Below are 57,671 nucleotides of genomic sequence, written 5' to 3' on the forward strand. Positions count from 1 at the left end.
ACCAAGTCCGACAGGTCATCCTGGAACTTTGCCAAATCAGACTTATTGGAGGGGCTTTGGATACCTGTGTCCTGGAAGAATTTTTTTGCTGTCAGATTGAGGGCAACCACATCACCCACGCGGTCGAAAATGATGATCCCGTCGGAGATATTCTCAAAAATTGTCTTGAACGCGATAGGATTAGTTCTGAACAGACGATACTTGTAAAGTGCCCAAAACAATACAATTGCGCTAACTGCCAAAAAGAAAGGAACTGGATCGAGCCCAAAGGGATAATTTCCAAATACTACGAGAATATAGGCCAGCCAAGGAATCAAAGTGCCAAAAAGCATGATCAATACCTGACCTTTGTAAAGGTCGGGGACCGAAAAAAGCATCCTGACCAACAGGATATTGGCAGCTATGATGAGGAGTGAGTTGTATGAGGCATAGAGCCAGTGGAATATTCCTTTCTCCAACTCCACGGCCAAAAAGTAGCCGTTGTTCTGAGCCGAGACACTCCCATAAAACAGTCCATGCGATTCGTTTGTCAATACCATTGCCAAGAAAAAGGCAGAACAAGCAAAAAGAAGCCGCTCGAGAAATTTGTTGATGAGTTGCGTTTGGTCAGAGTACCTAAGTACAAATAGGAATAGAAATGGTGCGACAAATACCCCACCGATGAATTCCAAGTAATAGAATAGCCTAATAGTTTCCGCATTGACACCCAGGAGCTCAACGGCATAAAAAAACGAATAAAGGAAACAGCTGAGCATCAGCAGCGTAAAATACCGATCGTCTAACTTGAAGTCCTTCGAAAACGAAATTCTCAAAAGAAACAGAAAAACGAGCGCAGTGAAAAATATCGGTATTGCAAAAGGATTAAAGTAAAACTGAAGGTTCATAGAAGGCGGTTCCTAGGGATTCAATGCTAGTTTCTGGGTAAGTTCGATTAAGCAAAGTAAAAATAAAATATTTATGTACGGAATAAAAAATTTTATTGGGGTAAATTATTAAAAATCAAAATACTATCTCCGTCTTAGGCTGTTTTGGAAGACTGACAAACGCATATTGTTTCGTTTATTTGCTTAGATCGCTAGGTGAAAATCCTACAACCGCGTCAATCGATTCACATCTATTTTTCTCATAGTAGTGAGTGTACGATTCCCATACAAATTTTGGCCCACTGATTCTTAGTTTTCTCTGTCAAAAAGTCTCGAATTGTGGGGTTATTCGCTGAAAAGCAGACAAAAATTCCGAAAAATTTGCTTGGTTGGAATTTTGCCGATAGGTGTCAAAACGAGACTAAGAGAAAAACCAAAACCAACTAACAACATGGACTTCAATCAATTTACAGTAAAATCCCAAGAGGCGATCCAAAAAGCCGCAGAATTGGCGATGGCCCAACAGCAACAGGCCATCGAGCCCGCCCATTTGCTGAAAGGGATATTCTCTGAGGATGAAAACGTGATCGGGTTTATTTTCAAAAAACTCGGGGTCAACAAGGCCTTCGTCGAACAAAAGACGGACGAAATCATCAAGAGCTACCCAAAAGTGACAGGGCAGCAGCCTTACCTTTCCAATTCGGCAAACCAAGTTCTTTCCAAAGCCAAAGACTACCTGAAGACATTTGGAGATGAGTTCGTCGCCATTGAGCATTTGTTTTTAGCCTTTTTGGCGGGGTCGGATAAGATTTCGCAACTGTTGAAAGATCAGGGGATTTCTGAAAAGCCGCTGACCGAAGCTATCAAAGAACTTAGAAAAGGAAACAAAGTGACAGATCAAAACGCAGAATCCAAATACAGAGCCTTGGAGAAATATTCCAAGAACCTGAATGAGCTGGCCAAGAAAGGGAAAATTGACCCCGTTATTGGCCGTGATGAAGAAATCAGGCGGGTCTTGCAGATCCTGGCCAGAAGAACCAAAAACAACCCCATCCTTTTGGGTGAGCCGGGTGTCGGTAAGACTGCCATCGTGGAAGGACTTGCCCAAAGAATCGTAAGCGGTGATGTACCCGAAAACCTCAAATCCAAGACGCTTATCTCTTTGGATATGGGTTTGCTTGTTGCCGGTGCTAAGTACAAAGGGGAGTTTGAGGAAAGGTTGAAAGCCGTGATCAAAGAAGTGACCGATTCGGATGGAGAAATTATCCTCTTCATCGACGAGATCCATACGCTGATCGGTGCCGGCGGAGGCGGCGAAGGAGCTATGGACGCTGCCAACCTGCTTAAGCCTGCATTGGCTCGCGGGGAATTGCACGCGATCGGCGCCACTACATTGAAGGAGTATCAAAAGTACATTGAGAAAGACAAAGCCCTTGAGCGAAGGTTCCAAGCCGTCATGGTCGATGAGCCTGATGCTGCGGATGCCATTTCGATACTCAGGGGTATTAAGGACAAATATGAGCTGCACCACGGTGTGCGAATCAAGGATGATGCCGTCATCGCAGCTGTTGAACTTTCCCAACGGTATATATCCGACCGTTTTCTTCCAGACAAAGCCATCGACTTGATGGACGAGGCTGCTGCCAAGCTTCGGATGGAAATCGACTCACTTCCTCAGGAATTGGACGAATTGAACCGTCGCATCATGCAGCTTGAAATCGAGCGGGAAGCTATCCGCAGGGAAAATAACAAAGACAAGGAAGCTGTCCTGAGCAAAGAAATTGCGGAACTTTCCGAGAAAAGACAAAGTGTAAAAGCCAAGTGGGAAAGCGAGAAAGCCGTGATCACCGGAATCAGAACAGAGAAAGAACACATTGACAAGCTGAAACTCGAAGCCGAGCAGGCCGAGCGTGCCGGGGATTTTGGCAAAGTCGCCGAAATCCGATACGGAAAGATGGTCGAAGCCGAGAAAAAGCTTGAAGGCTACAAGGCCCAATTGGAAGAAATGCAGCAAGGCTCACCGCTACTAAAAGAAGAAGTGGACAATGAGGACATCGCCTCAGTAGTTTCCAAATGGACCGGAATCCCACTTTCCAAAATGATCCAAAGCGAGCGTGAAAAACTGCTTCACTTGGAAGATGAGTTGGGAAAAAGAGTGGCTGGTCAAAGGGAAGCAATTGCGGCGCTTTCTGATGCGGTTCGCAGAAGCAGGGCAGGATTGCAGGATCCCAGAAGGCCAATTGGATCATTTATCTTCATGGGTACGACCGGAGTCGGTAAGACTGAGCTTGCAAAGGCCCTGGCCGAATATCTCTTCAACGACGATAATGCCATGGTCAGGATCGATATGTCCGAATACCAGGAAAGACATGCCGTCAGTAGATTGGTGGGAGCGCCTCCCGGATACGTGGGATACGATGAGGGCGGGCAGTTGACCGAAGCGGTCAGGAGGAAGCCTTATTCTGTGGTGCTTTTGGATGAAATCGAAAAAGCCCACCCTGATGTCTTCAACATCCTTTTGCAGGTATTGGATGATGGACGGCTTACCGACAACAAGGGTCGCGTTGCCAATTTCAAAAACACGATCATCATCCTCACGACCAATATCGGTTCACATCTTATCCAAGAGCGGTTTGCCGAAATGGAAGAATGGAACAAGGAAGAGATCATGGAAAAGACAAAAACAGAAGTCTATGAACTGCTCAAAAAATCCGTGAGACCTGAGTTTCTCAACCGAATCGATGAAACCATCATGTTTGAGCCACTCAACCAAAAAGTGATCCGTCAAATCGTCGATATCCAATGGAAGGAAATCCAAAAACGGCTTGCCGAGTCCAATATTGAGATTGAAGCAACCCAGGAGGTTCTGGATTACCTGGGAAGAGTTGGCTTCGATCCGACATTTGGAGCGCGTCCGCTGAAACGCACCATCCAACGACTCATTCTCAACGAGCTATCCAAGCAAATCTTGGCAGGCTACATCAAAAACGACTCAGCGGTTTTGGTCGAGTTGGATGCAGACAATCAGGTCTATTTCCGAAATGTAGAGGCGGTGGAGGTCTAACACAGCGTGGCGATTAAGATCGAAATCCCGGGAGATAGCTCTCGGGATTTTTTTATTTCACTCAAAGGTGTCAAACCAAATCCTTCATCGTCACCAAGGGCACATCATTCCGTGCCAAGTTGACCAAAGGCTTTATTGGTTCGGCGTATTCGAACCCATTCTCAGTCAGGGGCCAAAGCAGAGGGGCCAAATTTTGTACGGCAGCTTTGCAGCCCTGGACGATCGCCGCCATTTTTCCTGTTTGCTTGGATAGCTTGGCCTCGTTCTCGATTTCAAAAGGCCCCGAAAAGCCCTTTTCATGCAGCGTTTGGACAAACGCCCTCCAATCCATGCTGTCCCCGAGACCAAATCCTGGGAGTGTCGCCTCGTAGTGGTGGCGATCCCAAGGGTTGGTGCTAACAGGGATTCCAGCTTTTTTCGCCCAGTCTTCCCGTACCCGCTGCATCGGGTACATATTTCCCCAAAAAGGATCCGATATGTTTCTGGTAGACTTGACATGGATGCGCTTCAGGCGCGTCATATCTGTGTGTCGGATGACTTCGATCGGGTCGGTATTTTGCCAAATGTCGTGGGAAGGGTCATAGATTTCCCCATGGTTTGGACTGGGGACCAGTTCGTACATGATCTTTCTGGCTGCCAATACACCTGGTAGATTATTAAAGGTCGTCGTATACCCAGACGAGCGCCATCCTTCCATTGGGCAGTTTTCGTACAATATACTCACGCCGAGGTCCTCGGCGTATTTGATGATGGGGGCAAATACCTTTCGGAATTCTTCAAGGTTTTTTTCAAAGCCATTTTCTTGGATTCCCAGTTCATGGTTATAGCCCACGAAGGTGCCCACTTTGACATCATTTTCATCGCCACCGAGTAAGTATGCCATTCGGATGAGGCGCAAAAGATGGTTTTGGTTTTTCACCCGCTGCGCCGGGTCTCCCCCTATGAGGTTTTCAAAAGCGCCGATCGACAAGCGTAATCCTGCACTATTGAATTTTTCCACAATTCGCTTGGCATCATCCGGTCCAAATACCTCATAATCGAGATGGGTGGCCACAAAATCATCCCTTGTCCCATCCCGTCTAAACACGCACAGATCCAGTCCCTGCACGCCAATTTCTTTGGCCTTTGAAATGGTTTGATCCAAATTGAGTTGGTCAAAAGCGGAAGTCATGATCCAGATTTGGTTGTGCATAGCGGTGAAATTTGATTGGTCGAAAGATAGAAATCCATCCAATTTTTAAAAAGCTATTCGGCAAAACCTACCAGCCATTCGTCAAAAGCACCAAACAATCAGGCCGATATTTGATTATTTTTACGGCAAATTCGTAACCATTCATGAAGACTTTCAAAAACATTTATCTGGGATTAGCTGCCGCATCGTTTGCGGCATTGGTTTCCTGCGCCGAAAAGGAAGAAAATACCCAAGTTGTAGCCCCAGATCCATTTGCTGTCCAAACAGAGAAATTCAAGCTCAAAATTGATACGCTTTACACCGAGTTTATCAACCCCTGGGGAATGACATGGCTACCTGACGGCACCATGCTCGTTACAGAGAGAAAAGGAGAAATCCTCGTTTTCAAGGATGACAAATTCACGGGAACCAAGCTCAGTGGAGTGCCTGCCGTCAGCGAGGTCAACCAAGCAGGTCTTTTGGATATTGCGGTTCACCCAAAATATGCCGAAAATGGCTGGATTTACCTTTCCTATGCCAGAAAGGCGGATAAGGGTGAAGTCTTGGTGATCTCCAGAGCCAAACTTTCCGGCAGCGCGCTCACAGACCTGCAGGAGATTTTTGTCTGCAATCCAGAGTGGGAGGGAGGAAGACACTTCGGTTCGAGGATCGTTTTTGACAACGATGGATACCTCTACTTTTCCAACGGTGACAAAGGCTCCCGTCCGATGAACGCCCAAGAACTTAACAATGACCACGGCAAAATCCACCGAATCCACGACGATGGGCGTATCCCGGCTGACAATCCATTCGTCAATACACCCGGCGCTTCTCCTTCAATCTGGACTTATGGCAACAGAAACCCACAAGGCATGATCTATGACAAGGCCAACAACCGTATATGGGCCGTCGAGCATGGTCCCAAAGGAGGGGATGAGTTGAATTTGATCGAAAAAGGAAAAAACTATGGTTGGCCGGTGATTTCATATGGGATCAATTATGACGGCTCAATTTTGACGGAATTGACAGAAAAAGAAGGTATGGAACAGCCGGTGACATATTGGGTTCCTTCGATCGCCACCTGCGGGATGGCATTGGTGACTTCCGATGTATATCCCGAGTGGAAAGGCAATATCCTCGTGGCAGGTCTTGCCGGAATGCAGATCGCCCGCGTGGAATTGGAGGGTACGAAGTATAAATCCCAAGAAACCCTGCTCAAGGATATCGGACGGGTACGCCAAGTGTCCGAAAGTCCAGACGGGTACATTTATGCCATCACGGAGGCGACCAGTCTTTTGGTCAAGTTGGTGCCGCAGCGATAAAATCCCATTGTACGTCTAAGCCCGATCGATTTGGTCGGGCTTTTTTTTCATGTTTTGTGTTTTTGTCCCGATCAGAAGGGGTCTAAGTATTTTTTGGGAAAGGTAGATTGGGCTATGCTCAAGGTTTAAAGGATCGGTCGGATTTTGTTAGATTTGCTCCTGTAATTTGTGCCTTATGCTGCAATCACTCCGAATTTCCAACTATGCCCTGATTCAGTCCCTAGAGATGCAACCCAATAGTGCGCTCAATACAATTACAGGAGAAACAGGAGCCGGGAAATCGATCATGCTTGGGGCTGTGGGTTTGCTTTTAGGAAATCGGGCTGATACGAAGGCCTTGCTCGACGAGGATAAAAAATGCGTGGTAGAGGGGAGTTTCCAAATCGGCACCTACGGTTTGGAAGATTTTTTCAAAGCGAATGACCTGGATTTTGAGTCGGAATGCATTATCAGAAGGGAGATTAGCCCCAATGGAAAGTCGCGGGCTTTTGTCAACGATACGCCCGTCGGACTTGATATACTTCGGGAATTGGGGCTCTTTCTGATGGATATCCATTCTCAGCACGACAATCTCCGACTGGGCGATGGAGCTTATCAATTGGGTTTGGTGGATTTTTTTACCCAAAGCAAAACAGAGTTTGAAGCCTATCAGGAAGCTTTCGGGATCTATCAAAAAACCGCAAAAGCCTTAGAAAAGCTCACGCATGAAGCGGCTGAGATGAAGAAGGAAGCCGACTTCAATAAGTTTCAACTGGAGGAATTGTCCTCGATCCAGCTACAAGCTGGGGAACAGCAGAATCTGGAATCCGATCAGGAACTCTTGGAAAATGCCGAGGAGATCAAATCCAAAATCCAGGAGATCTTGGGTCAACTTCAAGACGATCAGTTTGGAGCACTGCGATTGCTTTCCATGGCGAATCAGGGCCTACAGCAACTGACGCGCTATGCTCACAAGTTCCAAGCATATTCCGAGCGGTTCCAAAGTATGGTAATCGAACTGAAGGACATCGCCGCAAGCTTGGAGGATGAGGATGCGGGACTGGAGGTGGATTTTGAGAAATTGGAAATCATCCGTCAGCGCTTGAGCAATATCTATCATTTGCAGCAAAAGCATGGTTTGGATTCCGTAGAAAAGTTGATTGAACTTGAAAAGGAATTGGCCGACAAGGTATTCCAAGTCGAAAATCTGGACGAATCCCTGGAGAAGCTTAGGATTGAAAAAACCAAGGCCGAGAAAGAAATGCTTGTACAAGCAAAAGCCCTAACTGAAAAGCGCAAGTCGGGATTCAGTCCATTTGCGAGCCAACTCCAAAGGCTCCTGCAGCAATTGGGGATGGAAGATGCCCGGGTGGAATTTATCCATCAGGAAATTGCTCCTTCAAAAAACGGAGTAGATCAGATCGAGATACTTTTCTCCGCCAACAAAGGAATTAAACCCCAAGCACTCAAGCAGGTCGCATCGGGAGGGGAGTTTTCGAGGTTGATTTTTGCCATCAAATACATCATGGCTGACAAGATGGCCCTACCGACCCTGATTTTTGATGAGATTGATACAGGTGTTTCCGGTGAGGTTGCGCTGCAATTGGTCAGGATGATGAAGGAAATCTCCAAAAAGCACCAGGTGATTTGCATCAGCCATTTGCCACAGGTCGCTGCCAAAGGCGATCAGCATTACTTTGTGTACAAAGACAATAGCTCAGATAAAACCATCAGTAAAATACGACTTTTGGGCAAGGAAGAAAGGATCACCGAAATCGCCAAAATGATCGCCGGGGCCAATCCATCGGCAAGCGCATTTGAAAGTGCCAAGGAATTGCTGGCCAACTAAAATCGGCCAAACAAGCTGGGCGGTAACGAAACGCCCTCGCGGATAGCAAGCCCATTTCTTAATTTTTTGATTAATTTTGGGCTTTGACAATTCAACCAACCAAAAAAGACATATGGCTGAGAATCTATTGAAAGGGAAACTGGGCATCATCACGGGTGCATTGGACGAAAACTCCATTGCCTGGAAGGCGGCATTGAAAGCCCACGAGCAAGGCGCAAAGTTTGTGTTGACAAATGCGCCAATTGCCATGCGCATGGGTGCGATCAAGGAACTGGCGGACCATTGCAAGACGATCGTAATTCCCGCTGATGCTACTTCCTTGGAAGATATCGAAAAGCTGTATTCAGAATCGAAAGAATACCTTGGAGGTAACTTTGACTTTTTGCTCCACTCTATCGGGATGTCCCCCAATATCCGAAAAGGCCGTTCCTATGGAGACCTGAATTACGACTGGATGAATAAGTCTTATGACGTGTCAGCCATTTCCTTCCATAAGATGATGCACGTAGCTGAGAAAATGGATGTCCTCAACGAGTGGAGTTCCATCGTTGGTCTTTCCTACATCGCTGCACAAAGGGTTTATCCATTTTATACTGACATGGCGGATGCCAAGGCGCTTTTGGAAAGCATCGCGCGTGGCTATGGCTACCGACTTGGAAAGATGAAAAAAGTCCGTGTCAATACCATTTCCCAATCTCCGACAAAAACAACGGCTGGAACAGGGATCGGTGGATTTGATGCGTTTTTCAATTTTGCGGATAAAATGTCCCCACTTGGCAATGCCTCCGCAGAAGCATGCGCGGACTATATCATCACGCTGTTTTCAGACCTTACAAGATTTGTTACCATGCAAAACCTCTTCCATGATGGCGGTTATTCCACGACAGGGATTTCGGAGGAATTGATGGAGCAGTTCAAGGATTTGTGAAATAACGGATTTGCGGTGACCACAAATCACCGTCATCCTTCATTTAGGGCTTCGGCCCTTTCTTTTTTGCCTAAAGATTGCTGAATACCACATTTTCCAAAACCAATCCATAGGGTGGGGCTTGGATCGCGATAGGGCCGTTTTCAGTTCCTAAAAGTGCCTTTTCAAATTCCACCAAAGAGAGCTTCCCCATACCCAAGTCTACCAATGCCCCCACCATGATCCTGATTTGGTAGCGGAGAAATCCTTTCCCTTTAAATCCAATCGTATAGTTTTCTTCGGGGACGTAGCCAATTCCAGCATGAGGGTGCTTGGAGAATGAAGTTTCCAGAATCGTCCTCACATAGTTGTCCGTAATCTTATCCACGGAACAAAACCTGCGAAAGTCATGCATTCCCTTCAATAAAGCGAGGCCTTCCTGCATTAACTCAATATCCGGGTTGCCAGCAAAGTAACTGAGATATCCCCCTGCGAACGGATGGAATTTTTCCCCGAATGCTAAGTTGTACCGGTACTCTTTCCATGCCACGTCGTGGATGATATTGAAGTCCTTCCCAACTTCCCGCACTTCCAACAATCGGATATCTGTGGGCAAATACTGGTTGACCTTATAGCAGATAGTGCCTATCTCAATCGGTACTGGAGAAAACAACTCAAATGCAGCCCGATTCGCCGAAACTCCTGCATCTGTTCTGCTGGCTCCGAGTATCTTGAATCGCTCCTCGCCCAAAGAATGACGGAATGTTCGCTCCAAAGTCCCTTGGATGGTGCGGACACCTTCCTGTTTTTGCCAGCCAGCGTAGCGCAAGCCGAGGTATTGGACATGGAAGAGGTAGGTATACCAATTGCTTTGCATATCGATTTGGTTGAAAAAAAAGAATCCTGTCAAGGAACGCTTGGCAGGACTCGAATTTCGGTGAAATTGTTATCAGAGGTTTGCAGCCAGCCAATCCCCAACCTCAGAGGTTTTATAAGCTTTTCCTCCTTCAGCGATATCTTCTGTCACAATCCCTGCAGCCAAGGATTTGTTGACCACATCGGTGATGGCCTGCGCTTCTGCCTTGAGTCCGAAAGCATAGTCAAACATCATCGCTGCGGAAAGCACCGTAGCCAATGGATTTGCGATGTCCTTGCCAGCAGCCTGTGGATAGGAGCCGTGGATAGGTTCAAAGAGCTTGTTGTCCGTGCCCACCGAAGCCGAAGGCATCAATCCCATTGATCCAGAAATGACTGAGGCTTCGTCGGTCAGGATATCGCCAAACAGGTTTTCCGTAATCAACACGTCATAAGCCTTTGGCCATTGGATCAGCCGCATGGCTACGGCATCCACAAACTCGTATTCGACCTTTACATCTGGATACTCTGGGGCAAGTTCCTGGACCGTTTCCCTCCAAAGTCTGGAAGTAGCCAATACGTTTGCTTTATCTACACAGGTCAAGAGTTTTCTCCTTCTCTGCGCGGCTTCGAATCCCATCCTTGCGAGGCGTGTGATTTCCTCTTTGGTATATACATTGGTATCAAAAGCCTTGGTGCCTTGTTCATTTCTACCCCTTGGTTCACCGAAATAAATACCTCCAGTCAATTCCCTGAAGAAAACAAAATCCACCCCTTCGACACGCTCCAGTTTCAACGGAGACTTATGAATGAGCGAAGGAAACGTAAAAGTAGGCCTGACGTTGGCAAAAAGTCCAAGCTTCTGCCGCATTCTCAGAAGGCCTTGTTCTGGTCTCACTTTGGCTTTGGGGTTGTTATCGTATTTCGGATCGCCGATGGCGCCGAAAAGCACCGCATCAGCCCTGAGGCACACTTCATGGGTACTTTCAGGATAAGGATCACCCACCAAATCAATGGCTGTCGCTCCTACCGGGGCCTCTTCGAAGTGAATTGTGTGCCCAAATTTGGCTCCAACTGCTTTGACTACCTTTGCTGCTTGTGCGATTACCTCCGGACCGATACCGTCACCTGGTAACAGCGCTATATTCATTTCCATAAAAACTGTTGTTGTCTTGTTCAATTATTTCTGGCCTCGCTTTGAAAGGCCCAGATTTTCCTTTGTCGAGTTGTTCGATGATGTTGAGCATTTTTTCGGTGGCCTTCAGGGCCGCCACCGTTTGGTCACTGTCCAAGCCTTTGGTCTTGAAAATCCGTCCATAGTCCCAGGTGATGACTGTTTCCACGAAGGCATCGGTTTTTCCACCCGGTGGAATGGTCACGTGGTAGTTTGTTAATATCGGAAGTTCCCGGTCGAGAGATTTATAGATCTTCTTCAGGGCTTTCATAAATGCATCATACTGTCCATCGCCTGATGAACCCTCCTCGTAGCTTTGCCCATCGATATTCATCTTGAGTTGAACGGTTGGCCTTAGTCCTTTGGAATGGCTCAGGTTATATCCTTCGATATAGATGTTATGGGTAATGGAGTTGTTTTGCAACACATCGGAAATGATGTAAGGCAAGTCTTCCGTGGTAACCCGCTCTTTTTTATCCCCCAACTCAATGATCTTTTGGGTCACCTTAGCGAGCTCTTCGGGTTCAAGTGAGATCCCGAGTTCTTGGAGATTTTTGAGGATATTGGCTTTGCCTGAGGTTTTCCCCAAGGCATATTTCCGTTGTCTGCCAAACCGCTCGGGCATCAGGTCGTTGAAATACAGGTTTTTCTTATTGTCCCCGTCCGCATGGATGCCAGCGGTTTGGGTAAAGACATTTTCACCAACTACAGGCTTGTTGGCTGGGATATGCTGTCCCGAAAACTGTTCGACCAACTTGCTGACGCGGTAGATCTTGTTTTCCTTCACCCCGATTCGGAAATCCGTGAAATCCTTCAATACGGCGATGACTGACTCCAATGGTGCGTTTCCGGCCCTTTCTCCTAAGCCATTCACAGTCGTGTGGATGCCTCCAATGCCGTTGTAGATTGCTTCCAACACATTGGCGACTGACAAATCGTAGTCATTGTGTGCATGGAAGTCAAAATGGGTATCTGGGAATTCGGAGGTGATCAGCTTCACGAAATGTGCCACCTCACGGGGATTCAGAAGCCCCAAGGTATCCGGCAGCATAATCCTGCGGACACGTAATTGTGCCAGCATCTCGATCAGATTCATGGTGTATTCGAGGGAATTGCGCATGCCATTGGACCAGTCTTCGAGATAGACATTGACACTTAGTCCCTTGGACCGGGCATAGGCCACGCATTTTTGGATATCCGCAAAATGTTGTTCTTGGGTTTTCCGCAATTGGTGGATGAGGTGGTTGAGCGAGCCTTTTGTCAAAAGATTCAATACACGTCCTCCTGCCTCCACAATCCAATCGACAGAAGCTGGCGTGTCCACAAAACCCAACACTTCGACTTTTTCCAAATAGCCTTTCTCTGACGCCCACTGGGTGATGCGCTTCACGCCTTCCATTTCTCCCTCGGAAACCCGAGCCGATGCCACCTCAATGCGGTCCACCTTTAGCTCGTCCAGCAGGAGCTTTGCAATTTGAAGCTTTTCCAAAGGCATAAAGGAAACCCCCGAGGTCTGTTCTCCATCCCTCAGGGTCGTGTCCATGATTTCTATTTTCCTATGGTTGCCCATTAGATCGGTTGGTAAAGAGAAAGTTTGTGTTGATCTTGGCTTTTGGTCCCGCGAAATCAATTTAGGCGTTCAGAAGCCGCTCTCGGCCTTTGGCAAAATCGGCTATTTCAGCCTTGATGTTGAGCAGGTAGTCGATGTCATCAAAGCCATTTTTCATGTTTTCCTTTTTGTAGGAATTGATGTCAAAGGTCTCCGATTGGCCGGTTTTGAGCAAAGTGATCCGCTGCTTGTCGATATCAATTTCGACTTCTGATTTGGGATCAGTTTCTACGGCTTGAAAGAGGATCTCCGCAAATTCAGGACTGATCGTGACGGGCAAGACGCCGATGTTGAGACAGTTGTTTTTGAAGATATCCGCAAAAAAACTGGAAACAACGCATCTGAAGCCATAGTCATAAATCGCCCAAACGGCGTGTTCCCTTGAGGAGCCTGAACCGAAGTTTTTGCCTGCCAAGAGGATTTTACCGGAGTAGGTCGGGTCATTGAGGACGAAGTCCTTTTTGGGATTCCCCTCTACATCGTAGCGCCAATCCCTGAAAAGGTTATCGCCAAAACCTTCCCGCTCCGTTGCCTTCAAAAAGCGGGCAGGTATGATTTGGTCTGTATCTACGTTCTCGGTCCTCATAGGCACTACTGTGCTGGTAAGGACGGTAAATTTATCGTAAGCCATAGTTTTCTGAATAGGAGTTAATGGTTATTTGTTATTATGTTATTGAGTTTGAATTGACATATAAATACCTTTTAACCAATAACCTAATAACCAAATAACTGAAATTAAAACACTTCTCTTGGATCTACAATTTCTCCAGTCACGGCGACTGCGGCCACCGTCAGTGGGCTGGCCAACATTGTCCTTGCACCTGGGCCTTGCCTTCCTTCGAAGTTCCGATTGGAAGTGGAAACCGCATATTTGCCGGCAGGAATCTTGTCGTCGTTCATGGCCAAGCATGCAGAGCAGCCTGGCTGGCGAAGTTCAAACCCAGCATCCTCCAATATTTTCACAAGCCCTTCTTCGTGAGCCTGCTTTTCCACTTCTCTGGAACCTGGCACAATCCAAGCAGTGATGTTGTCAGCCTTATGTTTTCCTTTGACGAAATTGGCGACAGCACGTATATCCTCGATCCGGCCATTGGTACAGCTTCCCACGAAAACATAGTCCACCTTTTTGCCTTTGATGGGTTCTCCGGGTTCGAAGCCCATATAGTCCAAAGATTTGAGGTAAGTTGTCTTATTGCTGCCTTCCATACCCTCAGTGGTTGGAATCCTGTCTTTGACCTTGATGCCCATGCCGGGATTGGTGCCATAGGTAATCATCGGCTCGATGTCGTTGCCGTCAAAGTGATATTCCTTGTCGAAAACAGCGCCTTCGTCCGTTTTCAGGGTCTTCCAATATGCCACTGCTTTGTCCCAAGCTTCGCCTTTTGGAGCGTACTGCTTGCCTTTGAGATAGTTGAAAGTCGTTTCATCGGGAGCTATCAAGCCTCCGCGCGCGCCCATTTCGATACTCATGTTGCAAATGGTCATCCGAGCTTCCATACTGAGGCTTTGGATCGCCGATCCCGCATACTCGACAAAGTAGCCCGTGGCTCCTGCTGCCGAGATTTTGGAAATAATATATAGGATGATATCCTTTGAGGTCACACCGTTCCCGAGTTGGCCATCCACCGTAATCCGCATTTTCTTCGCCTTGGACTGCATGATGCATTGGGTTGCCAAGACCATTTCTACCTCTGAAGTACCGATGCCAAAGGCGATTGCTCCAAAAGCTCCATGGGTGGAAGTATGGCTATCGCCGCATACGATCGTCATGCCCGGTTGGGTGACGCCCAATTCCGGTCCGATCACGTGGACGATTCCATGATGGTCAGAACCCAAATCGTGGAGTTCGATGCCATATTTGTGGCAATTTTCCCTGAGTTTCTCGACTTGCATCCTGGACAGTTTATCCTTGATGGTCTTGTCTTGATCCACGGTGGGAACGTTGTGGTCGGGCGTGGCAATGGTCCTTGCAGGATACATTACACCGACTCCTCTTTTCTCGAGGTTGAGAAATGCGACTGGGCTGGTCACCTCGTGGATGAAATGCTTGTCAATAAAGAAAACATCTGGGCCGGACGGAACCGACCTTACCACGTGTGCATCCCAGATTTTATCAAATAGGGTTTTTTTGTCCATGATTAATCAATCGTCACTTTGTCTTTGACTGGAATTTTGTTCAATGCATCCACAAAAGCCTGTGCGGATGCAAGCACGATGTCAGTATTGGAGGAAAAGCCATAATAAGGTTTATCTCCCTGCATCAAGCGCATATGGACTTTGGCCACATCGTCACTGCCCGCTGTGATCGCTTGGATGAGGAATTCTTCCAATACGATATGGGGGTTCACGATAGACTCAATCGCCTTGAGAACAGCATCAACTGGGCCATTTCCTGTGGAAGTAGCTTCATAGGCTTTTTCGCCCACCTTCAGTTCAACAGTCGCTTCGATAGCACCATTGGATTTGTAGTGAACCTTGCCCAACTCGATAAAAGAGGACTCATCCATGTATTTACCAACCAAGGATAGCAAGTCCTTTGGCCCGATATCGCGTTTGGAATCCGCCAAAACCAGAAAATCCTCATAAACCTCGTTGAGCGCATCTCCTTCTAGTTCTACACCCAGTGAATCCAAGTGGAACTTCAATGCCGCGCGACCACTTCTTGCCGTCAAGACGATCGAAGACTCGTGCACGCCGACTTCTTTGGGATCGATGATCTCATAGTTTTCCCGATGTTTCAATACACCATCTTGGTGGATTCCTGAAGAGTGTGCGAATGCATTTCGGCCCACGATTGCTTTGTTGGGTTGCACAGGCATGTTCATCAGTTTGGAAATCAGGCGGCTCGTCTCGTAGATTTTCTCGGTTTTGATATTGGTGAAAACAGGAATGTCGTGGTGGCATTTGATCGCCATGACGACCTCTTCCATGGAGGTATTTCCAGCCCTTTCACCGATTCCGTTGATTGTCAACTCGGCTTGCCTTGCTCCATTTTGCACGCCGGCGATTGTGTTGGCGGTAGCCATGCCTAGGTCGTTGTGGCAATGGGTCGAGATTATCGCCTTGTCTATGTTGGAGACATTCTCTTTGAGGTAGCGGATAATCGCGCCGTATTGCTCTGGAAGGCAATACCCCGTCGTATCCGGGATATTGACGACTGTAGCTCCCGCCTTGATGACTTCCTCGATGATTTTGGCTAGGAATGGCAATTCTGAACGACCAGCGTCTTCGGCGTAGAACTCTACGTCCTCCACATACTTTTTGGCATACTTCACCGCTCTTACACCTCTTTCGATAATGTTCTCGGGTGTGGACCTAAGCTTGTATTGGATATGATATGGTGAAGTTCCAATGCCGGTGTGGATCCTACCCTTTTTGGCATATTTCAGGGCATCGGCAGCTACATCAATATCTTTTTCTACAGCTCTGGAAAGGGCGCAGATGATAGGATTGGAAACTGCCTTCGAAATCTCCACCACGGAATTGAAATCACCTGGGCTGGAAATCGGAAATCCCGCCTCGATGATATCCACCCCCAATGCTTCCAAAGCCTTGGCCACTACTATCTTTTCCTTGGTGTTCAACTGACACCCCGGTACCTGCTCCCCATCTCGGAGGGTGGTATCGAATATCCATAGCTTGTCACTCATAGTAATCTTTTAATCAGTTGTTTTCTGGCCTCAATTTTCTCACAGTAGCACCTGCCTGCCACATTTCAGATTCCCTCAATTCTTTCAATTCCGCTTCCAATTTTTCCCTGTAATCAGGCTTGGAGTTGGAGTCGATTGATTTTTGGGCTTCTTTACCTGTCTTTACACTGTTGTAAAGCTCTTCGAAAACAGGCTTGGTCGCATCCCTGAAAGGCTTCCACCAATCCAAAGCACCGCGCTGCGCTGTCGTGGAGCAATTGGCATACATCCAGTCCATACCGTTTTCGGCCACCAAGGGCATCAAGCTTTGGGTCAACTCTTCCACGGTCTCGTTGAATGCCTCTGAAGGCGTATGGCCGTTTGCTCTCAATACTTCATATTGGGCGGCAAAGATCCCCTGGATCGCACCCATCAACGTACCTCTTTCGCCTGTCAGGTCGGAAGTCACTTCCCTGTAGAAATCTGTTTCAAACAAGTAACCAGAGCCTACTCCGATTCCCAATGCAACGACGCGGTCCTTGGCTTTACCTGTAGCATCTTGGTAAATGGCATAGGAAGAGTTCAATCCCCTGCCTTCTACAAACATTCTGCGAAGTGATGTTCCGGAACCTTTTGGTGCTACCAAGATCACGTCCACATCGGCCGGAGGGATGATACCCGTTTTTTCTTTGTAAGTGATCCCAAAACCATGGGAGAAATACAGCGCTTTACCAGGAGTGAGGTACTTTTTCACTGTCGGCCAAAGCGCGATCTGACCAGCATCGGAAAGCAGAAACTGGATAATGGTGCCTTTTTGGCAAGCTTCTTCAATATCGAATAAAGTCTCGCCCGGTACCCATCCGTCTGCCACAGCCTTGTCCCAAGTTTTGGAATTTTTCCTTTGGCCCACGATGACGTGGAAACCATTGTCCTTGAGGTTAAGCGCTTGGCCCGGGCCCTGCACACCATAGCCAATGACGGCGATGGTTTCGTTCTTCAAAACCTCCCTGGCTTTTTCCAAAGGAAATTCCTCTCTGGTGACGACGTTTTCTTCTACTGATCCGAATTTCAGTTTCATAGTGTTGATTTTAATTAGGTTTGATTATTTAAATATTCTTGTACCGAAAATTTGGGCTTTGCAATCGCAACCCTTCCTGATCGGGAAAATTCCAACAAGTTGAATGGTTTGAGGATTTCAAGCAATGCTTGGGTATCCTCCTTGTGGCCCGTGAACTCAATGACGACAAATTCTTTTTCCGCTGCTATGATATGGGCATTGAACTGGCGAATGACTTTTTCCAAGCCGGGATCAAGACTCTCTGTCGGGAGTTTGTAAAGAGCGATCTCTTGGTAGACTACCTCAGAATCCGTGAAATGGTAAGTCTTGATCACATCCACGATCTTGTCGATTTGCTTGACCAGATGGATGATCTGTTCAGGCGTGACGGTGACCTCGATCGTGATTTTGTGGATTCCGTCCAGCCTGCTTTCCGATGCGGTGAGCGCATCGATGTTGATCCCCCTCCTGGTAAAGATGATGGTGATCCTGTTGAGGATACCTATGAAATTTTCTGTATATACTAAAATGGTATAACGGTTCATATGCTGGGCTTGGGCTTAACTCAACCTTACTTCTTCTACAGAGCATCCTGTGGCAATCATCGGGAAGACGTTGTCTTCTTTTTCAACGACTACTTCGAGGAAGTATGGACCTTTGTGCAGTAGCATTTCGGCAACGGCGGATTCAAGTTCGTCCCGGTCAGTCACTTTAGTGGCTTTGAAGCTGTATGCTTCCGCGATCTTGATGAAGTCAGGATTTTCAAGTTCAGTAAAGGAGTAGCGCTTGTCAAAGAAAAGTTGCTGCCATTGTCTCACCATTCCTAGATAATTGTTGTTGAGCAGCACTACCTTGACGGGTGCCTTGGTTTGCATGATCGTCCCAAGTTCCTGAATGGTCATTTGGATTCCGCCGTCGCCGACGACACAGATTACCTGTCGATTGTAATCGTGCAGTTGGGCACCCAAAGCGGCGGGAAGCGCAAATCCCATGGTTCCTAGGCCGCCGGAGGTCACTTGGGTGCGGGTTTGTTTGAAGTCGAAATACCGCCAAGCAATCATTTGATGTTGGCCCACATCGGTGACGAGTATGGCGTCATCTTCTTTGAATTGATTGACTAGACGGATGACTTCGCCCATATGGAGACCACCGTGTGTTCCATGTAGGTCATTGGCATATACGGCTTTTTTTTCCTCATTCTCCAACTCGCGGAAACGCTTCATCCATTCGGGATGGGAATTGGGCTTTACTGCGTCGGTAAGTTGTGAGAGGCTATCTTTGCAGTCTCCTTGGATAGCTACTGTGGCCTTTACGTTCTTGTCGATTTCGGCGGGATCGAGTTCCAGATGAATGACCTTCGCCTGTTTGGCATACCTTTTCAAATCACCCGTCACACGGTCGTCAAAACGCATTCCTACTGCGATCAGTACGTCACATTGGTTGGTCAATAAGTTTGGAGCATAGTTGCCGTGCATGCCAAGTTTACCGACATACATGGGATGGTCCTGAGGCAAAGCACCTGAGCCTAACAATGTACAAGCTGCCGGTATTCCTGTTTTGTCCAAAAAAGCCCGCAACTCCGCCTCGGCTTTGGCTAACACAACGCCTTGCCCAAAAAGCAAATAGGGTTTCTTGGCTTCATTGATCAAACTAGCTGCATCTAAAACGGCCTTTTTATCAATCGTAACATAGGGTCGATAAGATCTTACTCCAAGGCAAGGCACATAGTTGAAGTCGCCGAATTCTACCTGTGCATTTTTGGTGATGTCAACGAGTACCGGCCCAGGCCTGCCTGTCCGTGCAATGTGAAAGGCCTTTGCAATCGCCGGCGCAATATCTTCAACTTTTCTCACTTGAATATTCCACTTTGTGCCAGGCATCGATAGGCCTACAACGTCGGTTTCCTGAAAGGCATCAGAGCCCAGCAAGTGGGCTGCAACTTGCCCTGTGATGCATACCAAGGGAGTACTGTCAATTTGCGCATCCGCGAGGCCTGTAATCAGGTTGGTAGCGCCAGGGCCAGAGGTGACCAAGACGACGCCGACTTTGCCAGATACCCGCGCATAACCTTGAGCCGCGTGGATAGCACCCTGCTCGTGACGGGTCAAGACGTGTTTGATTTGATCACTGTAATCATACAAGGCATCATACACAGGCATGATAGCCCCGCCAGGATAGCCAAAAATGTACTCTGAGTTCTCGGCAATCAGGGATTTGACCACGATATCTGCACCTCTTATCATAGTAATCGGGATTTATAGGTCGGTGACACAGCCTTGTGATGCTGTGGATACGAGTTTGTTGTACTTTTTCAAAGTGCCTTGTAGGTCACTCACATCTTTGTTTCTCCAAGTTTGCTTACGTGCGGCTAGTTCCTCATCGGAAACTGCCACCTGCAGCGTCAATGTATCGGCATCGATCGTGATGATGTCACCGTTTTGAACCAAAGCAATCGGACCTCCAAGGAATGCTTCTGGCGTCACGTGTCCTACGACAAATCCGTGTGTCCCGCCGGAAAACCGTCCATCTGTAATCAAAGCAACATCCGAACCAAGTCCGGCGCCGATGATCATCGACGTTGGCTTCAGCATCTCAGGCATCCCTGGACCGCCTTTTGGGCCGATATAGCGGATGACAATTACTTCTCCTTTTTCAACTTGCTTGTGCTTGATCGCTTCATTGGCTTCCAGTTCCGAATCAAACACTCTAGCAGGGCCTGTAAAGGATTTTCCTTCTTTTCCTGAAATCTTCGCCACCGCTCCTTCCGGGGCCAAGTTACCTTTAAGTACGCACAGGTGGCCTGTCTCTTTCAATGGTTTTTCGATCGGGTGGATCACATTGACCAACGAAGGTACCACTGGGTCAATATCCGCCAGGTTTTCTGCGACTGTCTTTCCTGTCACGGTCACGCAATCACCATGCAGCATTCCGTTGTTGAGGAGGTATTTCATGAAGGCTGGAAGTCCTCCCTGCTCAAATAAGTCCTCCATCAAAAATTTCCCGGAGGGTTTGAAATCACCCAGGAGTGGTGTTTCATGATTGACGCGTTTGAAATCCTCCAAAGTGAAGTCCACGCCGGCGGTTTTGGCGATCGCCAGAATGTGCAGGACGGCATTGGTGCTTCCGCCAAGTGCGACAGCTACACGGACGGCGTTTTCTAGGCTCTTCTTTGTGACGATATCTTTGGGCTTGATGTCCTTTTCGAGCAAGATCTTGATGTACTTAGATACTTCCTCACATTCTTTCTGCTTCTCCTCCGCAGTAGCTGGCGTTGAGGAACTGTAGGGGAGTGACATGCCCATGGCCTCAATGGCTGAGGACATGGTGTTTGCTGTATACATGCCTCCGCATGCACCAGCACCAGGGCAGGCATTTTCAATGACGCCTTGGTAATCCACATCGTTCATCTCGCCTTTTACACGCTTACCATACGCCTCGAAGGCAGAAACGATGTTAAGTTTTTCGCCTTTGTATAGGCCGGAGCGGATCGTGCCGCCATAGACCATGATGGAAGGCCTGTTTATACGGAGCATTCCCATCACTGCTCCGGGCATGTTTTTGTCGCAGCCGGCTACAGCCACACATGCATCAAATGAGTGCCCAAGGATAAAGGACTCGATGGAGTCGGCAATGATCTCCCTTGACACCAGGGAATACCGCATGCCCAAAGTCCCCATTGATATCCCGTCGGATATACCCATGGTATTAAAAACCAAACCGGTCAGACCATGCGCTTTGGAAGCTTGCTTGATCAGACCGGCAAAGTCGTTGAGGTGCATGTTGCAGGGGTTGCTTTCATAGCCACAACTCGCTATCCCTACAAAAGGCTGGTTCATCTGTTTATCCGACATTCCCGTGGCATACAGCATCGCCTTGCCAGCGGGATGTTCTTCATTTTGACTGATTTCCCAACTGTATTTTTTCAAATTCATGGTTAATTCAGGGTCTTGAATGTCTAATAGGTTGATAAAAAAAGTGCCTCATCATCTGAGGCACTTTACATTGTATGGTTGTTTGTCGTAAAAGTCAGCGCCTCAGTATTTACTACTAATCACAATAATAAAGCTGAGGGGAGTGACTATTTCAAACATGTGGAATGGTTTCTTTTTTGACTTTGATGATACAATATTAAGGCTCAAAATCGATAGATACAATATTTAATTTCTTTTTTTTTAGAGTTTGTAAATCAAAAAATGCTGTATAAACCATTTTTTCAAAATATTATTCCATTTATCGATTGTATACCAAACTAACTTTACGAAAAAATTTAAAAAAGTCGCCATGATCAAAATAAAATACCAATTCAGGGTTTTGTAATTTATTTTCCGAATTATTGATGATTTTGTAATCCGGAATCAATTTGTAATGAAAAAAGCAATAGTCTTCAAAATTTGATGCCTATTTTTCAGGTTGGCTCTGGAATTTTTGGCCTAGCAATTATGTAGAGCCGACACATCCTGATAAATGGGTAGGGTCGACGAAGTTAAAGTTTGGCATCGATCAAAATGTCTGGGCGTGGTTTCATCCAAGATTAAAATCGATATTTACGACATCAATTTTTCTCTATGATCAATTTTCCCAACGCAAAGATCAATCTCGGACTCAATATTGTCGCCAAACGTAATGATGGCTTCCATGATATTGAGACCTGCATGGTACCTATTCCGCTTTATGATGCCCTGGAAATGATTCCCGCCAAGAAGACTGTTTTTGAAAGTTCAGGTTTGGAAATTCCAGGAGCAGAAAAGGACAATCTTGTGCTCAAGGCCTTGAAGTTGATCCGAAAGGATTTCCCGGATGTCGGGGACGTACATATCCACCTCCATAAAAACATCCCGATGGGAGCAGGCTTGGGTGGGGGTTCTGCGGATGCGGCTTTTGCTCTTGTGCTGATGAACAAGTTGTTTGACCTGCATTTGGAGTCCTGGTTTTTGGAGGAATATGCCGCACAGATTGGGAGTGACTGTGCGTTTTTTGTGGAGAATACGCCGAAAATCGCAACTGGGAGGGGGGAGGTTTTGGCCCCCGTACATGTTGACTTGAAGGGCGACTATCTCGTATTGGTCAAGCCGCCAATCCATATCGGAACCAAAGAGGCGTATGCTGGTGTGAGACCAAAAAAGTCAGAAGTGCCACTTGTGGATATCCTTTCCGATAAGTCGTTGTGGAAAGACTCGCTGCGCAATGATTTTGAGGAGAGCATATTTTCAAAACATCCCGAACTCCCTGCAATCAAGAAACGGATGTACGACAGCGGCGCATACTATGCAGCAATGTCAGGATCAGGCTCGACAGTTTTTGGCCTCTTTTCCACTAAGCCCGAGGAGATGAAAATGTCGGAAGGCTATTTTGTTTTTGAAGCCGGATTTTGAGAATTTAAAAAAATATATTTACGTTTGGTAAATATAAAACTTATTTACAATGGCGACTTTCACTAGTTCACTACCCGACGACCTCATGGAAAGGCTATCTGAACAAGCAAAGAAGCTTTCTCTCCCAAAAAACAAGTTGATGGAAAAAGCACTTGTTCTTTATCTTGATCATCTAAAGCGTGCAGAATACATTAAATCCTACAAAAACGCGTCGGAAGATGAAGATATTCTTTTGGTAGCAGAGGAAGGCATGGCCGAGTATCTTCGACAATTGGAGAAATGAGACAAGGGGAAATTTGGTTGGTAGATCTTAATCCAGTCAAGGGAAGCGAGCAAGCGGGATTCAGGCCGGTAGTGATAATAAGTGGAAACTTGATGAACAGGTATCTTCCCGTAGTCATAGTAGTACCACTTACTACCAAAATCAAAAATTATCAAGGTAATCCCGTCATTCATCCCGATCCCGATAACGGACTTAGCGCGGTGTCAGAGATGTTGGTTTTCCATGTAAGATCGATTTCAAAAGACAGATTGATTCAAAAACTCGGACATGTGCCTGATGAAGTCCTAAAAAATGCACTTGCTACTTTGAAAGATATTACGACACTTTGAATGAGGATCGAAGTGTCGAATTTTGAATTGGCCGATTTTTCAATTCAATCATCCACCTTCAAAAAAACAAACCTCGCCCACTTCTCCCTGTGCCGGAGTTCGCTGCCCATTCCAAGAAAAGGAGGAAGATAGACGAGTTTTTCAATTCTGATTTCATGTTTTCCGTCAGGAAGATCTTCCATAGGCAAATTGGTGGAAAAAGCTCTTTGGCCAGTCATGCCCGATGTTATTGATTGCCAATCCAAATCCTGCAGCAAGGAATCGTTGAGATACACCCTGTACAATTGGGGGATTTCGTTCACTTCCTTCCAGGGCAAGGTGTCTTGTTCTCCTTGAAGCAATTCATTCATCCTCGGCAAGTCTTTTGCGTCTCGCTCGTAATAGGCCAAATTCAACACCATATGTGAACTGCCGACCAGGTTGGTCGTAGTCCATGCCCTGCCAAATCTCCGCCCGCTCGTGTTGTATTTTTCGAAGTATTGTGATTCCTGTGGCCAATTGTAGTCAGCCTCCTCCAAATTTACTTCATTTCGATATTGCGAAAAGCCCCTGATGTCGTAGTAAATCAATGGCAACGAAAGTACCACCAGCACTCCTGTGTAAAGCATAAACGCCCATTTTCCCAGGTTACTTTGGTAGATGGCGGAGACGGTTCCATTCATGCTGCTTCCGATATAATCCCTGACCGCGGATTTTTTGAAAGCGAGCGATAGTACGGCAAAAAGGATCAAAGTGACCATGAAAATGACATAAACCACTTCGAAATTGAGGTCAAACACGAGGTAAATGCCGATCAGCAAAATCAGGTATAAAGTGATAAAAACCAATGGGACAACGACCGAAATAGGAAGTCCATAGGCCATGCTACACCAAGCCTCCAATTTTATCAAATAATAGGTGGGATGTTTGTAATCAATATTTTGCGAGTTCTTAAAGAGATTTTCTTTCTTAACCCCCTCCGGAAAAGCATAGGAAATTCCCAACATGCCTGCCCACAAAAACCGCAGCACTAAATGCGACACAAGGAAGATTTTGAAAAATGATATGATTGCGGAAAAATACACGAAAACCAAATCCGCTGGAATATGCTCCAATCCATAATCCTGGATCAAAACAACCGAAAGCTCAAAAAATCGGGAAGGAATGACGAACAAAAACGCCAGAATAATACCCGATATGATGACTTCAGGCTCCCAACTGTTCTTTTGAAGGTTTTCGAGCCAAGTAAGGTCTTGCTGCTTTTTGATTGGTTTTTCTTCCATCTTTCTTTCAAAAATTGCCAAATGGAAAAATAGACAAATCCTTTGAAAAACTAGCCTTTTTCGAAGTTGGTTTTAGGGAGATCTCAAATATCCCTCCAAATTCCAACTCATGTTTTGGAAAAATAGAAACAGGCTTGGTCGCCCTTCATCATGAGATTGAGTGCATGGGCTTTTTGCCCAAATCTTTTCAGCTCATCGCCTGTGAATTCGTTGATTGGATCTGTGCCTCGAAGTGGCATTTCCCTTTTGTATAGTTCTGTACCCCAAAATTGGAAGGCGGTGCTGTCGAAAACCACTTTTTGGGTATTGAAACCTGATTCCTCAGCGAGTTGGCAAAGTCCTTTCACAGAAGGTATATGCAAATGCCGTGGAACATCCAACTGAACCCAATTGGCTCCTTCACTTTTCCAAATTTCGGCGTCTGCAACTGGCACGCGGATCAGCATTTTCCCTCCGGGGTTTAATGTTTCAAAGGCTTTCGCCAATACTTTCGCGGGTTCGGACATATGCTCAAAAGAATGGTGCATCATCAACAGGTCGAATTTTTCTTCGACTTCAAAAATGGATTTTCGCTCAAGCTTAAATTCTGGGCCAAGTTTTTTTTCCGTTTCCAAATAAGGATCATAGCCTTTCAGACGCCAGAATCCCGCCGCATGCATTTCGTAAAGGAGTTGGCCGTTGCCGCAGCCGATATCTGCAATCGCATCATCCGTGCCAATGCCTGCGATTGCCATCCATTCCCCAAAAATGGGCTTGAATGCTTTCCCTTGAGTCAAAAGGAATAGCTGATACCTGATTTTCTTTAGGAAGTTCTTGAATGAGTTTGCTCTGACGAGAACCTGGTGCGCGTAGTAGGATTCCGGGTAATACTTGTCCAAATTCTCCGGCACATCTACTAATTGGATGGATTCACATATAGGGCAAACTGCCACTTCAAAAAGATCTCCCATTCCAAACATCCTTTCCTGTGCCGCCACCAGTGTGGGACTCTCAGTTTGTCCGCAAAACGCGCATGCGTAATTTGGTTTAATAGGCATTTTCCCGGTTGACGAGCAATTCGTACACGGTCAGGACGCAGATTTTGAGGTCCAGTAAAAATGACCAGTTTTGGATATAGAAGGAATCCAGCTTCACCCGGGCACGTATTTGATAGGGCTGTTCGATTTCGCCACGGTATCCCTTCACCTGTGCGAGGCCAGTAATGCCGGGCTTGATTTTGTGGCGGCTGTTGTACTTTTCTATCTGCGTTTTAAACTCCCTATTCATCGGGACCGTGTGCGGCCGTGGGCCGACAATGGACATCTCGCCAAACAGTACGTTGATGAATTGGGGCATTTCGTCCAAGGAAGTCATCCGAAGGAAGGAACCAATCCGTGTGATTCTTGGGTCATTTTTGGTGGCTTGATGTGTGTCCGCATAGTCGTTAGGTGTCATCGAGCGGAACTTTAAGCACCTGAATACGCTGTTGTTTTCTCCGTTTCGTTCCTGGATGAAGAAAACGGGACCTCTTGATTCCAATTTGATCAGCAATCCAACCAAAGGGATCAGCCAACTCAAAATGAAAACTATCACAAACAGTGAAAAGACGATATCAAATCCCCTTTTGAAGACACGGTTGAAGGCGTTGTCCAAGGGGATTTCGTTGACGTTGATGACAAAAAAATCACCGTACTTGGAGAACGAGAGGTTCTTTTCGAGCTGAAGCCTACCGCCCGGAATTACCTTTACCTTGATGTAATTTTCGTCGGCAAAGTTGATGACTTGCTTGACCTTGCTCTCCTCTAAATGCTCGGAAATGTAGATTTGGTCCACGTCAAGGGATTTGGCCTCTCTGAAAAAATCCTTGATTGAACCCCTGGAAAGGCCATTTTTCACTTGGTCGTCATAATATCCAAGAAACTTGATCCCGAAATCTTTTCTCACCCTAAACACCTTGGCCAATTGGTCACTCGTATCACCCATTCCCAAAATCACTGCGCGCCTGAAATTATGGCCCTGTTCCCTGTATTTGCGCAGCGAAAGGTGCACCGCCACACGATAAATTCCCAAGAAAAGGAACAGCGACGCAGCGAGCGAAAGGAAGGATAAAAGCCGAAGTGCATTGTCATGGAAGGGCAGCCAAATCATCGAAATGATGACTAGAAACCAAGCCAGGGAGGCAAGCAGTTTTTTGAATGTCTCTTCAAACTCGTTTGTCCTGCCGATCTTGTAGTCTTCCTTTAGGATTGTGATGACCATCCAAATCATAATAAAGGCAGGAAATGCCGGAAAGTCTAAGCCATTAAAATCCTGGAACGTTTGGAAAAGCTGATTCGAAAAAAGGACAGAAAATGTGAGAACCAAAATATCACCCAATACAAAAAGCCAGGGGAAGTATTTGTAAAAGCGTTTTTTCATAAAAATCATTCTACTCGCTCCTACTTACGTCGGGAATTCTCGGAAGGATTCGTCTGAACAAAAGATCGGAGGAGGCTTTTGTCTATCTCAATCGCTCGCAAAATTATAAAAGATTATCAAAGCCCGAGTATTTCCTATAATTAATTTTTTAAAATAGATAGTTTTGCCAGCCTATCAGTTTAAGGTTCAATGTTGTCAAAGCTCAAAGCCCTTCTTGCATCTTCAGATCAACCCGATTCTTTGGGCAGTCAATTTCGCAAAAAGCGTTTTGCTCATTTCAAACAACTCGTAGAAAGGAATTTTTTGGGCAAATTGCCCATCAGGGTTTTGGATATCGGCGGCAGGTCACAGTTTTGGATTGGGCAGGATTTGCTCGAAGCGGGAAAACTCGAAATCACCCTTTTAAATCTTTCAGAAGAGCCTGTCAGCGTCCCAGGAATCTCGAGCATCGTGGGGGATGCGACCGACCTAAGTCAGTTTGGGGATGGGAGTTTCGATTTGGTCTTTTCCAATTCCGTTATCGAGCACCTTTACACTTGGGAAAACCAGCAGAAGATGGCCCGTGAGGCAGTACGCGTTGGGAAAAAATACTTCATACAGACCCCTAACAGGCACTTTTTTGCGGAACCACACTATGCCCTGCCTTTTGTACAGTATTTTCCAAAGTCTTGGACTTATTTTTTATTGACCAAATCCAGGCTGAGTAGGGGAAACAAGTGGAATCCCGCGGATGCCCAACAGTATTTGGATGAAATCCGCCTATTGGACCGGAGGGAATTCAAACGGCTTTTCCCAAAAGCGGAAATTTATGACGAGAATTTCCTTGGCATGACCAAGTCGTTTACAGCACACAACCTATAGTCAGTCCCTGGCCGCGCCTCCGTCAATCACCAAGCATGTACCATTGACATACCTGGCTTCGTCCGAAGCCAAATAAAGGTATCCATATGCGATGTCGTCTGGATTTCCCCAATAGCCCATCGGTATCATAGGTATCATTTGTTGTTTGACTTGTTCTGGTATCGCGAGTGTCATCTCTGTTTCGATGAATCCGGGTGCTATACAGTTGGCTGTGATTCCATACTTGCCCAATTCCAAAGCCCAAACCTTGGTCATGCCAATCACGGCGGCCTTTGTGGCCACATAATTGGTTTGGCCAAAATTTCCCCGAAGGCCGACATTGGATGCGGCACTGACGATGCGGCCGTAGCGCTGGGCCTTCATGACCTCAGCAGCAGCCTGGGTGCAATTGAAGACGCCGGTTTGGTTGACCGCGATCACGGTATCCCATTCTTCTTGGGTCATTTTCGCTAAAGTTTTGTCCTTTGTGATGCCGGCGTTATTGATGAGGATGTCGATTCTGCCAAACTGCTCCTTTGCTTGCCGAACCGCTGTCTGGACCGCATCGCGGTCAGCTACGGAGATTTTGCGGAAAAACGCAGGATAGTTTTGGGAAGTCAATTCCTCAGCCAAGCGGTGGCCATTTTCTGACAAGTCCCATATCAGGACGGTAGCTCCTTCTTTGGCAAATAGCCTTGAGGTGGCCGCGCCAATGCCGTTGGCGCCTCCGGTGATGATTGCGATTTTTTGCTGCAGGCGCATGTTAATACAAGAAATTTATTTGGTTATCAAATTTTGTTGAATGCGGAAATCAAAACCTGACCATGCTGATGACTTCTGCCACACATACGGGCTTGTCGGCATGGTCTGAGTGCATCGCGATTTTGGAAAAAACCTTGGCGCTGCCATCGGGATTCTCTTCGATCTTGGCTAAGGAGGCATGTAGGCGGATTTTGTCACCCGAGTAGACAGGCGCGGGAAACCTTACCTTTTCCGTTCCATAGTTCAGGGCCATTTGTACCCCTTCGAGCGGCAGGACCTCGTACATAAGCTGCGGGATGAGTGACAACGTGAGGTAACCATGCGCCAGGTTTTTTCCTCCGGGGATCAGGGCTTTGGCTTTTTCGGTATCCACGTGGATCCATTGCCTGTCTCCCGTCGTATCCGCAAAATTCTGAATCATCTCCTGACTGACCTCGACCCAGCGGCTTTGGCCAAGTGGTTTACCTTCATTCGCTTTCAAATCCGCCAATGACCTGAATACCTTCCGCCCTGCTCCACCATGTCCCTCTTCTTGCTTCTTGTCTCTTGCTTCTTTTCTCTCTTCTCTCGATTCCTGTCTCTCGCTTCTCGCTTCTAAACTCTCCTTTCTGACTTCTACCATCGCTTTTCCCATCACCTTGCGTTCGAGCATATCCTGAAGTGCTCGGGGGGCATCTTCGAGGGAATAGGTTTTATGGATGTGCTGGCTGATTTTTCCGGCCAGAATCATGTTGACCAGCTCTATGATATTCTGCTGGTTTTTTTTGGGTTCTTCGGTGGAAAATCTTCCCCAAAAAACCCCCATTACCGCACAGCCTTTGAGCAAAGCCAAATTGAAGGGGAGCTTGGGTATTTCTCCGGCTGCAAAACCGACGGCCAGGTAGCGCCCATTCCAAGCCATGCTGCGCAAGGCAGGTTCTGCATATCGGTCTCCCACCACATCCAAGACCACGTCTACTCCTTTGCCAAGGGTGATTTCCTTGACGCGTTCCTTGAGGTCTTCCGTTTGATAGTTGATCAGGTGGCTGGCGCCTTTTTCCGCACAGAGGCTTAGCTTTTCGTCTGTCGAAGCGGCGCCAATGACCGTCGCGCCCATCACCTTCCCCAATTCCACCGCTGCCAAGCCTACGCCCCCAGCTGCCCCAAGTACGAGGAGTGTTTCGCCAGCTTGGATTTTTGCACGGTCCTTGAGTGCATGGTAGGCGGTGCCGAAAGTGTACAAGGTGGAGGCTGCCGTGGCGAAATCCATCATGGGTGGAATCGGGAAGACCCGATCAGCAGTTACCTTTACTTTTTCGGCAAAACCACCCCAGCCGCATAGTGCCAAAACCCGTTGGCCAACTTGCAGGTGCTTTACGCCCGCACCGACTTTTTCAATAATACCTGAAATTTCACCACCCGGAGAAAAAGGAAGCTCCGGTTTGAATTGGTATTTGTTTTGGATAATCAGCACATCCGGGAAATTGACCGAGCAGGCGAAAACCTGGATCAGGACCTCCTTTTCACCAATTTCAGGCTCGGGGATTTCGGTATATCGCAGCAGTTCGGGACCGCCAAATTCCGTACAGAGGATTGCTTTCATGGGCAAAAGTTTGGATCAAAATAGGCAATTACTTTTTAAAGGCGTAATTTCGAGCGCTTAAATAACCAGAACATTTCAACGACGCCACCAAACATTCCATGGATCGTTTGGGTCTTTTGTTGAAATCCCTTTATTCGCCTGTATGTCCATCAAATCTTACGTCCAATCCCACCGCGACCGCTTTATCGGAGAGCTTTTTGAACTCCTCCGCATCCCTTCTGTCAGCGCAGACCCAAAGTTCAGCAAAGATGTCTTTGCGGCTGCGGATTTTGTGAAGAAATCATTGGAAAAGGCCGGCGCCGACAGCGTCGAGCTTTGCCTCACAGATGGATATCCGATTGTCTACGGAGAAAAAATCATCGATCCTACATTGCCGACTGTATTGGTCTATGGACACTATGATGTACAGCCTGCAGATCCATATGAGCTATGGGATTCACCGCCATTTGAACCGGTGGTGAAGACGACGCCGAGGCATCCGGAGGGAGCCATTTTTGCCCGGGGATCCGCGGATGACAAGGGGCAGTTTTACATGCATGTAAAAGCCTTTGAGGCGATGATGGCCGAAGGTACACTGCCTTGCAATGTCAAGTTCATGATCGAAGGTGAGGAGGAAGTAGGCTCGTCCAATTTGGATGGTTTTGTGAAGGCCAACAAGGAAAAACTCAAAGCCGATGTCGTGTTGGTATCGGATACGCACATGATTTCGCTCGAGCATCCTTCCGTCACGGTCGGACTCCGCGGCTTGGCCTATATGCAGGTGGAGGTGACGGGACCCAATCGTGACTTACACTCGGGGACCTATGGTGGTGCCGTTGCCAATCCGGTGAATATTTTGTGCAAAATGATCGCTTCCCTGCACGATGAAAACAACCATATCACCATTCCTGGATTCTATGACAAGGTGGAGGAATATTCCCAAGCCTACCGAAAAGCGCTAAACGACGCGCCGTTTGACTTGGATGCCTACAAAAAGGAATTGGAAATCGCAGACGTGCATGGGGAAAAAGGCTACACGACTGTCGAGCGTATCGGCATCCGACCAACTTTGGACGTAAATGGAATCTGGGGCGGCTACACCGGCGAAGGTGCAAAAACTGTTTTGCCGTCCAAGGCCTTTGCCAAGATTTCCATGCGCCTCGTACCCAACCAAGACTTTCAGAAGATCGCTGTGCTTTTTGAAAACCACTTCAAAGCCATTGCGCCGGCTTCCGTAAAAGTCAAAGTAATCCCCCACCACGGAGGGGCGCCCGCCGTTGTTTCGACAGATACGCCAGGGTACCGCGCGGCCGACTTGGCGATCCAGGAAGCTTTTGGCAAAAAGGCGATCCCGACCCGTGAAGGTGGCTCCATTCCGATCTGCGCGCTATTCCAAAACGAATTGGGCTTGGATTCAATTCTGTTGGGGTTTGGCTTGGATACAGATGCACTCCATTCGCCCAATGAGCATTATGGTATCAAAAATTACCTAATGGGGATAGAGACGATCGCGCTGTTTTTCAAGCATTTCAAGGAACAAGTTAAATGAGGCAGACAAAGGCCCGAAGGCTCAAAGAGGCGGAGAAAGGACCTGTTTTCTAAATTCATTCGTGCATTCGTGGCACATGATCTCCGCTTCTGAACCAAATTAATTGAAATAGCCTTTAACAAAAAGTTACGCTTATATCCCATTATGATGTCAAGGTTTCTTCCACTTTCATTGATCGCCCTCCTTTTGTTTTTTTTCCAAGTCCAGTCATTTGGACAGTTGGTATCTCCGCCCAAGTGGACGATCCAATTGGCCGAAAAGGACCTAAAAGTAGGGCAGGAAGCGGAAATCGTACTGAAAGCCAGCATCCCGATGAATTGGTACATTTACTCCAATGACTTCGATGAGAATGCGGGACCGGTATTGACGACGCTGTCATTGGAAGGATCAAAAGGAATTTCGGTGAAGGAAAAACTCAGCCCCATCAATCCCAAAAAGAAGTTTGACAAGGTATGGGAGGCTGACATCACCTATTTTTCCGGTATCGGGGAATTTCGGCAAAAGATCACCATCACTGAGCCGAATGTAGAGATCAAGGGTGTCGTGGAGTATCAGATGTGCTCCGACGTGACGGGACAATGTATCCTTTACGAGGAGGATTTCACGATCAAGGCAACGGCGGTTTCGGATGAACCTGCCGCCGCAAACGCTACCACGACGCAAGAACCGACGGTTGCGCCCGATTCTGCGACTCAGGAGTCCACCGTAGCCACACAGCCTAACGAGGCAGATTCGGCCAGAAAGGAAGACCGGACCGTAGTAACTTTGGACCCCGAGGAGGGAAAAGGCGGATTGATCGGATTTATGTTTGTGGCGTTCTTGGCGGGTTTGGCAGCTTTGCTTACGCCATGCGTGTTTCCGATGATTCCGATGACGGTGACTTTCTTTACCGGGCGCGCCAAGTCCCGGGCCGTCGGCATCAGAAATGCCTTCATCTATGGGCTGTCCATCATTGCGATCTACACGATAGCCGGCACGGCGGTGGCGGCCATCCAAGGGCCTGAGTTTGCCAACTGGCTCTCGACGCATTGGGTACCGAACGTCTTTTTCTTTTTGGTATTCATCGTGTTTGCGATGGCGTTTTTGGGCATGTTCGAATTGACCTTGCCGAGCGGCTTTGTCAATAAAATCGATGCCAAATCGGACAAAGGCGGCCTGACAGGCGTTTTCTTCATGGCATTTACCTTGGTGTTGGTATCATTTTCCTGCACCGGACCGATTGTGGGTTCGATCCTGATCAAATCCGCCGGCGGGGATTTCATCACCCCGATTGCGGGGATGTTTGCATTCTCCTTGGCCTTTGCAATTCCATTTACCCTGTTTGCGATCTTCCCCGAATGGCTCAATTCCCTGCCCAAGTCCGGCGGTTGGCTGAACTCTGTCAAAGTGGTCCTCGGCTTTTTGGAATTGGCCTTGGCTTTCAAATTCCTCTCCGTCGCCGACCAAGTCTATCATTGGGGCATTTTGGACAGGGACATCTACTTGGCGATCTGGATCGTGATTTTTGGTTTGTTGGGATTTTACCTATTGGGAAAAATCAGGCTGCCGCATGATTCCAAAATGGAGCATATCGGCGTACCGCGGCTGATGTTGGCGATTGTCACGTTTGTGTTTGTCGTGTACATGATCCCCGGACTTTGGGGCGCGCCTTTGAAGGCTTTGAGCGGCTACCTTCCCCCTATGTCTTCCCATGATTTCAATCTGTTGGAAAATAGGGCAACGGGAACGTCTGAATCCAATACCCTTGACGAAGTACCCAAGTATGCGGATTTCCTGCATTTCCCGCACGGAATTCAGGGGTATTTCGACTACAAGCAGGCTTTGGTTGCGGCCAAAAAGCAGGGCAAACCGCTTTTCATTGATTTCACGGGACATGGCTGCGTGAACTGCCGGGAGATGGAAGCGCGCGTTTGGTCGGATCCACAGGTCTTGCAAAGGCTGAAAAATGACTTTGTCATGGTCGCCTTGTACATTGACGAAAGGCACCCATTACCGGAATCAGAGTGGTATACTTCCACCTACGACGGCAAGGTCAAATCGACGATTGGCAAACAGAATGCGGATTTCCAGATTACCCGGTTCAATAACAATGCGCAGCCTTACTATGTCATTTTGGACCACAACGAGGAATTGCTCGTAAAGCCAAAGGCCTATGATACCAATATCCAAAACTTCGTCAATTTCCTCGAGGAGGCGAAAGCGGAGTTTGGGAGGAGGTGAGTTTTTTTGAACGCTGATCAACCTTTTGCCTCCAGTAACCTTGGGCTAATTGACGAAGCTCAGTGAAGGCTTTGATCTTGATTGAATCAAGAATTGCTTTCCCCCAATCCCTTCAGCAGCCACATCTGATTGATGGCCCGGTCGAGGTTTTGGCGCTCGTAGTGGATGGCGTAATAGATGTTGCCGTTGAGGTAGTCGGCCAAAAAGCGGAAGCCCATGATGCAGGTCATCATCTTGCCGCCGAAGGGTAGGGATTCGATTTCCCCCTCCGTCAACAGCCCTTTTCCTCCTTCTAAAAATCCGTCCAAAAGTGCTTGATACTTTTCCCAATCCACTTTGATTTTTTCCCAATTCCTTGAGCTTTCTCCCTCCGTACACGCGACCGTCCGCACCAAGTCCCCGAAATCATACATCGCGTAGCCTGCCATGATCGTGTCGAGATCGATCACTGCGCGGACCTTGTCCATATATTCCGAGAAAATCAGATTGTTGATCTTGGTATCACTGTGGGTGACGCGGAGAGGCAGGATTTTTCTCCAATTTTCGTATTCCTGCACGAGACTTTCCTGTGCAAGATAAAAATCCACGACCTCCCGAAGCTCTTGGTCAAAATGCCGACGGGTGTGATTGATTGCTTCCTGAAGCTGACGAAAACGCAGGCTGAGATCATGGAAAGACGGAATGGATTCCTGAAAATCCTGGGGATTAAGGTCTTTTGCGGCACGGATAAAGATGGCAAAAGCTTCGGCTGCGAGATAGGCTTGCCGTGGATCCTTGACTTCATTGACACACCTTCCTGCCACAAAGGGACTCAGACGAAATATACTGCCTTTGTCTTCCGCGAACAGTGCCCCCGTTTTTGTCGGGATGGGAAGCGGGAGTGTGAAAGGCAAATCCTTCGGGTTGATTCCTTCCAGCAAGATTTCGTGATTGTGCGAAATCCGCTCCGGATATTTAAACACATTCTTGTTGAAAGCCTGCAGGATGTAGGCATCCGCGCCCGATTTCACCAGAAATGTCTGATGGATATGACCGTCACCAAATGGATGAATATCACTTGATGCCACTTTGATGGCGTAATGCGATTCCAAAGCTTCTGTCCAATTCGGGTAGTTCATGTAGCGATTTTCCAAAACACTCCAAAAGTAAGGTATTGTTGGGTTTCAAAAACTGGTAACGTGCCAACATGGTGTTGAAATAATTTTCTTGCGTTCCAGATTCCCAATTTTGGAAATGAATATTTAATGTTTACCTTAGAAAAATTTATTAAAGAAGTTATCCGAACTAAATTGAAAAAATAGATTAACTCTAGCCTCTTTTCCCACGCAAACCCAAAAAACTATGAACATATCTTGGATAGATTGGACAATCATCGGAATATTCTTTCTGGTTTCCATGCTCATTGGCGTTTTTGCCTCGAAGCAAGCCGGCTCTTCTGCCAAGGAATTTTTCCTTTCGGGAAGGAATATGCCCTGGTGGCTACTCGGCGTGTCTATGGTGGCCACTACGTTTTCTGCCGATACACCCAACTTGGTAACAGACATCGTGAGAAAAGGAGGGGTTTCCGGTAACTGGGTTTGGTGGGCATTTTTGCTCACTGGCATGCTCACGGTCTTTGTCTATGCCAAGCTGTGGAGAAGATCCGAGGTGACGACGGATTTGGAGTTTTATGAGCTCAGGTATGGTGGTAAACCCGCAGCGTTTTTGCGTGCATTCCGGGCGCTCTATTTGGGTGTATTCTTCAATGTCGTCATCATGGCAACCGTTTCGTTGGCAGCCATTAAAATCGGCGGGGTTATGCTTGGTCTGAGCCCGATTGAAACGCTTTTGTTGGCATCTGTAGTTACAGTGATTTACAGTTCGCTGGGTGGCTTGAAGGGGGTTTTACTAACAGATTTCTTTCAGTTCTTTATTGCAATGATCGGGTCGATCGGAGCGGCGATCTACATTCTTGATTTGCCTGAGATTGGGTCGCTGAACAATCTGCTCACACATCCAAATGTCTCCGACAAATTGGATTTCTTCCCCGATTTCAATGATTGGAACCTCTTGATTCCCCTGCTGATCATGCCTTTGGCAATCCAATGGTGGGCGACTTGGTATCCGGGCGCAGAGCCGGGCGGGGGTGGCTATATTGCCCAAAGGATGCTTTCTGCAAAGGATGAAAAGAATGCCATTGGAGCGACCCTGTTTTTCAATATCGCGCATTATGCCATGCGCCCCTGGCCGTGGATCATCGTGGCACTCTCGTCGTTGATCATTTTCCCGCAGATATCTGATTTGGGTGCGGCATTTCCGAATATCCCCGCGGACAAGTTGGGCGATGACTTGGCCTATTCTGCGATGCTGACCTTCTTGCCGACCGGCTTGATTGGTATCGTATTGGCATCTTTGATTGCGGCGGTGATGTCCACCCTTTCCACCCATTTGAATTGGGGCTCCTCGTATGTGGTCAATGACTTCTACCTCCGATTTGTCAAGCCAAATGCAACTGATAAGGAGTTGGTGGCCGTAGGTAGAATCTCGACTGTGTTGCTGATGGTGCTGGCCGCGGTATTGGCCTTGGCTTTGTCCAATGCCCTCGAAGCCTTCAATATCTTATTGCAAATTGGTGCAGGTACGGGTTTGATCTTTATACTGCGTTGGTTTTGGTGGAGGATCAATGCCTACACGGAGATTTGGGCGATGTTCATTTCTTTTGCCGTGGCGATCTTTTTTGAAAGTATCAATCCACGCCTAGGCATCATCGATATTCCGGTGGAGCAATCGTACCTCAAGTTGCTGTATGGCGTTGGGATAACGACGATTGGATGGGTATTGGCCACTTTGTTGACCAAGCCTGAGAAGGACGAGATTTTGCTTTCATTTTATAGAAAAGTGCGTCCGGCGGCTTATGGCTGGAAAAAACTCCTCGATCGCTATCCCAAAGAACGGCAGGAACAAGGGCAGCTTCCGATGGAAATTGGTCTGATGCTGGTCGGCACGGTGATGGTATACGCTGCGCTTTTTGCGGTCGGAATTGTTTTATATGGCAATTTTGTCGGCGCGCTGATTGCTGGGGTTGTTTCGCTGGCAGGCGGTTTTATCATCGTCCGCAATTGGGATAGGATGAAGTTGTCGTAACAGGTTTTGAGCAGAGCGATATTTGTCTTTAGCGGTTTGGGCGCTGATGAACGTGTCTTTAGGAAAATTCAGTTTCAGGGTTTTCTGGTGACTCATGTGAAATGGATTCCTCCGCTTCAAAACGAATCGATTGATTCTTATGCCAAACGGATCCTAACCCAAGTCGCCTCTCCGAACCCGATCTTGGTTGGCCTTTCGTTTGGAGGAATCATGGCGATTGAGGTGGCGAAGTTGATAGGGACTGAGAAAGTGATTCTGATATCTTCAGCGAAAAACCGTGACGAAATCCCATTTTACCTTCGCCTGGCAGGTTCTATTCGTTTGCATCGCTTAATTCCTGCAGAGTTTCTCAAATCTTCAAACTTCCTGTCAAATTGGTTTTTTGGTGCGGAAACGCCAGAGGAAAAAGCACTTTTGAAAAATATACTCGAGGATACTGACCCGGCGTTTTTGAAATGGGCGATTGACAAAATCCTTACTTGGAGCCATAGCGGACCTAATCCAATTCAAATCAATCACCTTCATGGTGACCGGGACAGAATTCTGCCAATTCGATTTGTCCAAGGCCCAATTAGTATTAAAGGTGGTGGCCATTTGATGACGCTCGACAAACATGAAGAGATTAATTGGTCGTTGGATATTGTTTTGAAAACAATTTAGTTTCAAGGAAATCATACTTTCTGATATCATACTTTTCAGTACGTTTCAGCGTGTTCAAAAAAAGTAAAGAATCAGATTTATTGTCTAAATTAGTAGATTCCAAAACCAACATAGCAATGAACATCGCGGTGAAGAAGATTGAATTGATTGAATGGCTGGCTAAAATCGAAGATCAGTCATTGTTGGAGCAAATTGATGTCCTGAAAAGGAAGGCGATTGTCGAAGCCTACGAATCTGGGATGACTCCGATGTCCTCTGAAAAATTCAAATCCCTGCTTGACGAAGCAGAATCTGATTACAGCAATGGGAGGGTCACTTCGATGGACGATCTGGAAAAAGAATCTAGAAACTGGTAGCATTTTTTATGCAAATTTTTTGGTCTGATTTAGCCAAGGCCAATCTCAGGGAGATTCGTGCCTTTTACCAAATCGTTGCAAATTCAAAAGTGGCCAAGTCGATTGTTTCCAAAATTATCGATAAGACGCGTTTGCTAAGAGATCAACCTGAAATGGGGCAACTAGAAGATAATCCTCTGGTCGTTGAAAGAAATTTCAGGTATCTGGTAGAGGGAAATTACAAGATTGTGTACAAGGTTTATTTGGAGGACCAGACAATCCTGATTGCGACAATCTTTGATACCAGACAAAACCCAAAAAAGCTCAAGATTTAGGCAGCCATTATTTGGTTGTCAAGCCTTTTTGGCTAGACCTGAGGAAGAGGCAAACGTCCCGAATCGCATTTACACTGGTCTTTAGGCCAGATCCCAAATCCCAAACCTTCCCCCAATCACTTCTTCTTAAACTCCAGCGTGTTAATGAGGTGGATCATGTCTACCTTGATGTACTCGATCACGGGAGCAAGGCTGTCGTTTTTCATGGCGGTATTGAAATAGAGCGCTCCGCGCAAAAAGTGGTCCGTGGAGTCGGTGACGAAAAACTGGAACTGCGTCGGCACCTCTCCGCTGAGTTCGGCCACCACACCGGTGTAACCTTTCGGAGTCAGGAGCACTGATTCCTCGATGCCATAGGCCTTGATTTGGTGCTTGGCAGTCAGGTTGATGGCGTCGGTGACCACGAGCTTGATATCCTTGCCTTTGGTATCTAATGGAAAATAGGTCAGATGTACTTTTCCACCGAGTTGGGTATAGTTGAGGTTGATCCAGGATTTTTGGGCGAGGTTAAAGGAATCAGGCTCTACTTGGGCATTTTTGGAATACTCAAAGGTATACGGAGTTTCCTCCTCCAAGGCCTGGAAACCGCGCTCCGGTAGGTCGATTCGATTGTAACCCCTTGGCTTGGGGAGGTAATCCTGTGAGCAGGAAAAGGAAAAAACAAGCAATAAAACGGCAATGGGGATTCTCTGAAGCATGGCGCCAAAGTTATCAAAATCGTTTGAAATGAGTCATTTAAAGCGGATATTTATAGATAAACCAAACCCTTCACCAATTATGAAAAAAGCTTATGGATTCCTTTTCACCATGGTTTGCCTGGAGGCACTTTTTGTCGTTCCGGGCCAATCATTTGCGCAGACCACAATGGAGGAATTTGTGGTCAAATGGGACAACAGCAAGCAGTTCACACTCGAAGTAGTGGATAAGATGCCGGAGAACCTTTTCGATTACAAGCCTGACGACGGTGGCATGAGCTTCAAGGAACAAGTGACGCACCTATCTGCTGCCATCGTGATGATCAGTTCAAATTTTCTCAAGGGAGGTGATCCAGGATTTGCTGCAGACGCCAAACCTGCCACTAAGGCAGAGTTGAGGGCTTTTGTGGAAAAATGCTATGACTATGGAAAGAAGACAATCTCCAGCCTGAACGATTCAGATAGAGCCGAGAAAGTTGAGATTTTCGGTTCGCAGGCCACACGCAGGCAGGTTATCGCCTTGATTGACGACCACTGTACCCATCACCGCGGCGCTGCCGTAGCCTATATCCGTGCCAATGGCATCGAGCCGCCACGCTACAGAGGGTGGTAGTCAGTTGGCATTTGCATTATTCAGTTGGCAGTGTTTTCATCTGCCAACTGAATAACGCCAATTGGGACTTATTCCCTCACCCATTCGGTTTTTTCGGCAAATGGTTTTCTTTTTCCTGCGGGCCAATTGTCTGTAGAAGGCTTTGCCACATAGAAAAATCCCATCAGCATATCTTCTTCCGCCAATCCAAACCAAGGCTTTGCCTCGGGCCAAAATGTCGGCCCGCCCGTACCCCAATAGGCTGCGAGACCATGTGCTGCCGCAGTTAAGTACATATTTTGGACTGCCATTGCTACGGCTGCGATTTCCTCCATTACAGGCAAGTTGGCCTTCAGGTCACGCTTCATTTTGATTGCGATGATATGGGAAGCCTTCAACGGGTTTTCTTTGAACTTTTCATAGGTAGCTTCGATAAAGTTCCCGTTTTTGGTGGCTCGTTCCTTGTACAGCTCTGCCTGAAAGTCGGCAAATTTTTTCAACCCTTCGCCGGTGAAAACTGTAAAACTCCAAGGTTCGGTCAGCTTGTGCGTTGGTGCCCAAGTCGCGTTTTCGAGGATTTCCTCGATGATGCTGTCGTCTACTGGGTCATTTTCCTTGAATTGGGCGATAAATTGGGACCTGCGTCCACGGATGATTTTGTTAACCTCTGAGATATTGAAATCAGGTCTTTGCATGTGATTGAGTTTTGACGGTTGATCAGGAGAATAAGCAAAAAACCGACGAAAATGGTTTCCTCGATTCAATATATTCTATCCTAGTCTATTCCAAAATCCCAACGATCACGTTACCTTGGTTCAACAAAAGGTGTGACTATGTGTGAGTTATCTCTGAATTTGGTCAGGACCGAGAGAATTTTTCCTTAAGATGAATAAGAAACCCTTTTCGTCCAAAATCGCCGCGCTTAATCCGGAAAAGGATCACCGCGAAATCGCCTTTTTGCTGACCTGTCATTGTTTTCCTTGGGACATGGAACGGGCCTTGGAGTTTGCGCTTTTTCGCACCTTTGCTGTGCCCTCGATTTCCAAGATTTTGGCGGGGACCGGGGAGTTTACAGCGAGACCAAGGAAGCGTTATGATGATACGGAGCTGATTCTCTATGAAATCCTCGAGCATGGCATGGACAGCCTCCGGGGCAAGCGCGCCATTCATCGCATGAACGACATGCACGCGCGGTTCAAGATTTCCAATGGTGATTTTCTATATGTCCTGTCCACTTTCATTTTTGAGCCGATTCGATGGATGGACAAATACGGGTGGAGGCCTTTTACCGACTTGGAAAGGCAGTCGATCTATATCAATTACCGCAGGCTGGGCGAGCGGATGCAGATTCGGGATATACCCAATTCGCTAGAGGAGTTTGAGCAATTCAATAAAGATTATGAAAGTCGGCATTTTGTATTTGCGCAGAGCAACAAGCTAATTGGCGACAAGACGGTGTCCTTGCTTTTGGGTTTTTACCTTCCAAAATTCCTTCATGGCCTCGGGCGTCCGTTTGTCTATGCACTGATGGATGAACCCCTGCGGGCTGCGATGGGCTTCCCAAAACCTGCAGGTATCTTTGGGGCCGTAGTTTCTTCGTTTTTGAAACTCAGGGCTCGGATTCTCCGCTATTTTCCCGAAAGGAAAGAACCGCTGTTGGGAACCAAACGGCGACGCCCAACCTACCCGGAAGGCTATCAAATCGAAGAATTGGGGACATTTGCACCGCTCCCATCGAAAAGGGAGAACTAATGGATAGGTGAGTTTTTTGGTAAAACCGACATAAAAAAGTGTTCAAAATCGGCTTTTTTCAGGCTGAAAATTAATTTTGATAATTGGATTATTTTACTCAAATTCAATCACTTATCACCAGTTAATCACCCCATTTTTCTGGATTCTATGTCGTTTGGTTTCAGTAGGGTCAAGGCACGTTTTGCTTTGGCTTTTCTAATAATTACACACATTTGGTTGGGCAATCCAACCCAATCGTTTGCACAGAAATTTTCAGCGGAGGATTTGGAAATGCAAATCGCCGCCGAGATTGCGGATAGGAATTGGGCTAGGGTGCTGGAATTGGCAAGGACTCAAATCTGGCTGGATGTGGACAAGGCTGCGGGGTATTATTATTCGGCACTTGCCCACATGGAAATTGGAAATCGCAAGATGGCGAAGCCTTTTCTCTCTGAGGCAAAAAGGTTGGACAATGGTGAACTGCAAACTCAAATAGCGGCTTTGGAAGAATCGCTTTGGGACAAAAAGAAAAAGTCGAGCCAAAGTGAGTTTATCCCAATCCGGTCAATGGATAGGTTCTATTACGCCTTGACCTACAGCCCAGATATGCCTTTTGGTTTTCATTTGGGCAGCCTGAATACGCATGGGATTGGGACCTATTTTCTCATTCGTACCAATCAAGCATTCCTGCAAAACAAAGCAGAGTTTACAGTCAACAATTCAGGCACCGTTTATGGAAGTCCCTATGCCAAGACAGAGGCGACTGGCCAGGTAAAGTCTGGAATGGCGGAGCTGGTGATGGGGCTTACTTGGAAGCTTTTTGCACCGGTATGGATGTATGGAGGTGTTGGGCTGAACCATTCCCGAGAATACTGGGAGATGGAGATTCTGGACGAAAACAGTAACAACATCGGCAACGTTTGGGCAAGAAATCAGCAGTCCAACCTCAATCAGCCCACTCTGGAGACAGGTTTGATGGGGGATTTCAAGGGTTTGAATGTCCGTGTGGGTACAAGCCTGACCAGTTTAGAGTTGAATCAAGTAAGGTTTCATTTTGGTCTAGGTTTTTCAGTTAGGAAAAAGTAGATCAAGGGAGTTCGTGGGATTCCCAAGTGTTTTTTGGCACAAAATCAGATTATTTTCAATATATTTTAATTTAACCTTTCTGGGCCATGCTTAAAAAATCCATTCAAAAGCAGTACTTAGTTCAGCACTGGGAGAATCTGGAAACCCAATTTGACCGATTTTGCGAAGTGCGGGACGCCGAGGCGCTCCATCAATTCAGAGTTGCTACGAAGAAAATCCATTCATTGTTAAAGCTCCAATGCGTCCTGGAGGAAGGGAAGTCAGGTCTCTCTGAGTTCAAGGATGTGCGGGAGATTTTCAAGCATGCCGGAAAAATCCGGGAAGCCCAACTCCATCTTGCAAATATGGAAGCACTCCAGATTAAGGATGCAAGTATTAAGAGCACATTACAGGAAACCATCACTTATCAGACTGCTAAATTCGAACTGAAACGCCGCTGGTACTCCCAGTTGATCGAATCTTCATTGTCAAAGATTAAGGATCAGCTTGTCCCGTTGGATGAAGAACTCGCTGAATCTTTTCTATTTCACCACTTGCGGGATGTGGGTAAAAATTGTCAACGGGTCTATTTTCTGGGAACGCTCCATGAGTCTCGAAAGTCCATCAAGACCATCCAACATTTGAGTGAGATTTTTCCCGAGTTTCAAGTGAATTGGGAGTACCTCGAATTTCTGCAAGGCAAGATTGGCGCCTGGCATGACCTGCACCGGACCTATCTGTATATTTACAACCATGGAGCTTCGGCCAAAAATTGCACGCTCATCAGAAATGCCCAACAGGATCTTGTACAGGAAATCAAGGGCTTGATCAGGAAATTCGAAGCGGAAATCAAGAAGGTCGCGGTTGTAGAACAGGATTAGGGAGACACTTACGGTCGATTTTTCTATTTTTGGGGAAAAACCAATGGCCGCTATTCAGGTTCCCGAAGCATTCTCCCAGCAAATGAAAGCCTATTTTGGGCCGGAGACATATGCGGTATTCGAGAAAGCCTTGGACGCGGATACCAAAACTTCGATCCGACTCAATCCCTTCAAACCATGCGAAGCTTTCAATAATCTCCCTTCGGTGGCTTGGAATCCAGAGGGGCGGGTTTTGGAAAAAAGGCCGATTTTCACTCTGGATCCACTTTTTCATGCAGGGGCTTATTATGTACAGGAGTCCTCTTCGATGTTTCTTGGGCATATTCTCGAAAGCGTCTCTGCTCCAAAAGACGGCATCTATCTTGACCTATCTGCCGCGCCCGGCGGTAAGGCTACTTTGTTGGGCAGCTATTTGGGGGACGAGGGTTTCTTGGTGGCCAATGAAGTGATCAAGGCCCGCGCCAATATCCTCAAGGAAAACATCATCAAATGGGGTCTGGGCAATACAATGGTGACCCAAAACGACCCGGAGCATTTTGGGGAACTTCATGGATTTTTTGATTTGGTTTTGGTCGATGCACCCTGTTCGGGCGAGGGGATGTTTCGAAAAGATCCCGAGGCAAGGGACGAATGGTCACTGGACCATGTGCAGCTATGTGCCCTCCGTCAGGAGCGAATCATGGACCAAGCCGCTGCATTGGTGAAGGCAGGCGGGTATTTGGTCTATAGCACTTGTACTTTCAACGAGCGTGAAAATGAGGAAATCGTCAACTATGTTGTTTCCGAATTTGCGTATGAACCGGTGCGGATTCCATTGCAACCGGAATGGAATATCGTTGAAAGCAAAATCGAGACTGACGAAGGGCAATTCTTTGGATATCGTTTTTTCCCCCATTTAGTACCCGGAGAGGGATTGTTTGTGACGGTCCTCAAAAGATCCGAGGATGCCGAGGTATTGGAGCCGCGAAGGGTGAAGGATTTCAAGCATCCCTTTCTCAAATCCGTTTCCAACGCCGAGGCTGCAATGATCCAATCGCAGGTCGATTTGCCCGAAAACAGTGTTTTTTACAAGCTGCAAGAATCAGTCTTCTGGCTGAACTCGAATTTTCGCCAGCATTTCGAATTTTTGTCCCGGTACCTCAACATCAAATATGTTGGTGTGGAACTGGGTCAACTTTCCAAAAGCCAGTTGATACCAAGCCATGAATGGGCAATGAGCTTTTTTCCAAAAACCGGTTTTCCGACCTTTGATCTTGATATCAAGCAGGCCCTTCAATTTTTGCGTAGGGAGGAGTTTTCCCTGAGTGGGGATTTGCCCGAAGGTTGGATTCTGATCACATATGCGAATCTACCCTTGGGTTGGATCAAAAACCTCGGCAATCGGATCAATAATTACTATCCCAAGGAATGGCGGATACGGATGCAGGGCGGTGAGGATGCCTAGTCGAGATTTTCAAAAGCTGAAAAATCCACCACTTCGTTTTCCAAATAGTGGGGATAAATCTTCAAATGCTGCTTTTTCACTTCCTTGATCAAACCTTGGCGAAACAGTTCCACATTGCCGCCGTTGTGGGCTGACATGAATATGGGTGCGATACCGGTTTTCTTGCCATAGGCTGTAGCCAACTGCTCGAAATCCAGGTACCTTTTTTCCTGAAGCTCATGCTCGGTCATGTGCATCATTTCTTCCTCCGAAGGCTTCGGCGGCACCAAATCCATCTTGTTGAATACGAGGAAAATCGGTTTGTTACCCGCACCGATCTCATTGAGTGTTTCATAGACGACCGAAATATGGTCTTCGAAATTTGGGTGGGAAATATCCACCACATGGATCAACAGGTCGGCTTCCCTGATTTCGTCCAAAGTCGACTTGAAGGATTCTATGAGGTGGGTGGGAAGTTTTCGGATAAAGCCCACCGTATCGGAAAGCAGGAAAGGAATGTTTTCCAACACGACCTTTCTGACTGTGGAATCGACGGTGGCAAAGAGCTTGTTTTCGGCCAGGATATCCGATTTGGTAATCAGGTTCATAAGCGTGCTCTTGCCCACATTGGTATATCCGACCAAAGCGGCGCGAACGATGCCTTTTCTACTTTTGCGCTGCGTCAAGCCTTGTTTTTCGATTTCTTTCAGCTTGGTCTTTAGCAAGGCGATTTTGTTGCGGATATCACGCTTATCGGTTTCGATTTCTTTTTCACCTGCACCGCCGCGGGTTCCGGTACCGCCTCGTTGACGTTCCAAGTGTGTCCACATCCGGGTCAATCGAGGCAGCAGGTATTGGAATCTTGCCAATTCAACCTGGGTTTTTGCTTGGGCGGTTTGGGCCCGTTTCAGAAATATATCCAAGATCAACAGTGATCGGTCATATACCTTTACTTTCAGTTCGTTTTCGAGGTTTCTCATTTGGGACGGGCTCAGGTCATCGTCAAAGATGACCATGTCCACGCCAAAGTGCTCCACGTACGACTGGATTTCCTCCAGTTTTCCCGACCCGACGAAGGTTCGCACATCTGGCCGCTCCAGTCTTTGGGTAAATTTGTATACCGTTTTGGCTCCCAAAGTCTCCGTCAAAAACGCCAATTCATCCAGATACTCATTGGCCTGCTGCTCGGTTTGCCCTTGCCGTATCAGGGCAACCAATACGGCTGTTTCCTGCACAGGGGCGGTTTCGTACAATTTTTGAAGTTTTCTGGAGAGTTTGCTCATGAATCAGTAAGAGAGTTGAACATGAAAGGAAGAAAATCGCGTATAAGTTCCCATCGGATTGTGCATCAAAGTTACCAACCTCGAGGCAAATAGCCTTATATTTGGGCTCGATTTCAGACTGATACCTTTTTTTAAGGGTTGATTCTAGAAAAATATTCGTTGAGCCCGATCGAGATCGGCAAATATGGTCTGAAAACCAAATCAAGCGACTTTACCATAATGAATATCAAAACCACGCCTTTGGAAGGCCTTTTGGAAATTTATCCCAAAGTATGGAAAGACAGTAGAGGTTATTTTTTTGAGTCATATCGAAATGATTGGCTAGCCGACCATGGTATGGATATCCAATGGATGCAGGAAAACCAGTCATTCTCCAAGGCAGGTACGGTAAGGGGGCTGCATTTCCAGAGGGCACCGTTTGCGCAAGCCAAACTGGTGCGGGTTATCAGCGGACGCGTTTTGGATGTGGCGGTGGATTTACGGAAAGGATCGAAGACCTTTGGTTCATATTTTGCGATCGAGCTAGATGCCGAATTGCACAACATGCTGCTGATACCGGAGGGCTTTGCCCATGGGTTCTCAGCGCTCGAGGATTCGGTATTTACTTATAAATGTTCCAATGTTTACAACAAAGAGAGTGAGGGAGGGGTTCTTTGGAACGACCCTGACTTGGGTATTGATTGGGAAGTGAAGCATCCGATTCTTTCTGAAAAAGACTTGGAACTGCCCACTTTGAGGGAATTCATAGAAAGGTACGGAGGATTGTAGATGGGTTGGCTTGATTTTTTGAAACCGAAGCGGCATGAGCTAATCCCTGCAAAATTCAGCTTGGATTGGCTTCAGGTCGACATGCATTCCCACCTGATACCTGGGATTGACGATGGTTCAAAGTCTTTGGAGGAGTCCATTTCATTGGTAAAAAGGCTTCAAGATTATGGCCTGCGGAAGATCATTACGACGCCACACATCATGTCTGAATATTATCGAAATACTCCCGAGATCATATTGAATGGCTTGGATGTGTTGAGGAAGGAACTCGCGAGGCAACAGATTCGGATTGAGATTTCTGCAGCGGCCGAGTATTACATAGATGAGTTTTTTCTCGAGAAAGTAAAAAAGGGAGAAAAATTGCTGACAATTTCCGAAAACCAAGTCTTGGTCGAAACGGGTTTTGTAGCAAAGCCGCTGATGCTCAAGGAGATTTTCTTTGATATGGAAATGCAGGGATACAAGCCCATTTTGGCACATCCCGAGAGGTACCAATACCTGATGATGGACCGAAAGCTCTTGGATGAATTGCTTGACAGAGATATTTACTTTCAGGCAAACCTTCTTTCGTTCACTGGGTTTTATTCCAAACAGGTAAAGGAGTTTGCCGAAATGCTGTTGGAAAAAGGCAAGATTCGGTACCTTGGGACTGACTGCCACAATGAGCGGTATCTGGATGCCTTACAGCGATTGCCAGAGAATCGGATTTATGCCAAACTTCGGCGGCTACCACTTTTGAACCATGAGCTATGAAAATTCTGATCACGGGAGCAACCGGACTGTTTGGAAGTTATTTGGCGCGAAAGTTTGCCCTGCAGCATGAGATTTTTTGCCTGAAGAGGAAAGGACATGGCTATGGGCTTTTGGAGGATTTCCAAGGCCAAGTACAATGGCGTGAAGGAGATGTGTTGGATCCGATTTCGATCGAGGAAGCTTTGGAAGGGATAGATATGGTCATTCACGCCGCGGGAAAAGTCTCTTTTCATCCCAAAGATACATCTGAATTGACCAAGGTCAATGTAGAAGGAACTTCAAATGTTGTAAATGCAATGTTGGGCAGGGGAGTCAATAAGCTGATTCACGTGAGTTCGGTTTCCGCCCTCGGCAGAACCGCCGAAGGAAAAACTTGTAACGAAGAAACGGCTTGGGTTGAGTCTAACTTGAACACGCCCTATGCAGTTTCCAAATACCAAGCAGAATTGGAGGTATGGCGAGGGGCGATGGAAGGTCTACAGGTCATGGTGCTTTTGCCTTCTGTCATTTTGGGCAAATTATCGGATGCGCGCAGCAGCACACAGGTTTACCAATATGTGTTGGAGGGGAGTAAGTATTATCCTCCAGGCTCCATCAATTACATCGATATCCGCGACGCTGTTGAGATCACCTACGGGCTTTTTGAAAAAGGTCTTTGGGGAGAAAAATTCATCCTCAATGCGGCATCGATATCCTACCGGGATTTTTTCGTCCAAATGGCGGAGGCAGCAGGCAAGAAACCACCTACAAAGCCGGTAAGCGACTTCCAACTTACCCTTGCGATTTTGGCCGTCGGCATTGCGAGGGCAATGGGTTTGTCCAAAAACCCGCTCAACAAACAGACAGCCATGCTGTCCAAGTTGGATATAACTATGCTAAACGACAAGGTGCAGCGTATTCTTGGGCCTATCTACAGACCGCTTCGGGAATCATTCCAATGGGCTCTTTCGAACGAAAAGCGCTAAGCGGTCGTTAAACATCTGAAAAGACCCAAAATCACCCCAAAAAACTTTCTCGAAAAAATCATGGAATAGGATTTTGTCTCGGGATAATTTTTGGTATCTTTTATAAACCATTTAATGAGAGCACATGACCGGAGATTTCGAAAACGACTGGGAAGAAGATAGAGAATTGGTAGAAAGGTTTGAAAACTCATTGAAATCCAACTTGGATCTGTACTTTGAGGAGGAGGAATTTGAAAACATCATCCGGTTTTATTTTGATCAACAAAAATTCGTCAAGGCGCTAAAAGCCGCCGAGCACGCCTTGGGTAAGTTTCCATTCAGTGTAGAAATCAAGTTGTTCAAGGCGCAATGCCTGATTTTCAACGATGAATTGGAAGAAGGACTGGAGATTTTGGAGAACCTGAATAATCTATCACCCAACAATGAAGACATCATCCTCGCGCTGAGTCAGGCGTTGATGATCAATGGCAACAATAAAGAAGCCATCGACCTGCTGGAAGATTTTCTGCCCTTGGCGGAAGACAAGGCAGAGGTCTACTATTCTCTGGGCAATCTTTACAAAGCGAGTGAAAATAACGAGAAGGCGATCCATTTTTTCAAGGAATGCGTGAAAATCCGAATCAACCACGAAGATGCCCTTTTCCAACTCGCCATGATTACTGAGGAGGAAGGTTCCTTCAATGAGATATTGGAGTTTTATCAGGAATTTATAGATCAAGACCCCTACAGCGCCGGGGCTTGGTACAACCTTGGCGTCGTTTACAACCGCCTCGGAAGGTTCGAGGAGGCAATCAAAGCCTATGATTATGCCCTGATTATCGATGATGCCTTCGCTTCGGCGTATTTCAATCTAGGTAATGCCTATATGAATACGCAGCAGTATGAACTTGCTTTGGAAGCCTATCAGAATACGATCAATTGCGAGGGCGCAAATGCAGAAAACTGCTGCTATTTGGGCGCAGCCTATGAGAAATTGGAGAATATCGATCAGGCATTCAAATACTTCAAGAAATCCGCGAAGATCGATCCAGAATATGACGATGCGTGGTTTGGCTTGGGGATGTGCATGCTGAAGAAGGAGAAATATTTCGAAGCCATACACTATTTCAGAAAAGCGCTCAATATAACGAAGGAGAATCCGAATTATTGGGTTGGACTTGCTGACGCTGAATATCAGCTTGGCAACTTGCAGGCAAGTTCTGAAGCGTACGAAGAAGCTATTAACCTCGAGCCCGGAATTTTGGAGACTTATGTCAATCTTGCGATTATCTATTTTGACCAGAACAGATTTGAAGAGGCTGTGGATGTTATGAAAGAGGGGATCGAGGAATTACCGGGGGAAGCGGAGCTGTATTATCGCATGGTGGTTTTTCTGCTCAAAACGGCCAAATACACCGAGGCCTTTTCATATTTGGAAAATGCATTAACTTTGGACTTTGGGAAGCATGTGATATTGTACGAATTGATGCCAGAGATCAAGAAACAGAAGGCCATTTTCAAACTCATTTCCCAATACAAGGACGGGAGCGCTCCTTCCCGTGATCAAAACAATTAACCACCAAGAATTCAAATCGGATGAATTACCTGCTTAAAAACCTACCTGTACGTACCCAAAAACCACGTACAACAGGTTTCACTATGGTTATGGATAAGGGTCTCAGCATCAGGGAGGTCGAGAATTTTGTCGACGCCAATGCGGAGTATGTTGACATTGTCAAATTAGGTTGGGCAACATCTTACCTTACCAACAGACTTGCCGAGAAAATTGAGATTTACCGAGACGCTGGTATCCCTGTGTATTTTGGAGGGACATTGTTCGAAGCCTTTGTCATTCGCGACCAATTCGAGGATTACAGAAAGGTTATCGACAAATATGGGATCCGTTTTGCCGAAGTTTCTGATGGTTCTATCAGCCTTCCCCATGACAAAAAATGTGAATTTATCCGCATCCTTGCCAAAGATGTGACTGTGCTTTCTGAGGTTGGATCCAAGGACGCCGCCAAAATCATCCCTCCCTACAAGTGGATCGAGCAAATGCAAAGTGAACTGGATGCGGGTAGCTGGAAAGTGATCGGAGAAGCCAGAGAAGGTGGAACAGTTGGTTTGTTTAGGGATTCTGGCGAAGTACGGCAAGGCTTGGTTGAAGAAATTCTCACCAAAATTCCAGAAGATCGCATCATCTGGGAAGCGCCACAAAAAGAACAACAAGTTTGGTTTGTAAAGCTTCTCGGTGCCAATGTCAACCTCGGCAATATCGCTCCCAATGAGGTAATACCTCTCGAGACAATCAGACTTGGCTTACGCGGAGATACATTTGACCATTTTCTGGGAGATCATACTTTCTAACACCCATTTTGGACTGCTTATGGCAGTCTTTTTTCTTTACCTATGACCAATCTCAAAGATTATCTTCTGCTTTATGCCAAGGGTGTAGCGATGGGGGCTGCAGATATCGTTCCCGGCGTTTCCGGCGGCTCGATAGCTTTTATCACGGGCATATATACAAAGCTGCTCGACAGCATCAAGTCTGTTGACAAACAGGCTTTGACATTGCTATTTCGGGCAAAAATAGGGGATTTTTGGACCCATATCAATGGTACGTTTCTCTTGGTACTCGTGCTCGGCATCATGACGAGTATATTTTCGATGTCCAGGTTGATAACCCACCTGATGGAAGAGCATCCCATTCTGCTATGGTCCTTTTTTTGTGGCCTGATTTTGATTTCCGCGGTTTTGGTTTTGAAAGATATCCAACGTTGGAATCTGAGCGTCTTTATTGCCTTGCTCATAGGGACGGTGGGAGCCTATTGGATTACTGGACTGCCACCGACAGGGACTCCCGATACCTGGTGGTTTACGTTTGTGGCAGGTGCGATTGCGATCTGTGCGATGATCCTTCCAGGGATTTCAGGGAGCTTTATTCTGTTGATTCTCGGGCAATATGAAAGGATTCTTGCCGCAGTGAATGAAAAAAACATTTTTCTGTTGGGGCTTTTTGGACTTGGATGTGTGGTAGGACTGCTTTCCTTTGCGCGGGTGGTTTCTTGGCTTTTGCATAAATTTCCTGCGATGACCATTGCGCTACTCGCTGGGTTTATGCTTGGCTCGATCAATAAACTTTGGCCATGGAAAAACATCCTTTCCTACCGTATCAATTCAAAAGGAGAGGAAGTCCCGTTTTTGACTGACAATGTCATGCCCGCTACTTTTTTGGAGGGTACGGGTCAGGATCCTCAGGTTTTCGGTGCTGTGTTGGCCTTCGCTTTTGGGATTTTGCTCGTTTTTGGGATCGAAAGGACTGCTGAATATCTGAAGAGAAGATGAGAAAGTTCGGTCTGATCGGATATCCTTTGACCCATTCTTTTTCGAAGAAGTATTTTACTGCGAAATTCGAAAGGGAAAAGATTGTTGGGTGCCAATACGATCTCTATGAAATTTCCGACATATTCTTTTTGCCAGATATACTCAAGGAAAATCCCGAATTGGAGGGAATCAATGTGACAATTCCCTACAAAGAAAAGGTGATGCCATTTCTTGATGAACTGGATCCCGCTTGTGCGGCCATTGGTGCGGTCAATTGTGTCCACATCAAAAATGGGAAATTGAAAGGATTCAATACGGACTATATTGGATTCAGGGAGTCATTGGAAGGTTTTTTGGCAGGAAAAACGCCATCTGCACTAGTCCTTGGTACCGGTGGTGCTTCTAAAGCAGTGGTGCAGGCCTTGAAGGATTTGGGAATAAACTTCCATATGGTGTCACGGAAGAATGCGGACAATACCTTTTCCTATCAGGACCTAAAAGACAATCCCGCGATATTGCAGAACCATAAGCTCATCATCAATACCACGCCGTTGGGTACCTATCCAAATACAGATGAAATGCCCGATATTGATCCCGATCAAGTGAGTGAGGGCCATCATGTGTATGATTTGGTCTACAATCCTGAAAAGACATTTTTGATGAGGTCTCTGGAGGCGCGAGGAGCATTGGTGAAAAATGGTTTGGAAATGCTGGAACTTCAGGCCGAAGCGGCTTGGAAGATTTGGAATTAAATCCATTGCCATTTAAACCAATCAAACTATGTACTGGAAAAAACAAACACACGAACAGATCAAAGAAACCATATTTGCCGCATTGTCCCAAAACTTGGATTATCGTGGTGAACATCCTATCCTAGGTATCCCTGGCACCTACCTAGACACAGCCGAGTTTTATCCCGATGCTCCATTTCTCAAAGACGCGCCCTATATGTCCGCTATGGTGCGAAATCCAAACCATATTGGGGTCCACACGCTGAGTGAAAAATCGGTGCTGGAGATATTTGAAGGGACACAAAAAATCGAAAAGGATCTCATCAGGTTGTGTGCCGAGGAAATTTTCAACGGAGACCCAGGGCAACAGGATGGCTATGTAGCGACAGGAGGCACTGAAGCCAATATCCAGGCAATGTGGATTTATCGCAATTTTTTCCGGAAAGAATATGGTGCGAGAATCGGGGAAATCGGGCTGGTCTATTCGGAGGACTCGCATTATTCCATGCCAAAAGGAGCCAATATACTCAATTTGACAAGCATCATCTTGGAGGTGGATAAAGATACGAGGGAGATTTTGCCCCATTCTTTGGAATCCAAAATCAAGACTGCAATGGATGAGGGAATCAAATACTTCATCGTCATCGCAAACCTATCGACTACGATGTTTGGTTCAGTGGATGACATTGACATGTTGGGGGATTTCTTTACCAACATGAACGCACCCTTTAAAATACACGTGGATGCGGCCTACGGCGGTTTCATTTATCCTTTCACCAATCCTACCAGTAGGTTCACCTTTCAAAATCCCTATCTCAATTCGATCACGAGCGATGGGCACAAGATGCTTCAGACTCCGTATGGGACGGGCTTGTTCCTCATCCGCAAAGGATATTTTGATTTCGTGAAAACTGATGAAGCACAGTATATCCCGGGTAAGGATTACACTGTAAGCGGAAGTCGGTCTGGTGCCAATGCGATTTCTATGTGGATGATCCTCCAAATTCACGGTTCGGAGGGTTGGAAATACAAAATGGAAACCCTTTGCGACCATACCGAGCGGATTTGCAAGCGCCTTACAGGCATGGGTGTGGAATTTTTCCGAAATCCCTACCTCAACATTATCTCTATCAAGGCGAATTATATTTCAAGTGAATTGGCACACAAGTATTATCTCGTGGCCAATTCTTATGAATTTGAGCCAACTTGGTATAAAATCGTGGTGATGCCGCACGTCAAGCAGGGAACGATAGATTCTTTTTTGATGGATTTGGAAGGAGAATTGAAAGCAAGGCAAATGCGCTAGAACCCCATCAGCCCTGAGAACAACTCTGGGTTTTTTGCAAAAATCGAGTTCCCCAACTGCCCACAGGAACCAAAGGACACAAAAAAAGGGGCGCTGAGGCCCCTTTTTGATATCAAATTTGAGATTGATTACTTTTTCTTCTTGATCTCCTGCATCATGTAGCCTTCGATCGTGTCATCCACTTGGATGTTGTTGAAGTTCTTGATCGAGATACCACATTCGTAACCCGCCTTGACTTCTGAGACATCATCCTTGAATCGCTTGAGTTGGTCGATTTCACCATCATGCACAACGATGCCATCCCTGATGATGCGGATTTTGTTCTTCCGTGTGATGTGTCCTTCGGTGACATAACATCCCGCCACGGTACCGATCTTGGATATTTTGAATACTTCCCTGATCTGCACGTTACCAGTGATGATCTCTTCAAATTCCGGCTCAAGCATCCCTTCGATGGCATCCTTGATTTGGTTGATGGCATCGTAGATGATGGAGTAGTGACGGATTTCGATTTCCTCCTGCTCCGCCAATTTTTTGGCATTTGGAGAAGGACGTACGTTGAATCCGAGGATAATGGCGTCAGAGGCTGATGCCAAGAGTACATCCGATTCTGAGATTTGGCCCACACCCTTGTGGATGATGTTGACGGATACCTCTTCTTTGGAAAGTTTGAGCAAGGAGTCGGAAAGCGCTTCGACAGAACCGTCCACGTCACCTTTGATGATGATATTGAGTTCCTTGAAGCTTCCGATCGCCAAACGTCTTCCGATTTCATCCAAAGTGATGTGTTTCTTGGTCCGCATGGTTTGCTCTCGTAGGATTTGCTCCCTTGAGTTGGCGATTTCACGCGCTTCCCTTTCAGTTTCCACTACTTTGAAGGTATCACCAGCTTGTGGAGCTCCGGCAAGTCCCAGCACCAAGACCGGTGTAGAAGGTCCGGCTTTTTTGAGCTTTTTGCCTGTGTGGTCAAACATCGCCTTGACTCTGCCATAATGTGGGCCTGCAAGCATGATATTGCCGACTTCAAGGGTTCCTGCCTGCACCATCACGGTAGTCACATACCCGCGTCCCTTATCCAAGGAAGCTTCGATGACGGTACCTAGGGCATTTCGGTCTGGGTTGGCTTTCAGTTCGAGGATTTCTGCTTCAAGCAGTACTTTTTCCAAAAGCTCATCCACGCCGACACCGGTTTTGGCAGAGATGTCTTGGGATTGGTATTTTCCACCCCATTCTTCCACCAACAGGTTCATATTGGCCAATTCCTCTTTGATTTTGTTCGGGTTGGCGTTTGGCTTGTCGATTTTGTTGATTGCGAAAATCATCGGCACGCCTGCGACTTGTGCATGGTTGATTGCTTCTTTGGTTTGCGGCATGATGCTATCGTCCGCGGCGATCACGATGATGGCGACGTCGGTGATTTTGGCACCACGGGCACGCATCGCCGTAAAGGCCTCGTGACCTGGCGTATCCAAAAAAGCGATTTTTTGCCCATCGGCTGTAGTAACATCATAGGCACCGATATGCTGGGTGATTCCCCCTGCTTCGCCTGCGGTTACTTTTGTTCTCCTTATATAGTCCAAGAGTGATGTTTTACCATGATCTACGTGACCCATAATGGTAACAATTGGCGCTCTTGGCTGCAAATCTTCTTCATCGTCTGCAAGCTCTTCAGGTTCAATCTCCTCGTCAGGCTTAGAGAATTCGATTTCATAACCAAATTCATCAGCAATGATGGTGATTGCCTCAGCATCCAGCCTTTGGTTGATGGATACGAACATACCCAAAGAAAGGCAGGTAGAGATTACTTCATTCACAGAGACATCCATGAGAGATGCCAAGTCATTGGCAGAGATAAATTCGGTAACCCGGAGGACTTTGGTATCGTCGACACCTTCCGCCTCTTCTTTAAATCTATCTGATTTCTTGTCTCTACGCTTGGATTTGCCCCCGGATTTGCCACCCTGAAGCCTTGCCAAAGTTTGCTTGATTTGGTCCTGTATCTCCTTTTGGGTAGGTTCGGCCTTTTGTGTTCGTGCGACCTGAGGGGAAGCAGGCCTCCCTTTTCCTTGGAAAGGTTGTCCCTGTGGTCGTCCTCTTCCTCCGGCAGCTTGGTCGGCTGGTTTTGGACGATTTGGATCCTGAATTTCAGGGCCTTTTTTATCAATACGCTTGCGTAGCCTTTTCTTTTTGTCCTTGTTGCGCTCATCAGAGGAAGCAACGGGCTTATCCCGTTTTTTGAACCTATCGTCGGGCAATTCGATTTTGCCCAAAACAGTCAGGCCTTTCAGTGCATCTGCCTTTGCAGCGATAACTTGGTCTTCGGGAGCTTCAGGAGTTTTTTCTATTTCCACTTCAACTTTGGGTTGAATGGTTTCGGGAGTAGCTCCGGCGGATTTAGAAGTTTCTTTTAGGTCAGATGGAGTGGCAGCTTGCGGTTGAGTGACCGTTTCTTCCGCTACTTGGGGCTTCGCAGCCTGTGGTGCGGGGACAGATGGCTGTTCAGATACTGGGGTCGCCTTCGGTTCCTCGATCGCTTGGGGCTTTCCTTCCTCTTTCTTTGGAGCGGGCTTTGGAGCGTTTAGGTCGATTTTCCCCAAAACCTTGATTCCGGGAAGTACGGGTGCTTCCACCGATACTTTGTCCGCGCTCGGTTCTTCCTTAGCGATCACGACAGGCTTAGCAGGTTCGGGTTTTTTGGTTTCAATAACCGGCTCCTGCTTTTTCTCCTCCTTGGCTTCGGATTCCGCCTCGATGGTAAAGGTCTCATGGTGCCTCTTCCCAATGGAAAGATGCGAGGCCTCCTCCTTTTCGAGTGCAGAGGATTTAAACTCCTTGGCCAACAGGTCGATTTGCTCCCCGATGATTTTGAAGTTTGGATTGTTTTCGACTTCAAAGCCTTTTTTAGTCAGAAAATCAACTACCGTAGAAATCCCTACGTTGAGTTTTCTGGCTACTTGCCCAAGTCGCTGTGTTCTATCTTCTGACATAAAATATTTTGTGCACTTTCTAAATCTGTTGGCAAATATAGGCCATTTATTGGGTTATTGAGGCTTTGGTTATTGCTCAAATTCCTGTTTCAATATTCTAAACACTTCGTCGATCGTCTCTTCTTCCAGTTCAGTTCTGCGAATAAGGTCTTCTTTGGTAAGTGACAAAACACTCTTCGCAGTATCCAATCCGGTCTTCTTCAATTCGTCGATTACCCATCCGTCGATCTCGTCTGCGAATTCTTCCAAATCCACATCCTCTTCTTCGTAATCGCTCAATTCCCTGAAAACATCGATTTCGTATCCGACCAATCGTGAAGCCAAACGGATATTGAATCCACCCTTACCGATTGCCATCGAAACTTGGTCAGGCTTGAGGTAAACGGAGATTCTCTTGTTTTCTCTATCAATTTGGAGCGAAGTCACTTTGGCTGGACTCAGTGCCCTTGCCACATATAGCTCAAGGTTGTCAGTGTAGTTGATGACGTCGATGTTCTCGTTTTGGAGTTCGCGGACAATTGCGTGAATCCTGCTTCCTTTCATGCCAACGCACGCGCCCACTGGATCGATCCGGTCATCATAGGATTCTACGGCGACTTTTGCTCTTTCTCCTGGTTCCCTCACGATTTTTCTGATGGTGATCAGGCCGTCGAACACCTCAGGGACCTCATTTTCAAACAA

Annotated in this window: 50 protein-coding genes (2 of these 50 running past the window's edge); 27 read left to right on the top strand and 23 right to left on the bottom strand. The window is 46.8% G+C overall.

Translation table 11 applies throughout. From position 1 onward, the window contains the following. Positions 1 to 884: the 5' end (the start) of a histidine kinase N-terminal 7TM domain-containing protein gene (locus L0U89_RS05515; protein ID WP_234860616.1), read on the bottom strand. Its footprint begins 2,269 nt before the window's first position; only the first 884 of its 3,153 coding nucleotides appear in the window; its start codon is at positions 882 to 884; its stop codon lies off the left edge, out of view. A 430-nt stretch (positions 885 to 1,314) separates the two neighbouring features. Between L0U89_RS05515 and clpB the strand changes: the two genes are divergently transcribed. Continuing rightward, positions 1,315 to 3,927, top strand: coding sequence for an ATP-dependent chaperone ClpB (gene clpB, locus L0U89_RS05520; protein ID WP_234860617.1), 2,613 nt, complete (start codon positions 1,315 to 1,317; stop codon positions 3,925 to 3,927). A gap of 70 nt (positions 3,928 to 3,997) precedes the next feature. Here clpB and L0U89_RS05525 read toward each other — a convergent pair whose 3' ends face one another. Next, positions 3,998 to 5,119: a sugar phosphate isomerase/epimerase family protein gene (locus L0U89_RS05525; protein ID WP_234860618.1), complete on the bottom strand. Its 1,122-nt coding sequence runs from the start codon at positions 5,117 to 5,119 to the stop codon at positions 3,998 to 4,000. Positions 5,120 to 5,262: 143 nt separating this feature from the next. Here L0U89_RS05525 and L0U89_RS05530 point away from each other — a divergent pair, with 143 nt between their 5' ends. The 3 genes from L0U89_RS05530 to L0U89_RS05540 all read left to right on the top strand — a co-directional run bounded on the left by L0U89_RS05530 (position 5,263) and on the right by L0U89_RS05540 (position 9,176). Next, a complete protein-coding gene (locus L0U89_RS05530; RefSeq protein ID WP_234860619.1) occupies positions 5,263 to 6,420 on the top strand; it encodes a PQQ-dependent sugar dehydrogenase in 1,158 nt (385 codons plus the stop codon). Between the two features lie 175 nt (positions 6,421 to 6,595). After that, a complete protein-coding gene (gene recN / locus L0U89_RS05535) occupies positions 6,596 to 8,248 on the top strand; it encodes a DNA repair protein RecN (RefSeq protein WP_234860620.1) in 1,653 nt (550 codons plus the stop codon). A gap of 112 nt (positions 8,249 to 8,360) precedes the next feature. Beyond that, positions 8,361 to 9,176 (top strand): enoyl-ACP reductase FabI, encoded by an 816-nt coding sequence (locus L0U89_RS05540; protein WP_234860621.1) that lies wholly within the window; start codon positions 8,361 to 8,363, stop codon positions 9,174 to 9,176. A gap of 70 nt (positions 9,177 to 9,246) precedes the next feature. Here L0U89_RS05540 and truA read toward each other — a convergent pair whose 3' ends face one another. From truA to ilvD, 10 genes are all read right to left on the bottom strand, one after another. After that, on the bottom strand, positions 9,247 to 10,032 hold the full coding sequence (gene truA, locus L0U89_RS05545) for a tRNA pseudouridine(38-40) synthase TruA (RefSeq protein ID WP_234860622.1): 786 nt from the start codon (positions 10,030 to 10,032) through the stop codon (positions 9,247 to 9,249). 72 nt (positions 10,033 to 10,104) lie between these two features. Beyond that, complete coding sequence (leuB, locus tag L0U89_RS05550; RefSeq protein ID WP_234860623.1) at positions 10,105 to 11,166, bottom strand: 3-isopropylmalate dehydrogenase; 1,062 nt, start codon at positions 11,164 to 11,166, stop codon at positions 10,105 to 10,107. Beyond that, positions 11,135 to 12,754 carry a hydroxymethylglutaryl-CoA lyase-like TIM-barrel protein gene (locus L0U89_RS05555; RefSeq protein ID WP_008624353.1) on the bottom strand — a complete coding sequence of 540 codons (1,620 nt, stop codon included), beginning with the start codon at positions 12,752 to 12,754 and terminating at the stop codon, positions 11,135 to 11,137. The genes leuB and L0U89_RS05555 overlap by 32 nt, the downstream gene beginning before the upstream one ends. A 61-nt stretch (positions 12,755 to 12,815) precedes the next feature. Continuing rightward, entirely contained in the window at positions 12,816 to 13,424 is a 609-nt protein-coding gene (leuD, locus tag L0U89_RS05560; RefSeq protein ID WP_008624351.1) for a 3-isopropylmalate dehydratase small subunit, read from the bottom strand. Positions 13,425 to 13,528: 104 nt separating this feature from the next. Beyond that, positions 13,529 to 14,929: a 3-isopropylmalate dehydratase large subunit gene (leuC, locus tag L0U89_RS05565; protein ID WP_234860624.1), complete on the bottom strand. Its 1,401-nt coding sequence runs from the start codon at positions 14,927 to 14,929 to the stop codon at positions 13,529 to 13,531. Between the two features lie 2 nt (positions 14,930 to 14,931). After that, positions 14,932 to 16,443 carry a 2-isopropylmalate synthase gene (locus L0U89_RS05570; protein ID WP_234860625.1) on the bottom strand — a complete coding sequence of 504 codons (1,512 nt, stop codon included), beginning with the start codon at positions 16,441 to 16,443 and terminating at the stop codon, positions 14,932 to 14,934. Between the two features lie 13 nt (positions 16,444 to 16,456). After that, positions 16,457 to 17,500, bottom strand: coding sequence for a ketol-acid reductoisomerase (gene ilvC, locus L0U89_RS05575; RefSeq protein WP_234860626.1), 1,044 nt, complete (start codon positions 17,498 to 17,500; stop codon positions 16,457 to 16,459). A gap of 14 nt (positions 17,501 to 17,514) precedes the next feature. After that, positions 17,515 to 18,024, bottom strand: a complete 510-nt coding sequence (gene ilvN, locus L0U89_RS05580; RefSeq protein ID WP_008624342.1) for an acetolactate synthase small subunit — start codon at positions 18,022 to 18,024, stop codon at positions 17,515 to 17,517. Between the two features lie 15 nt (positions 18,025 to 18,039). After that, positions 18,040 to 19,722, bottom strand: a complete 1,683-nt coding sequence (gene ilvB, locus L0U89_RS05585) for a biosynthetic-type acetolactate synthase large subunit (RefSeq protein ID WP_234860627.1) — start codon at positions 19,720 to 19,722, stop codon at positions 18,040 to 18,042. A 12-nt stretch (positions 19,723 to 19,734) separates the two neighbouring features. Continuing rightward, the gene (ilvD, locus tag L0U89_RS05590; protein ID WP_234860628.1) at positions 19,735 to 21,411 is read right to left on the bottom strand and encodes a dihydroxy-acid dehydratase; all 1,677 of its coding nucleotides are present in this window, start codon (positions 21,409 to 21,411) and stop codon (positions 19,735 to 19,737) included. Positions 21,412 to 22,044: 633 nt separating this feature from the next. Between ilvD and ispE the strand changes: the two genes are divergently transcribed. The 3 genes from ispE to L0U89_RS05605 are packed head-to-tail and all read left to right on the top strand — an operon-like array spanning position 22,045 to position 23,463. Then, positions 22,045 to 22,851 carry a 4-(cytidine 5'-diphospho)-2-C-methyl-D-erythritol kinase gene (gene ispE, locus L0U89_RS05595; protein ID WP_234860629.1) on the top strand — a complete coding sequence of 269 codons (807 nt, stop codon included), beginning with the start codon at positions 22,045 to 22,047 and terminating at the stop codon, positions 22,849 to 22,851. 49 nt (positions 22,852 to 22,900) lie between these two features. Then, a complete protein-coding gene (locus tag L0U89_RS05600; protein ID WP_234860630.1) occupies positions 22,901 to 23,134 on the top strand; it encodes a CopG family transcriptional regulator in 234 nt (77 codons plus the stop codon). Next, complete coding sequence (locus L0U89_RS05605; RefSeq protein WP_234860631.1) at positions 23,131 to 23,463, top strand: type II toxin-antitoxin system PemK/MazF family toxin; 333 nt, start codon at positions 23,131 to 23,133, stop codon at positions 23,461 to 23,463. The genes L0U89_RS05600 and L0U89_RS05605 overlap by 4 nt, the downstream gene beginning before the upstream one ends. 44 nt (positions 23,464 to 23,507) lie before the next feature. Here the strand turns inward: L0U89_RS05605 and L0U89_RS05610 are convergent, their stop codons facing one another. The 3 genes from L0U89_RS05610 to L0U89_RS05620 all read right to left on the bottom strand — a co-directional run bounded on the left by L0U89_RS05610 (position 23,508) and on the right by L0U89_RS05620 (position 27,122). Continuing rightward, positions 23,508 to 24,725 (bottom strand): hypothetical protein, encoded by a 1,218-nt coding sequence (locus tag L0U89_RS05610; RefSeq protein WP_234860632.1) that lies wholly within the window; start codon positions 24,723 to 24,725, stop codon positions 23,508 to 23,510. Positions 24,726 to 24,832: 107 nt separating this feature from the next. Then, positions 24,833 to 25,762, bottom strand: a complete 930-nt coding sequence (locus L0U89_RS05615; protein ID WP_234860633.1) for a class I SAM-dependent methyltransferase — start codon at positions 25,760 to 25,762, stop codon at positions 24,833 to 24,835. Further along, positions 25,752 to 27,122 carry an undecaprenyl-phosphate glucose phosphotransferase gene (locus L0U89_RS05620; protein WP_234860634.1) on the bottom strand — a complete coding sequence of 457 codons (1,371 nt, stop codon included), beginning with the start codon at positions 27,120 to 27,122 and terminating at the stop codon, positions 25,752 to 25,754. The genes L0U89_RS05615 and L0U89_RS05620 overlap by 11 nt, the downstream gene beginning before the upstream one ends. Positions 27,123 to 27,311: 189 nt before the next feature. Here L0U89_RS05620 and L0U89_RS05625 point away from each other — a divergent pair, with 189 nt between their 5' ends. After that, positions 27,312 to 27,983, top strand: a complete 672-nt coding sequence (locus L0U89_RS05625) for a class I SAM-dependent methyltransferase (RefSeq protein ID WP_234860635.1) — start codon at positions 27,312 to 27,314, stop codon at positions 27,981 to 27,983. Here the strand turns inward: L0U89_RS05625 and L0U89_RS05630 are convergent, their stop codons facing one another. Beyond that, positions 27,984 to 28,724, bottom strand: coding sequence for a beta-ketoacyl-ACP reductase (locus tag L0U89_RS05630; RefSeq protein WP_234860636.1), 741 nt, complete (start codon positions 28,722 to 28,724; stop codon positions 27,984 to 27,986). Positions 28,725 to 28,773: 49 nt separating this feature from the next. After that, on the bottom strand, positions 28,774 to 30,306 hold the full coding sequence (locus tag L0U89_RS05635) for a zinc-binding dehydrogenase (RefSeq protein ID WP_234860637.1): 1,533 nt from the start codon (positions 30,304 to 30,306) through the stop codon (positions 28,774 to 28,776). Positions 30,307 to 30,448: 142 nt separating this feature from the next. Between L0U89_RS05635 and L0U89_RS05640 the strand changes: the two genes are divergently transcribed. Together L0U89_RS05640 and L0U89_RS05645 are read left to right on the top strand one after the other, a co-directional pair. After that, entirely contained in the window at positions 30,449 to 31,834 is a 1,386-nt protein-coding gene (locus L0U89_RS05640; RefSeq protein ID WP_234860638.1) for a dipeptidase, read from the top strand. A gap of 147 nt (positions 31,835 to 31,981) precedes the next feature. Continuing rightward, the gene (locus L0U89_RS05645) at positions 31,982 to 34,054 is read left to right on the top strand and encodes a protein-disulfide reductase DsbD family protein (RefSeq protein WP_234860639.1); all 2,073 of its coding nucleotides are present in this window, start codon (positions 31,982 to 31,984) and stop codon (positions 34,052 to 34,054) included. 86 nt (positions 34,055 to 34,140) lie between these two features. Here L0U89_RS05645 and L0U89_RS05650 read toward each other — a convergent pair whose 3' ends face one another. Beyond that, the gene (locus L0U89_RS05650) at positions 34,141 to 35,172 is read right to left on the bottom strand and encodes a phosphotransferase enzyme family protein (RefSeq protein ID WP_234860640.1); all 1,032 of its coding nucleotides are present in this window, start codon (positions 35,170 to 35,172) and stop codon (positions 34,141 to 34,143) included. Positions 35,173 to 35,395: 223 nt separating this feature from the next. On the opposite strand from L0U89_RS05650, the gene L0U89_RS05655 reads away from it, so the two are divergent. From L0U89_RS05655 to L0U89_RS05670, 4 genes are all read left to right on the top strand, one after another. Continuing rightward, the gene (locus L0U89_RS05655; protein ID WP_234860641.1) at positions 35,396 to 37,177 is read left to right on the top strand and encodes a sodium:solute symporter family protein; all 1,782 of its coding nucleotides are present in this window, start codon (positions 35,396 to 35,398) and stop codon (positions 37,175 to 37,177) included. A gap of 6 nt (positions 37,178 to 37,183) precedes the next feature. Next, positions 37,184 to 37,837 (top strand): alpha/beta hydrolase, encoded by a 654-nt coding sequence (locus L0U89_RS05660; protein WP_234860642.1) that lies wholly within the window; start codon positions 37,184 to 37,186, stop codon positions 37,835 to 37,837. A gap of 116 nt (positions 37,838 to 37,953) precedes the next feature. Further along, complete coding sequence (locus L0U89_RS05665; protein ID WP_234860643.1) at positions 37,954 to 38,193, top strand: hypothetical protein; 240 nt, start codon at positions 37,954 to 37,956, stop codon at positions 38,191 to 38,193. A gap of 8 nt (positions 38,194 to 38,201) precedes the next feature. Further along, positions 38,202 to 38,507, top strand: coding sequence for a type II toxin-antitoxin system RelE/ParE family toxin (locus L0U89_RS05670; RefSeq protein ID WP_234860644.1), 306 nt, complete (start codon positions 38,202 to 38,204; stop codon positions 38,505 to 38,507). Positions 38,508 to 38,623: 116 nt separating this feature from the next. Here L0U89_RS05670 and gldD read toward each other — a convergent pair whose 3' ends face one another. Then, a complete protein-coding gene (gene gldD / locus L0U89_RS05675) occupies positions 38,624 to 39,205 on the bottom strand; it encodes a gliding motility lipoprotein GldD (protein WP_234860645.1) in 582 nt (193 codons plus the stop codon). A gap of 79 nt (positions 39,206 to 39,284) precedes the next feature. On the opposite strand from gldD, the gene L0U89_RS05680 reads away from it, so the two are divergent. Continuing rightward, complete coding sequence (locus L0U89_RS05680; protein WP_234860646.1) at positions 39,285 to 39,815, top strand: DinB family protein; 531 nt, start codon at positions 39,285 to 39,287, stop codon at positions 39,813 to 39,815. Positions 39,816 to 39,883: 68 nt separating this feature from the next. Here L0U89_RS05680 and L0U89_RS05685 read toward each other — a convergent pair whose 3' ends face one another. Then, positions 39,884 to 40,489: a nitroreductase family protein gene (locus tag L0U89_RS05685; protein ID WP_234860647.1), complete on the bottom strand. Its 606-nt coding sequence runs from the start codon at positions 40,487 to 40,489 to the stop codon at positions 39,884 to 39,886. A gap of 190 nt (positions 40,490 to 40,679) precedes the next feature. Here L0U89_RS05685 and L0U89_RS05690 point away from each other — a divergent pair, with 190 nt between their 5' ends. The 4 genes from L0U89_RS05690 (at position 40,680) to L0U89_RS05705 (ending at position 44,915) form a co-directional block, all read left to right on the top strand. Continuing rightward, complete coding sequence (locus tag L0U89_RS05690; protein ID WP_234860648.1) at positions 40,680 to 41,546, top strand: oxygenase MpaB family protein; 867 nt, start codon at positions 40,680 to 40,682, stop codon at positions 41,544 to 41,546. Between the two features lie 147 nt (positions 41,547 to 41,693). Then, positions 41,694 to 42,611 (top strand): hypothetical protein, encoded by a 918-nt coding sequence (locus L0U89_RS05695; protein WP_234860649.1) that lies wholly within the window; start codon positions 41,694 to 41,696, stop codon positions 42,609 to 42,611. Positions 42,612 to 42,697: 86 nt separating this feature from the next. Then, positions 42,698 to 43,471: a CHAD domain-containing protein gene (locus L0U89_RS05700; RefSeq protein WP_234860650.1), complete on the top strand. Its 774-nt coding sequence runs from the start codon at positions 42,698 to 42,700 to the stop codon at positions 43,469 to 43,471. Positions 43,472 to 43,514: 43 nt separating this feature from the next. Continuing rightward, complete coding sequence (locus L0U89_RS05705) at positions 43,515 to 44,915, top strand: methyltransferase RsmF C-terminal domain-like protein (RefSeq protein ID WP_234860651.1); 1,401 nt, start codon at positions 43,515 to 43,517, stop codon at positions 44,913 to 44,915. Here the strand turns inward: L0U89_RS05705 and hflX are convergent. Beyond that, positions 44,912 to 46,177: a GTPase HflX gene (gene hflX / locus L0U89_RS05710; protein WP_234860652.1), complete on the bottom strand. Its 1,266-nt coding sequence runs from the start codon at positions 46,175 to 46,177 to the stop codon at positions 44,912 to 44,914. The two genes, L0U89_RS05705 and hflX, sit on opposite strands and share 4 nt — an antisense overlap. A gap of 219 nt (positions 46,178 to 46,396) precedes the next feature. Here hflX and rfbC point away from each other — a divergent pair, with 219 nt between their 5' ends. From rfbC to L0U89_RS05750, 8 genes are all read left to right on the top strand, one after another. Continuing rightward, complete coding sequence (rfbC, locus tag L0U89_RS05715) at positions 46,397 to 46,945, top strand: dTDP-4-dehydrorhamnose 3,5-epimerase (protein WP_234860653.1); 549 nt, start codon at positions 46,397 to 46,399, stop codon at positions 46,943 to 46,945. Continuing rightward, positions 46,946 to 47,698, top strand: a complete 753-nt coding sequence (locus tag L0U89_RS05720) for a tyrosine-protein phosphatase (RefSeq protein WP_234860654.1) — start codon at positions 46,946 to 46,948, stop codon at positions 47,696 to 47,698. Beyond that, positions 47,695 to 48,663, top strand: a complete 969-nt coding sequence (locus tag L0U89_RS05725; RefSeq protein WP_234860655.1) for an NAD-dependent epimerase/dehydratase family protein — start codon at positions 47,695 to 47,697, stop codon at positions 48,661 to 48,663. Before L0U89_RS05720 ends, L0U89_RS05725 begins: the two co-directional genes overlap by 4 nt. Before the next feature lie 124 nt (positions 48,664 to 48,787). Beyond that, the gene (locus L0U89_RS05730) at positions 48,788 to 50,218 is read left to right on the top strand and encodes a tetratricopeptide repeat protein (RefSeq protein ID WP_234860656.1); all 1,431 of its coding nucleotides are present in this window, start codon (positions 48,788 to 48,790) and stop codon (positions 50,216 to 50,218) included. A 20-nt stretch (positions 50,219 to 50,238) separates the two neighbouring features. Beyond that, positions 50,239 to 51,009 carry a phosphosulfolactate synthase gene (locus L0U89_RS05735; RefSeq protein WP_234860657.1) on the top strand — a complete coding sequence of 257 codons (771 nt, stop codon included), beginning with the start codon at positions 50,239 to 50,241 and terminating at the stop codon, positions 51,007 to 51,009. 42 nt (positions 51,010 to 51,051) lie between these two features. Then, the gene (locus tag L0U89_RS05740; RefSeq protein WP_234860658.1) at positions 51,052 to 51,987 is read left to right on the top strand and encodes a polyprenyl-phosphate transporter; all 936 of its coding nucleotides are present in this window, start codon (positions 51,052 to 51,054) and stop codon (positions 51,985 to 51,987) included. Continuing rightward, positions 51,984 to 52,718 carry a shikimate dehydrogenase family protein gene (locus L0U89_RS05745; protein ID WP_234860659.1) on the top strand — a complete coding sequence of 245 codons (735 nt, stop codon included), beginning with the start codon at positions 51,984 to 51,986 and terminating at the stop codon, positions 52,716 to 52,718. Before L0U89_RS05740 ends, L0U89_RS05745 begins: the two co-directional genes overlap by 4 nt. Positions 52,719 to 52,746: 28 nt before the next feature. Continuing rightward, positions 52,747 to 54,003 carry a pyridoxal-dependent decarboxylase gene (locus L0U89_RS05750; RefSeq protein WP_234860660.1) on the top strand — a complete coding sequence of 419 codons (1,257 nt, stop codon included), beginning with the start codon at positions 52,747 to 52,749 and terminating at the stop codon, positions 54,001 to 54,003. 128 nt (positions 54,004 to 54,131) lie between these two features. Here the strand turns inward: L0U89_RS05750 and infB are convergent, their stop codons facing one another. Together infB and nusA are read right to left on the bottom strand one after the other, a co-directional pair. Next, the gene (infB, locus tag L0U89_RS05755; RefSeq protein WP_234860661.1) at positions 54,132 to 56,990 is read right to left on the bottom strand and encodes a translation initiation factor IF-2; all 2,859 of its coding nucleotides are present in this window, start codon (positions 56,988 to 56,990) and stop codon (positions 54,132 to 54,134) included. Between the two features lie 69 nt (positions 56,991 to 57,059). Further along, positions 57,060 to 57,671 carry the 3' portion of a transcription termination factor NusA gene (gene nusA, locus L0U89_RS05760; protein WP_008624258.1) on the bottom strand. 633 nt of this gene lie beyond the right edge of the window, so 612 of the gene's 1,245 nt are visible here — the last part of the coding sequence; its start codon lies beyond the right edge, outside the window — the gene reads right to left on this strand; it ends in the stop codon at positions 57,060 to 57,062.

The sequence above is a fragment of the Mariniradius sediminis genome, from assembly GCF_021491425.1.
Classification (GTDB): domain Bacteria; phylum Bacteroidota; class Bacteroidia; order Cytophagales; family Cyclobacteriaceae; genus Mariniradius; species Mariniradius saccharolyticus.

What these genes read in the sequence shown, in the direction of transcription:
- L0U89_RS05750 (WP_234860660.1), top strand. Translation starts at nt 52,747, where the DNA reads ATGTACTGGAAAAAACAAACACACGAACAGATCAAAGAAACCATATTT.
- L0U89_RS05680 (WP_234860646.1), top strand. Translation starts at nt 39,285, where the DNA reads ATGAAAAAAGCTTATGGATTCCTTTTCACCATGGTTTGCCTGGAGGCA.
- L0U89_RS05745 (WP_234860659.1), top strand. Translation starts at nt 51,984, where the DNA reads ATGAGAAAGTTCGGTCTGATCGGATATCCTTTGACCCATTCTTTTTCG.
- ilvD (WP_234860628.1), bottom strand. Translation starts at nt 21,411, where the DNA reads ATGAATTTGAAAAAATACAGTTGGGAAATCAGTCAAAATGAAGAACAT.
- ispE (WP_234860629.1), top strand. Translation starts at nt 22,045, where the DNA reads ATGATCAATTTTCCCAACGCAAAGATCAATCTCGGACTCAATATTGTC.
- L0U89_RS05605 (WP_234860631.1), top strand. Translation starts at nt 23,131, where the DNA reads ATGAGACAAGGGGAAATTTGGTTGGTAGATCTTAATCCAGTCAAGGGA.
- L0U89_RS05665 (WP_234860643.1), top strand. Translation starts at nt 37,954, where the DNA reads ATGAACATCGCGGTGAAGAAGATTGAATTGATTGAATGGCTGGCTAAA.
- ilvB (WP_234860627.1), bottom strand. Translation starts at nt 19,722, where the DNA reads ATGATAAGAGGTGCAGATATCGTGGTCAAATCCCTGATTGCCGAGAAC.
- L0U89_RS05645 (WP_234860639.1), top strand. Translation starts at nt 31,982, where the DNA reads ATGTCAAGGTTTCTTCCACTTTCATTGATCGCCCTCCTTTTGTTTTTT.
- ilvC (WP_234860626.1), bottom strand. Translation starts at nt 17,500, where the DNA reads ATGAAACTGAAATTCGGATCAGTAGAAGAAAACGTCGTCACCAGAGAG.
- L0U89_RS05530 (WP_234860619.1), top strand. Translation starts at nt 5,263, where the DNA reads ATGAAGACTTTCAAAAACATTTATCTGGGATTAGCTGCCGCATCGTTT.
- L0U89_RS05540 (WP_234860621.1), top strand. Translation starts at nt 8,361, where the DNA reads ATGGCTGAGAATCTATTGAAAGGGAAACTGGGCATCATCACGGGTGCA.
- L0U89_RS05690 (WP_234860648.1), top strand. Translation starts at nt 40,680, where the DNA reads ATGAATAAGAAACCCTTTTCGTCCAAAATCGCCGCGCTTAATCCGGAA.
- L0U89_RS05725 (WP_234860655.1), top strand. Translation starts at nt 47,695, where the DNA reads ATGAAAATTCTGATCACGGGAGCAACCGGACTGTTTGGAAGTTATTTG.
- L0U89_RS05615 (WP_234860633.1), bottom strand. Translation starts at nt 25,762, where the DNA reads ATGCCTATTAAACCAAATTACGCATGCGCGTTTTGCGGACAAACTGAG.
- leuB (WP_234860623.1), bottom strand. Translation starts at nt 11,166, where the DNA reads ATGGAAATGAATATAGCGCTGTTACCAGGTGACGGTATCGGTCCGGAG.
- L0U89_RS05620 (WP_234860634.1), bottom strand. Translation starts at nt 27,122, where the DNA reads ATGAAAAAACGCTTTTACAAATACTTCCCCTGGCTTTTTGTATTGGGT.
- recN (WP_234860620.1), top strand. Translation starts at nt 6,596, where the DNA reads ATGCTGCAATCACTCCGAATTTCCAACTATGCCCTGATTCAGTCCCTA.
- truA (WP_234860622.1), bottom strand. Translation starts at nt 10,032, where the DNA reads ATGCAAAGCAATTGGTATACCTACCTCTTCCATGTCCAATACCTCGGC.
- L0U89_RS05695 (WP_234860649.1), top strand. Translation starts at nt 41,694, where the DNA reads ATGTCGTTTGGTTTCAGTAGGGTCAAGGCACGTTTTGCTTTGGCTTTT.
- L0U89_RS05600 (WP_234860630.1), top strand. Translation starts at nt 22,901, where the DNA reads ATGGCGACTTTCACTAGTTCACTACCCGACGACCTCATGGAAAGGCTA.
- L0U89_RS05730 (WP_234860656.1), top strand. Translation starts at nt 48,788, where the DNA reads ATGACCGGAGATTTCGAAAACGACTGGGAAGAAGATAGAGAATTGGTA.
- L0U89_RS05625 (WP_234860635.1), top strand. Translation starts at nt 27,312, where the DNA reads ATGTTGTCAAAGCTCAAAGCCCTTCTTGCATCTTCAGATCAACCCGAT.
- L0U89_RS05630 (WP_234860636.1), bottom strand. Translation starts at nt 28,724, where the DNA reads ATGCGCCTGCAGCAAAAAATCGCAATCATCACCGGAGGCGCCAACGGC.
- clpB (WP_234860617.1), top strand. Translation starts at nt 1,315, where the DNA reads ATGGACTTCAATCAATTTACAGTAAAATCCCAAGAGGCGATCCAAAAA.
- L0U89_RS05570 (WP_234860625.1), bottom strand. Translation starts at nt 16,443, where the DNA reads ATGAGTGACAAGCTATGGATATTCGATACCACCCTCCGAGATGGGGAG.
- rfbC (WP_234860653.1), top strand. Translation starts at nt 46,397, where the DNA reads ATGAATATCAAAACCACGCCTTTGGAAGGCCTTTTGGAAATTTATCCC.
- leuD (WP_008624351.1), bottom strand. Translation starts at nt 13,424, where the DNA reads ATGGCTTACGATAAATTTACCGTCCTTACCAGCACAGTAGTGCCTATG.
- L0U89_RS05555 (WP_008624353.1), bottom strand. Translation starts at nt 12,754, where the DNA reads ATGGGCAACCATAGGAAAATAGAAATCATGGACACGACCCTGAGGGAT.
- L0U89_RS05650 (WP_234860640.1), bottom strand. Translation starts at nt 35,172, where the DNA reads ATGAACTACCCGAATTGGACAGAAGCTTTGGAATCGCATTACGCCATC.
- L0U89_RS05635 (WP_234860637.1), bottom strand. Translation starts at nt 30,306, where the DNA reads ATGAAAGCAATCCTCTGTACGGAATTTGGCGGTCCCGAACTGCTGCGA.
- ilvN (WP_008624342.1), bottom strand. Translation starts at nt 18,024, where the DNA reads ATGAACCGTTATACCATTTTAGTATATACAGAAAATTTCATAGGTATC.
- L0U89_RS05705 (WP_234860651.1), top strand. Translation starts at nt 43,515, where the DNA reads ATGGCCGCTATTCAGGTTCCCGAAGCATTCTCCCAGCAAATGAAAGCC.
- L0U89_RS05685 (WP_234860647.1), bottom strand. Translation starts at nt 40,489, where the DNA reads ATGCAAAGACCTGATTTCAATATCTCAGAGGTTAACAAAATCATCCGT.
- L0U89_RS05640 (WP_234860638.1), top strand. Translation starts at nt 30,449, where the DNA reads ATGTCCATCAAATCTTACGTCCAATCCCACCGCGACCGCTTTATCGGA.
- L0U89_RS05740 (WP_234860658.1), top strand. Translation starts at nt 51,052, where the DNA reads ATGACCAATCTCAAAGATTATCTTCTGCTTTATGCCAAGGGTGTAGCG.
- L0U89_RS05655 (WP_234860641.1), top strand. Translation starts at nt 35,396, where the DNA reads ATGAACATATCTTGGATAGATTGGACAATCATCGGAATATTCTTTCTG.
- L0U89_RS05700 (WP_234860650.1), top strand. Translation starts at nt 42,698, where the DNA reads ATGCTTAAAAAATCCATTCAAAAGCAGTACTTAGTTCAGCACTGGGAG.
- leuC (WP_234860624.1), bottom strand. Translation starts at nt 14,929, where the DNA reads ATGGACAAAAAAACCCTATTTGATAAAATCTGGGATGCACACGTGGTA.
- L0U89_RS05735 (WP_234860657.1), top strand. Translation starts at nt 50,239, where the DNA reads ATGAATTACCTGCTTAAAAACCTACCTGTACGTACCCAAAAACCACGT.
- hflX (WP_234860652.1), bottom strand. Translation starts at nt 46,177, where the DNA reads ATGAGCAAACTCTCCAGAAAACTTCAAAAATTGTACGAAACCGCCCCT.
- L0U89_RS05670 (WP_234860644.1), top strand. Translation starts at nt 38,202, where the DNA reads ATGCAAATTTTTTGGTCTGATTTAGCCAAGGCCAATCTCAGGGAGATT.
- L0U89_RS05610 (WP_234860632.1), bottom strand. Translation starts at nt 24,725, where the DNA reads ATGGAAGAAAAACCAATCAAAAAGCAGCAAGACCTTACTTGGCTCGAA.
- infB (WP_234860661.1), bottom strand. Translation starts at nt 56,990, where the DNA reads ATGTCAGAAGATAGAACACAGCGACTTGGGCAAGTAGCCAGAAAACTC.
- gldD (WP_234860645.1), bottom strand. Translation starts at nt 39,205, where the DNA reads ATGCTTCAGAGAATCCCCATTGCCGTTTTATTGCTTGTTTTTTCCTTT.
- L0U89_RS05525 (WP_234860618.1), bottom strand. Translation starts at nt 5,119, where the DNA reads ATGCACAACCAAATCTGGATCATGACTTCCGCTTTTGACCAACTCAAT.
- L0U89_RS05720 (WP_234860654.1), top strand. Translation starts at nt 46,946, where the DNA reads ATGGGTTGGCTTGATTTTTTGAAACCGAAGCGGCATGAGCTAATCCCT.